The following is a 57,671-nucleotide window of genomic DNA, read 5'->3' as shown; positions in this document are numbered from 1 at the left end:
CCTTTCGGGTCTACCGTGATGTTGATCACGATCTTGCCTTCTTCCTGGATGGTATAAGCGGGACGGGGCAGGCCTCCGGCTCCGATGGAACGGCCGTTCAGGTTGAACGAACCGTAACCGCCTACGCCTTCGTTGGCTCCGTGGTCGGAGTTGCCGAACGGACTTCCCTGGTTACCTGTTCCGGTTTCTGCATCGCCCTGGCTGTTACCTTCTGCACCACCGATACCGAATGCTCCGGCAACACGGTTGCTGATGGCCTGTTCCTTCTTGCGACGTTCTTCTTCCAGACGTTTCTTTTCAGCCTCTTCGCGTTTGCGACGTTCTTCTTCCTCTTTCCGTTTACGCTCTTCTTCTTTCTTTTTTTGCTCTTCCTTCTTCTTGGCATCAGCCATGGCAACACTTTCTTCGATGTCCTGCGTAATGACTTCCTCCTTCGGTGTCTCTACCGGCGGAGTAGGTGGAGGGGGAGGCGTGGTCGTTTCCTGTGGCAGTTCCTGTCCCGTATATTTGGGTTCGAAGGTACCGGCTGCGGAATTGACGTTTCCGAAATTGACAAGGACACCCCCGTCTTCTTCCGGAATCTCCGTCCGTAGTACCGTGAACAACAGGATCAGAAAGATCGCCAGGTGGAAAGCGACTGAACCGGCTATACTGTATATGTCATCTTTGTTGAATTTCATATCTGTTATTTCTGCGCACGGGTGGCGAGCACCATCTTGAATTTGTTTTCGTTCGCTATGTTCAGGATCTTTACGATTTCTTTATAAGGAACTGTTTCGTCAGCATAAAGGGCGACGAACATTTCGGGCTCTTTTGCATAACTGTCTTGCAGGAACGGGGTGATCTCGTCAAACGTGACCTGCGTTTCCCGCTGGTTACCGAAGGCTACGTAGTAGTTCAGGTTGGCATCGATGGTAACCCGCGTAAGCGGTTTGGCTGCCGTCTGCTTCTTGGCTTGCGGCAATGTTACCTTGATGGCATTCGGAATGACTACCGTAGAGGTGACCATAAAGAAGATCAACAGCAGGAATATGACGTCGGTCATAGAGGCCATGCTGAAGGCTTCGTTTACTTTTGTTCTTCGTTTTAGTGCCATTCGCTTTGTTAATTAGCCGGTTCGTTCAATAAGTCCATAAATTCCATGGTGCGGGCTTCCATTTTGTTCACCACGTTATCCACCTGCGATACGAGGTAGTTGTAGGCAAACAAAGTGATGATACCGACAACCAGGCCGCCTACGGTTGTTACAAGAGCTTCGTAGATACCGCCTGAAAGCAGGGATACGTCTACGTTTGTTCCGGCATTAGCCATATCGAAGAAGGCACGTACCATACCGGTTACTGTTCCGAGGAAACCGAGCATCGGGGCTCCGGCGGCTGTCGTAGCGATCAGCGGGAATCCTTTTTCAAGTTTTGCAATTTCCAGGTTACCTACATTCTCGATAGCCACAAGCACGTCGTTCATCGGACGGCCCAGGCGGGTGATACCCTTTTCGATCATACGGGCGGAAGGAGTGTTGGTGCTTCGGCACAGGTTGAGGGCCGAATCTACTTTTCCTTCGTGGATATAGTCTTTGATACGGTTCATGAAATTCTGGTCTTCTTTACCGGCGCGACGGATGACCAGTAAACGCTGGATAAAGATATAACCTGCCATTAGTGATAACAGCAATAGTACAACCATGATCCACCCTCCTTTGAATGCAAGGTCTATCACATTGATCTCTGCTTCAGTGGGGACTGTTACTGCCGTCAGATCCGGCATCTGCTCTGCTGTCTGTGCCCCTACTGCCTGTAGGGAAAGTAAAATACTCATAGGTTTGTATACTTATTCGTTAATATTAATTCGTTATTTCTGTTGTAAACACGCTTTGTATAGGGAGATTGTTTCCTGTAATCCGTGATATAAAGCATCGCAGATCAGGGCATGGCCGATGGATACTTCTTCCAGCCAGGGGATATTCTGACTGAACCAGGCCAGGTTTTCCAGACTCAGGTCGTGACCCGCATTGACACCCATGCCCAGGTTCTTAGCCAGTTGGGCGGCGGCAACGAACGGTGTGACAGCCTCTTCCTTGTTAACCGGATAATTGGTTGCATAGGGTTCTGTGTAAAGTTCGATACGGTCTGTTCCTGTTTTTGCAGCCAGTTCGATATTGGCAAGGTCTGTTCCTACAAAAATAGAGGTACGGATTCCCTGTGCAGTGAAAGTATCCACCAATTCACTCAACTGGTCGAAATGTGTTTTCACATCCCATCCGGCATTCGAAGTGATGGCATCGGGAGCATCCGGCACGAGTGTAACCTGTGTCGGCTTAACCTTCAGAACCAGGTCTATAAAATTGTTACAGGGATATCCTTCAATGTTAAATTCTGTCCTGATCAGAGGTTTCAATCCATACACATCACTGTATTTGATATGTCTTTCATCCGGACGGGGATGAACTGTAATTCCTTGTGCGCCGAAATTTTCGCAATCCTGGGCGACTTTTAAAATGTCAGGCATATTACCACCGCGTGCGTTACGAATGGTTGCTACCTTGTTAATGTTTACACTTAAATTTGTCATCGTATATCGTTATATCTTTTTTCTTTCATTACATTTGCACAAAAGTATCGGCAAATTTAGCAGAATTAAGGGAATTAACAGAATAATGTTGGTGAAAGATTTCATAACGAAGGAACTTCCTGTGTTAAAAAGTTTTGACACAGGAGAATATGCTTTAGCGCTAATGGATGATTTTAAGTTAAAACATCTACCGTTATCGAGCGAAGGGATATATCGTTGCCTGATCTCGGAAAAGGATCTTCTGGCTATGCCTGATCCTGCGGCAACGATTGGCGAACCGGTTCTGTTTGCTCCCAGTGTAATGGAAAATACACATATTCACGAGGCGCTGGCATTGATAGCCCGCTATCAGTTGAGCCTGCTTCCGGTTGTTACTCCGGAAGGGGAATACCAGGGGGCGATCACGCGGGATAAGCTGATCGATATCCTTTCGGAATTGTGTAATGCCGAGACTTCGGGCAGCGTGTTCGTCCTGGAGGTGATGCCGCAGGATTATTCGCTGACGGATATAGCCCGATTGGTCGAGTCGAACAATGCGCATGTCCTGAACCTGCTTTCATACACGGATAAGGATACCGGACGCTTACATCTTATTATAAAGATAGACCTGGAGGATGCCTCACCGGTGATCCGTAGTTTCGAGCGCTTTAACTATACTGTCCTTTATTATTTCATGGAAAAAGGGATGGTGGACGATCTGTTGCAGCAACGGATGAACGAATTGTTGCATTATATGAATATCTAATTGATTGAAAGTTATGAGAGTTGGCATATTCGGTAGTAAATATCAGGTAGAAAAACAGAGCCAGATAAAACGTTTGTTTGAAAAACTGATATCCCAGGAAGCGGAGATCTACGTAGATGTACGTTTCTATAATTTTCTTACTGATATACTCAATTATGAACCTCCGGTGGCAGGACTGCTGACCGATGATAATTTTGATCTCGATGTCGCCCTGAGTGTGGGTGGAGACGGAACGTTCCTGCGTACGGCTGCCCGTGTGAACCGGCAGGATATTCCTATTCTTGGAATTAATACCGGGCGTCTTGGTTTTCTGGCCGATGTCGGAGGTAATGATATAGAAGACACGTTGGAGGAACTGTTCAAGAACTATTATAAGATAGAAGAGCGTACCCTGTTACGGCTTCATACGGAAGAACGGGCCTTTCATGGGTATAACTATGCCTTGAATGAGATCGCTATCCTGAAACGCGATACTTCTTCCATGATCACGATTCACACTTCTTTGAATGATGAATACCTGGCTTCTTATCAGGCGGACGGTTTGCTGATCGCAACACCGACAGGTTCTACCGCTTATTCTATGAGCGTAAACGGACCGATCATCATCCCGCAAAGTAAGAATATCGTATTAAGTCCGGTTGCACCTCATTCCCTGAATGTGCGTCCGTTGATCATTCCGGACACCTATACGATCACGTTGGGAGTGGAAAGCCGGAATAAATCCTTTCTGATCTCTCTCGACGGCCGTTCGGAAGTCTTTCCGGCGGGTATCCAGCTGACAGTGACGAAAGCAGACTATACGACGAAAGTAATAAAAAGATATAATCATACCTTTTATCAGACTCTCCGTGAGAAGCTGATGTGGGGAGCCGATGCAAGAATGAAATAGGGATAGGGTGTGTAAAACTGCTCTAAAAAGATGTTTTATAGCATGTATTTGTTAAATCATATTAAATAAATGAGATTTCCAAGCGAAATGTTATGCTACATAACATAAAGTCTCTATATTTGCACTGTGTTTTTCATGGTATTAGATTTAAGGTTAACAATGAAGATTGGCTGTCCGTGATGGATGGCCTTTTTTGCGTTTATAAGGTTCCTGTTTAAAATGCTTCTGCAAAGTTAAAGACAAAGCCTCCTGTATTGCTGAGTGTAGGTGAAAAGTAGCCCGACTCAAAAGTCGCTATTAAAGAATGGACTTTAATGACAAAGACAGTACCAACGAAACCAAAGCTCCTTCCGGAGAAGGAAGTGAAGGTGGAGGGGACAGACCGGAGATAGAATAGTTTACGGTATGTTGTAAGATTGTTCCTCGGATCGAGATTTTCTTGGTTCGGGGAATTTTATTTTGAAAGGTCTCTTTAGGAGATAATGCAAGCTACCCGCAAAGACAAGACATTTATGGAGCGGCTGGCAGAAGTACGTAAAATTTCTGCGATATTCTGATAGTAAAGAATGTTATCTGTGTGGATAATGACATTTTATAGTGTGAATATGCTGTAGAAATGTGTTGTGTAGCATGTTTTTGTTAAACTGTATTAAATGAATGGCATTTTTGAGGTGAATATTATGCTGAATAACATAAAACCTCTATATTTGCACTGTGTTTTTCATGGTATTAGATTTAAGGTTAACAATGAAGATTGGCTGTCCGTGATGGATGGCTTTTCTGTTTTATAGACGTATCGGTCTTTATTTCCGTGGAAAAAGACTTATCTTTGTACTTCTTAAAACGTAAATGCTTCAAATAAAGATATGAAAAGAATATTCTGCCCCAAATGTGATAATCAGTTATCATTCGATGAAACAAAGTATCCCGATGGGAAAATCCTGGCTTTTGTATGTCCTCAGTGTGGTTCCCAGTTTAAGATAAAACTGGGTAGAAAGACTGTGCGTACGGAGTCCGGACAGGAAAAAGAAGTGAAGGAACCTGATTTTTCCTGTGGTTATATCACTGTGATCGAGAATACTTTTGGCTTTAAACAGGAATTGCCGCTTGTGATGGGGGATAATATGATAGGACGAAGGAATAAGGACACGGAAGGTGTGGATGTTCCTATTATTACCAGTGACCCGAGTGTGGGACGTAAACATTGTATTATTAATGTGAAACAGGACAGGGATGGTAAATTCGTTTATACCTTGCGCGATAACCAGAGTATGACCGGCACATTCCTCCGCAGTGTACTGCTGGGAAAAAAAGAACAGGTACGGATCGGTGAAGGAGCTATCGTGACTATGGGGGCTACTACTTTTATTTTACATGTTCCGGGAGGGGAAGAAGAGGAAGATTTTTAAATTAAACTTAGATACTGCTCCGGAGTGAACGATCTCTTACATCAGGGCGATAAGGGAGATAGGGGGAATTGGCGTAGGTTTCGGGAGAGATGGATACAAGATTACCTTTCATCTCCGGCGCAGTTCTAAAGTTTAAATCTCATTATTCATGCTTTTTGTTTAGTTGTTCAACGATAAAACAACTGTAACTCTATTTGGCTCACGGCAATTTACGTAAAGAATCAAAAAGAACTGAAAGAAAAGTTTTGTTAAAGCCCTGTGTTAATGCAGGTGTCGCTTTATGAATCAAAGCGAGTTGTCTGTATATTACAATAATTGTAAATGTTAATTGAGGAATTTTTATAATTGAACTCTGTCTGTTTTTAACACTTTGGATCATCCGTTTTACCTGATTATAATGAAAGGATGGTTCCTTGTCCGTTATTTTATATGTACTTTTGCAGCTCAATAGGCAATAAGGTTTACAAATGGGACAAAATAAGGTTGAATCGGCAAGTGGGATTACCTTCCGTATCTTAGTGGCATTGAGCATATCACATTGTATAAATGACTCACTGCAATCTGTAATTACAGCTGTTTATCCGTTATTTAAAGATGATCTGGCGTTGAATTTTGCGCAGATCGGGTTGATTACACTGGTTTACCAATCGGCGGCATCGGTCTTTCAGCCACTTACCGGATTATATTTTGACAAACATCCGTCCCCGTGGTCGTTACCGATCGGGATGAGTTTTACGTTGATCGGCTTGCTAAGCCTGGCATTTGCCGGTTCTTTACCCTGGGTTTTGTGTTCTGTGGCTTTGATTGGAGTGGGATCGTCGATATTCCATCCGGAGGCTTCGCGGCTGACGTCGTTGGCGTCGGGAGGGAAGAGAGGACTGGCGCAGTCATTATTTCAGGTGGGGGGAAACCTGGGGGGATCGCTGGGACCGCTATTGGTCGCTATCCTGGTGGCACCTTACGGACGGAGCCATATTGCCTTGTTCTCTATTCTGGCTTTCGTCGCTATCCTGATCATGACTTCGGTAGGACGTTGGTACAAGGGGTTGCTTTTGCGGTTTAAACGTGAAGATGTCGGAACTTCGAAACGTCATATCGAAATGCCGTTGCCGCTAGGGAAAACGATATTCTCCATATCCATCCTGTTGATTCTTATCTTTTCCAAATATATTTATATGGCGAGCCTGAACAGTTACTATACTTTCTATCTGATAGAGAAGTTCGATGTGAGCGTTCAGTCATCGCAGTTGTTCCTGTTCCTCTTTCTGATAGCGACTGCCCTGGGAACTTTGATGGGCGGTCCGATCGGTGATAAGGTTGGACGTAAATATGTTATCTGGGCATCCATTCTCGGTGCGGCTCCTTTTTCTCTGTTTATGCCGCATGTACATAGTTTATATCTGACGGCAGTTCTGAGTTTTTGCGTCGGTCTGACATTATCGTCTGCTTTTCCGGCAATTCTGGTATATGCACAGGAGTTATTGCCTTATAAATTAGGACTGATCTCCGGTTTGTTCTTTGGTTTTGCCTTCGGGGTGGCGGGGATCGCTTCGGCTGTGCTGGGGAATCTGGCTGACCAGTATGGTATTGAGACGGTTTATAATGTGTGTGGTTATATGCCGCTGATCGGACTGGTGACCTGGTTTTTACCGGACTTGAAGAAAGCCTCGGAAAAAGGAAGTTAATTCCCGCTGAACAATCCCCGAGAGGGTGTTGTTATTAATCATAAATTTCGCTCAAACTAAATTTAAACGTATTTATGATTAATAACTTAACGCATTTCAGTATTGGCTTGCTGTTCCTTTTTCCTGCCATTACTTCTGCCCAGACAGAGACGATAGATCTGACTCTGGAACAGTCGATGGAACTGCTTCAGAAAGGAAACCGTAGTATCCGGATGGCAGGGAAGGAAGTTGAACTGGCAAAGAACGAGCATCAGAAACTGAACTCATTCTGGTATCCTTCGGTTGGAGCGGCCGGCGCTTTTGTGCATATGTCGAATCCTATCGAGGTCAAACAGCCGCTTAACCAGTTCACCGACCCGGCAAAAGACTTTGTCCATTCCATCATCCCCGATGATCAGTTTATCTCTTCTATCCTGGATAAGATCGGTCAGAACACGTTGACGCTGCCGCTTATTTCGCAGAATATCACTTCTATCGACGCCAATGTAACCTGGCCCCTGTTTACTGGCGGTAAACGTATTTTCGCCAGTAAGATCGGGAAAACAATGGTCGGTATCGCTGAGGTAAACCGTGAACAGGTCAATGCCGACCAGCAATCGAAGTTGGTTGAATGTTATTTCGGTTTGCGTCTCGGACAACGTGTTGTCGCCGTGAAAGAAGCTACGTATAATTCCTTGAAAACCCATTATGACCAGGCTCTCAAACTGGAACAGAACGGGATGATCAACCGTGCGGAACGTCTTTTTGCCCAGGTGAGCATGGATGAGGCTAAACGTGAACTGGATTCCGCCCGCAAAGATTTGGAAGTGGCCGGGCAAGCGCTGAAAAGCCTGATTGATCTGGATGCCGATAAGGAGATCAGCACGACAACTTCCCTTTTCATCAATGAGAATATTCCTTCGGCCGATTATTTCAAAGAACTGGTACCGGTCAACAACTATATGGTGAACCAGTTGAAACTACAGCAAAATATAGCCGGCAACGAATTGAAGATAGGCCGTACCGGATACCTTCCCACTATTGCCTTATTCGGAAAACAGACGCTTTATTCAAATGGGGTGGATAAATACCTGATGCCCCGCACAATGATCGGTGTCGGTTTTACCTGGAATATCTTCGACGGTTTGAACCGGGAGAAAAAGATACGTCAGGCCCGTCTGACCAGCCAGACGCTGGCGATAGGAAAGGACAAAGCGGTCACCGAACTGAAGGTCGGCGTAGATAAATATTATACTCAGTTGCAGAATGCCCTCGACAATGTAAAGGCTCTGAATACAACTTTGGAAATGAGCGAGGAACTGGTCCGTATCCGTCAGAAATCCTTCCAGGAGGGAATGGCAACTTCAACCGAGGTGGTCGATGCCGAGGTAATGTTGTCAAAGGTAAAGACCGCTTTCCTGCTGGCTTATTACCAGTATGATGTGGCATTGATCAACTTACTTTCTATCTGTGGCATTCCGGAAGCATTCCAGCAATACAGGGTGGAAGGGGTAACGGAGATAATTTAATCTACTTTATATCAATAATTGAATTAACAAAAAACACAAATAATTATGGACAAGACTAAGAAATATCTGACGATCTCTTTTATAGTGGTATTGATCGCCGTTATAATCATATCCGCTGTAGGGATGCTGTTGCTGAAGAAAAAGCCGGTTATCCTTCAGGGGCAGATTGAATCTACCGAAATACGTATCTCCGGAAAACTCCCTGGGCGTATCGATACGTTCCTTGTGAAAGAGGGACAGCATGTAAAAGCCGGCGATACGCTTGTCGTCATCAACAGTCCGGAAGCAATGGCTAAATACCAACAAGTAAATGCCCTGGAAGATATTGCCAAGTACCAGCACCAGAAAATCGACGAAGGAACCCGTAAACAAATCGTTGCCTCCGTCCTTCAATTATGGAACAAGTCAAAATCGGATTTACAACTGGCAAAAACGACTTACGACCGTATTCAGGCCCTTTATAAAGATAGCGTGGTCACCTCCCAGCGAAAAGATGAAGTGGAAGCGCTTTATAACGCAGCCGTGGCTAACGAACGCGCTTGTTATGAACAATACCAGATGGCTCGCGACGGTGCCCGGATACAAGATAAGGAAAGCGCCCGTTCACTGGTGGCAGCCGCCCAGGGTACAGTCAACGAGGTAGAAGCCCTTTTACAGGATGCCCGCCTGGTTGCTCCCGAATCAGGTCAGATATCGACTATTTTCCCGAAACGTGGAGAGTTGGTCGGTGCCGGGATGCCGATCATGAACCTGGTGGTACTGGATGATGCACATGTCGTGCTGAATGTCCGTGAAGACCGTCTGCCATTATTTAAGATGGGCGGAACATTTCTTGCCGACGTGCCGGCTATTGCCGCAAAAGATATTGAGTTCAAGATCAACTATGTCAGTCCGCTGGGTAGTTTCGCTACCTGGAAATCCACAAAGCAGACCGGAAGTTATGATTTAAGGACGTTCGAGATACATGCCCTTCCGGTAAAGCCGGTCGACGGACTGCGTCCCGGCATGTCGGTCCTGGTTGATTTGGGAAAACAATAATGGGCATGATCTATGAGTAATAATAAACAACATAGTCCTTTTTACAATGTGCTCCGCCGCGAACTGCAACGGATGGTTTCACGCAGGCTCTATTTCGGGGTTTGCATCGTGTTGCCGCTGTTCTGTATCTTCTTTATGTCCACGATCTTCGGTAACGGGCAGATGGAGAATATCCCGGTAGGTATTGTCGATCAGGACCAGTCTGCTTTATCCCGCGAATTGACCCGCCAGGTCGAAGCTGTTCCGACTTTCCGTGTCACGCATCATTATGCGGATGCCGAAACCGCACGGAAAGCGACACAAGCCAAAGAAATATATGGCTATCTGGTTATCCCGAACCGTTTTGAGGAAGACGTGACGGGTGGGAGGCAGGCTACTTTATCCTATTATTATCATTATGCTTTGCTGAGTGTCGGCGGAGAGGTCAGAGGGGCTTTCGAAAGTCTGTTGCGCATCTTTTCGATGGCTCCGATCGTGGTACAGGCTACAGCGATGGGAATCAGCCAGAAAGAAGTGTCGACCTTCCTGGTTCCTATCCGGGCACAGAATCATCCGTTATTCAATCCGGACCTGGATTATTCCGTTTATCTGAGCAATCCGTTCTTCTTTATCTTCTTTCAGGTGCTGATTTTGCTTACGACGGTTTATGCGGTGGGAAGTGAGATAAAGTTCCGTACCGGTGACGATTGGCTGGCAACGGCGAAGATGAATATGGTAACCGCCCTTTTCGGAAAATTATTGCCTTACACCATCATCTTTTCCCTGATGAGCATCCTGGCTAATTATGTTATGTTCGGTCTGATGAATATACCTTTTTCCTGTGGATTCTGGCCGTTGAACCTGACCTCTGTCCTGTTCGTGATCGCATCCCAGGCTCTGGCGGTGTTCCTTTTCTCCCTTTTTCCGGCAATCAGCATCATTATCAGTATCGTGTCGATGGTCGGTTCGCTGGGGGCGACCTTGTCGGGTGTTACGTTTCCGGCTCCGGCCATGTATGCACCGGTCTATTATACTTCTTTCCTGTTTCCGGTACGTCATTTCGTGGAGATCAATCAGAACCTGTTGTACGGCGATTATGGGTTTGCCTATACCTGGTGGAACTTCAGCACGTTGTTCTGTTTTATATTGGTTGCGTTTCTGATGGTACCGCATTTAAAAAGTGCAATATTAAGTCATAAGTATGAAAATATCAAATAACATAAAAGCTGGTCTGAACAATATATCGTCCATTATCTTGAATGAGTTCAAAACCATCTCAGGCAGTTTCGCCATCGTGTTGGTGCTGATGGGGGGGATATTTATGTACGGTCTGCTATATAATTATATGTACGCCCCTGATGTGGTCCGTAATGTCCCGGTTGTTGTGGTGGATAATTCGAAAACGGAGTTGAGCCGCGAGTATATCCGTTTGCTGAATGCCACTCCGCAGGTCGACGTGATTGCTACCGGTGAGGATTATCCGCAGGCACAGGAGTTGATGAAAATGGATGAAGCCGCCGGCATTTTATATCTGCCGTACGACTTTACCGACCGGGTTTCCCGTGGTGATGAGTCGGTCTTTATCATGTATGAAACGACCAATGCATTCCTCAACTACCTGGCGATGCAGGAAGCGTCGGCCGGTTCGATGTTGGCGCTGAACGATCGCTACCGGCCTGAAATGGTGGTATTTCTCCCCAGCCAGGCTGCTGCACAGTTATCTGTGGCGAAACCGATCAATGTGGCTGGAACCGCCTTGTATAATTATACGGAAGGATATGGAACGTATCTGATCCCGGCTGTGCTGATCGTTATCATGTTTCAGACCTTATTGATGGTGATCGGGATGGTCAGCGGGGAGGAGCGGCAGTTCAAACTGTTGCAGGTGTATCGCCCGACCTTCGGACAAGCCGGACGCCTTGCGATCGGAAAGACATTTGTGTATATGATGCTGTATGCCGTCTTTTCGCTTTTCCTGCTGGGATTGATCCCGCTGATATTCGACTTGCCGGATATCGGTAATGTATGGAATATAATCATGCTACTGATTCCTTTCCTGATGGCGACGAGTTTCTTTGGCCTGACTGCTTCCGTTGTCTTTACCGATTCGGATGCCCCTTTGCTGATGATCGCTTTCTTTTCGGTCGGGTTGATCTTCCTGTCCGGTGTCTCTTATCCGTTGGAACTGATGCCCTGGTACTGGAAGTTATCGCATTTCCTGATTCCGGCAGCACCGGCAACCCTCGCCTACGTTAAATTAAATTCGATGGGAGCCTCGATGGCAGAGATCCATACGGAATATGTCACCTTATGGGTTCAATGTGCGGTGTATTTCGTATTGGCTTGTTGGGCGTATCGGTATAATATACGGAAGACGAAGCTGTAGCCGGTATAGTCTTGATCTTTTGTTTATTCTATTCTTCCGTTATCCATTCGCCTATGTTACGTGTTTCGTGATTGAATGAGACACCGACTTTGACCAGTTTTCGATGATCGGCGGTGTAAGGAATGAGGTAGCCTTTACTGTTTATCTGATGGAGTGCCTCTTCGGCTGAACCGTCCAGTTTAAATTCGAATACGTAAATATAGTCCGGTGTCTGTACAACGGCATCGGCACGTCCTTGGGCACTTTGTACTTCTGCTTGTGTGAACTGTCCCATTAACTTAAATACCAGATAGAATACCACTTGGTAATGGCGTTCTGTTTTTGTATTCAATTCGTAAGGGAAATCAGCAAAAAAAGCACGCAGGCGATTCAGGAAACTTTCGGTCTGCCCGGCCCATAATTCATTTGTGAACTGTCCGATATAAAACGGTGCATTTGCAGATGATACCGGCGTATATAAAGGTGTCACGAAATTAAGAAAGCCATACTTTACTTCTTCATTCGGAAAACCGAGGGTGTAAAGCATGAACCGTTCGTCGTACCCCTTTATTGTCAAGTAACCGCTTTGATAGATAACAGGAACGGGTTCCTGAAAGTCTACCCGGTAGTCGGTCAGCGAAGCGGCACTTACTTGTATTCCATCCAGATCACGCAGGTCGTAATTGGTTTTACGAAGCATGTAGATCAGGAAGGAGGGGGTACCGGTGGCAAACCAGTAGTTTTTGAAATCCAGATCCTTGAATGTCTTCAAAACGCTGAAAGGATTGAATACACCTTCTTTGGCTTTTTCCATGAAGCGATAACCGTCGTATTGCCGGGTGAGCTTTGCCATTGTTTCTGAATATGTCAGGCCGGAAGCCTCTCCCAAAGCATTCAGTTCGGGGCCGAAGGTCGACTCTATCTCTTCACGTGTCAGTCCGCAGAGATAGGTTGAACGCCAGCTGATACTGATATCGTCCAGGTGATTCAGCGTACTGAATACGCCCACTTGCGCAAACTTGGTAACACCGGTGATAAAGACGAATTTCAGATATGGATCAGCATCTTTCAGAACAGTATAAAAGGCCGTTAATGTGCTACGAAAACTATTTTGCAAAGCTTCATCATGATAGGTTTGCAATAGAGGCTTATCGTATTCATCGATCAGAACGACGGCTCCGTGCCCTGTTTTTTTGCGGGCATTCTCCAGAACAGCCATAAAACGAGTGGCGAAGGTCGAGGTTCCGGGATTGGTCCCGTACATTTCTTCCCACTTTTGCAGGTGCGCTTCGAGAATGCCTTCCAGATGTTCGGCAGACTCATACTTCTCTGCATTCAGGCTGAGGTGTAATACCGGATGGACATTCCATTCGGTTTCAAGGCTATCGATTGCCAACCCTTTGAACAACTCTTTTTTTCCTTCGAAATACGCTTTGAATGTAGAAAGCAGCAAGCTTTTGCCGAAGCGTCGCGGACGGCTCAGAAAATAGGCAGCACCAGTGGAGACCAGTTCATATACGAAAGCTGTTTTATCGACATAGAGATAACCTTCTGTACGAAGCTTCTCAAATTCCTGTATCCCGATAGGGAGCTTTCTGAATGGATTTATCGGTGTCATAACGAATGTCTTTTAGTTGTTGCGAACACAAATATAGCTAATCTTTTGCATTCACAGATAAGGAATGTTTATTCATTTCCTCGTAAAAATCCCATCATGCCGAAGATCACAGGAATTTATTATTGCATCTCTCTGATGTGTACGTCTATATTGTTGTTTTTCAGTTTTTCTTTGATCTCTTCCACCTTTGTGTCGCCGTAATGGTATGGGTAAACGACACATAAGAAATAACATTTTAAGTTTCATAAGCGGATAATTTTATACTCAGACAATATGTACAAAGATAATAAAGTATTACATTTGTCGGCATATCTGATAACATGAGAAAAGAAATGAAACGAATACTACTACTAATTTTGATTTGTTGCCACTTATTGCCGGCAACTGCGCAGAAGAACGCCCCTAAATGGATGGACAAAAGTAAAAAAGCGGTTGTTTTAATCACTACATACGGGAAAGACGGAGCTAAGCTGACCTCGGGTACCGGTATTTTTGTCTCTGAAACGGGAGATGTCCTTTCTGCCTACGAGTTATTCAAAGGGGCGGAAAAAGCAACCGTGACGGATACGGAAGGAAAAACTTATCCGGTTACAAGAGTGATCGGTGCCGATGAATTGTATGATGTCATCAAGGTAAAAGCGGAAACACCGAAGAAAGTACAGTTTTTCCCGATTGCTGCCGATCCGCTGGCGGTAGGCACTGTCGCTTATTTGTTACCTTATTCGACTGAAAAGAAAGCAGATTTCGAACAGGGCACGATTACGGAAGTCAGCAAACTGAAAGATCCGTATAGTTACTATAAATTATCCGTTCCGCTGGAAGATGGCCGGGTGAATTCACCGATATTGAATGCCGAAGGTGAAGTGTTCGGACTGGCACAGGCCGATGCTTCCGGAAAGAAGGATGTATCATATGCTGTCTCAGCCTCTTATGTGAACAACCTCGCCGTTTCGTCGACCGATTTCCTGAATTCCGTTTATAATAATATCGGTATCAAGAAAGCCTGGCCGGCTGATGTGGAGCAGGCTCAGGTGGCTCTGTTCCTGAAAGGAAGTACGCAGGATGCAAAAACATATCTGGAAACACTGAATGATTTTATTGCAACTTTCCCGAATTCGGCCGACGGTTATCTGAACCGTGCCAACCATTATGCCGGACGTCGTGCCGAGCTGGCAGCTACTCCGGGCGAACAGGCTAATTATCTGAAACTGGCATTGGATGATATTGAAACAGCTTCCAAATACAGTGATAAGAAAGGGGATGTATATTATAATAAAGCGAAACTGATCTATGGCGTGTCTGCCGGTGATACCACGCTGACCGATCCGGCATGGAGTGTACAGGCTGCACAACAAACTATCCAAAAGGCTATCGAAGAGGATGACGCTCCTGTTTACCATCAGTTGGCGGGTGATATTCATTTCTACCTGAAAGAATTCGACCAGGCTTATAACGAATATATGGTCGTGAATAACAGTGACCTGGCATCGCCTAACTCTTTTTACTGGGCAGCCAAGGCGAAAGAAAATACTCCCGGATTCAATATCGGCGATGTGATTGCTTTGCTGGACGGTGCAGTAGACAAATGCGGCCTGCCTCTTACTTCCGAAGCCGGCCAGTATATTTTGGAACGAATAGACTGGAAACTTCGTTTGTCTCAATATGCGGAAGCGATAGCCGATTATGACCTGTATTATAAGGCAATGAAAGGCGATGTCGGCAGTAGTTTTTATTTCTACCGTGAACAGGCAAAATTCCGTGCCGGTGATATGGAAGGTGCTTTGGCTGATATCAAGGAAGCGGTTCGTCTGAGTCCTGATGTACCCGATTATCGGGCGGAAGAGGCATCTGTATATGTCCGCATGAAAAATTATACCGACGCATTGGCTAGCATCGAGGAAACATTGAAAGTGGCTCCCGATTTTGCGGCTTGCTACCGTTTGAAAGGTATCTGTTATGTGCGTATGGAAAAGAAAGCGGAAGCCTGTGAAGCGCTGAACAAAGCGAAAGAACTGGGTGACCCGTTGGCTGAAAGACTGATAAAGGAACATTGTAAATAAGATCCGGATATGAATAGTGTAAAAAGTATTTTCATTGTGGTTGCCTTGGGCTTGTGTCTGATCGGTACAAGTAGTTGTAAAGGTAAGTCAGGACAAAAAGACAGTAAGGAGTCGGAGACTCGTACAACGTTCAAACAACCCTTTTCGATAAGTCATTGCCCGAAATCAAAGAGTTGGTCGAGGGAAAATGGGAGTTGGTAAGCGGACAGAATACCACTCAGCTTTGTGAGTTTGAAAATACTTTCATCCAGTTCAACGGCGATAAATACGTCTGGACAGAAGAAGGCAAAGACGAACCGGGCGACCTGAACTGGCGGAAAGCCGATACGGGAGCGGGCTACGAAGCCTATCTGATGGATGTGTTTTTAGAAACGAGTCCTTCTTATCCGTTAGCTATCAAAGGCGATACACTATTTATCCAGGATTGTACAGAGACAGCCTATAAATATACGTTGGTGAGACGTTGAATTAATTGACCTTACTTTTCTCTTGATAGAAAAGTAACATTCAAATCTGATAATAACTGAACTATAAAGCAATTACATCTATTGTTTTTGAAATCAACTATCATACTATCATAGTCTAATGTAATATGCATATAATTAGTGTATTAGTCTATGATAGTTGTTATTGTTAACTGTCATTTATCTATCATTCAACTATCATATTAACATTGTTTTAACCAAACTATCGTTCCTGTATCTATTAAAAATCCTCTATCCTAAAGTCTTTTTTACCGGAATATACAGACCTATTTCATTAAAACACCTATTTATTGTTGTCAGGATGCCCGTTTTATCCTGTTTGACACCCGGATGTTGACGATGCTCAGACCCGGGTGTCGGCAATCTTGAGACCCGGGTCTCAAACAACAAAAGTAATTACTTCCTTGAAAATAAGTCATATACTTCAGCAAAATAAGAAGCTTGCCTTGGGTTTCCGGATAGGACTATGATAGTTGCATGATAGATAAATGACAGTTAACAATAACAACTATCATAAGGTAATGCTTTTATAATTAGTGTGTTACTCTTTAAAATGATAGTATGACAGTAGATTCGATGAAGTTGTTTTTAAGACACATTCAAATCCAGTCAATAATTGAATTGCTAATCCCACAAACTTAACTGTATCCCGTCTTTACCTTTATCCTTATCCTCTTTCTTTTGCGGCTTTTTAGCATTGCCGAAAACGGTTTTACCGCCATATTTATAAGACGTGTCCCGTTCATGTTGAACCCAGTCGTCGAAATAGTTACTCGGAGTATAACTTTTCTCCATCTCCTGGGATATTTTGGACAGGTTCTTTAAGGCATTTGATTTGTCCTTTTCTCCAAGCCGTGCCTGACGGATTGCCTTGTCAAAGACTTCGATAGTCTCATCATAAACGCTTGTCGGAACCGGGAACGGATGTCCGTCTTTCCCTCCATGGGCAAAAGAGAAACGTGCCGGATCGGAGAAGCGGGAAGGGGTTCCGTGTATTACTTCGCTGACCAATGTAAGAGATTGCAACGTGCGCGGTCCGACTCCTTCCAGCAAAAGCAACGATTCCATATCGGATACATTGGTTTCGTGTGCCAGGATGAGGGCGGCTCCGAGCCGTTTGAGGTTTACGTCTTCGGCTTTTACTTCGTGATGGTTGGGCAGGATGATGGATACTTCACGCATTAGTTTGTCCGGCGATTCCTTTGTCAATTCCATGATGCCTTCTTTGGTCGGGGCCGCAAGTTTATCGGTCAGGTTGAGGATCAATCCCTGATTTCTTCCGCAGACAGACGTATGCGGTTCCTCCATAAAAGAACGTAAAGAGGAAGAAAGCCAGTGGTAGCGTCGTGCCATGCGTTCATTCGGGTTCATCCCTTGTTGGATGACAGACCAGTCACCTTCCTTTGTGACAATAAATGTATGCAGGTAAAGTTGAAAACCATCCTGTACGGCTGTATTATCGACTTTGGCAGCCAGTTTGCTGTGTCTTACCAATTCATTCCCGTTTAATCCGGTTTTGTTGGCTACCTCCAGCAATTGATTAGGTGTTTCTCTCGAAAACTTACCTCTTCCTCCGCAAATATAAACACCAAGTTCTTCCGACCGGTAATTGATCGCTTTTCTCAGGGCATTCATAACAGACGTTGTAATACCAGACGAATGCCAGTCCATTCCCAGCACGCAGCCTAACGACTGAAACCAGAAGGGGTCACTTAGCCGTTGCAACAAAGCCGGACGTCCGTATTCGATGATGATGGCTTCTGCAATAGCTCCGCCAAGCAGGCTCATTCGTTCGGCCAACCAAGGGGGAACGGTTCCGTAATGTAATGGTAAATCTGCTGTACCTCTTTTCATAGATGCGAAGATAGCTAAAAAACAGGATCGGTTCAGTTAATGAAATGCTAATATAAACAACAAAAGAAAAGTCTGTGATGTTATTAATTAGAAATCAAATAGTAACAGCTATGTATTTGGAAGTAAATAAGAACGACCACGTTCAAGGTCCGGTCAATGCGCCGATAGAATTGATAGAGTATGCTGATTATCAGTGTCCTTATTGTAAAAAGGCTTATCATATAGTAAAGGATATACAGAAGAAACTCGGGGACAAGGTTAAATTTGTTTTTCGTAATTTCCCGTTGACAGAGTTGCATCCCCACGCTTTGCACGCAGCTATTGCTGCTGAGATCGCTGCTTCTCATGGGAAGTTCTGGGAAATGCACGACCTTCTTTTCGAGAATCAGAATGCTTTGGACGATTATTACCTGTTGGAATATGCCAGGAAGCTGGGAATAAATGCAGCGGAGTTTGAAACGGATTTCGGCAAAGACCGTTTCTATCAGAAAGTAAAAGATGACTACGATTCCGGATTGGAAAATGATGTACAGGGAACCCCGACTTTCTTCGTCAATGGCGAACAGTTTGACGGGAACTGGATGAATTCAGAGTTTCTGGAATATCTGGAGTCTTTAATCGTTAAGTAATTATGAAGAAAATAAGTTTGTTCATACTGGCCTCTTTCTTGTTGGTAGCTTGCGGAGCATATAAATACCTGGATTTGGGAATGTTGACTACAGGTATGACCGTTGCCGAGGTGGAGAACCTGATGGGGCCTCCCAACCGGGTATTGGCTGTAAACAAGAAAGATGGTTATGTGCAGGAGGTTCTGGAATACCGGACAGCCCGTGATGAAGTGTATGCGTTGGAGTTCTGGGATAACTATCTGACAGGATATGAATATTTGTATGACGATGTAACCTATATTCCACCGGTAGCTCCTCCGATGATATTCCCGGATTATGGCCGTCCTATTTATATTTACCCTCCGGACCATCATCACCCGAACCGTCCGAACAAGCCTAACCGTCCCGGTTCGAATCGCCCGGAGTCCAATCGACCAAGTCGTCCGGAGTCCAACAGACCCGGCTCGAATCGTCCCGAATCGAATAGGCCAAGCCGTCCGGAAACCAATCGTCCGCAGACAAAACCTTCGGAAGTTACCCGTCCGTCGAATAGCGGAACAAGTAACCGTACGGAACAGTATAGAAATCCAACGAATAGTCAGTCAAAAACGAATGACAGATCAAATACAAACGGAAGGAATGGGGGACGAAGATAGTTATTAATTGCGTATATTTGTTCATGAAAATATATCTCACTGAATATGAGATCAAATAAGGAGAACGGAAGTAATAGTGAATATATCAAATAAGTAAGTATATTACGAATTATATTTAGATTATGCTTTTAGAAAAACTACTTAAAGAATTTAATTTTAGCACTAATACTTTTAATTTGGAGGAATCTAAGTTATTTGACCAATATTTTGAACGAATATTGGTTAGTAAAGGTACATTTTTGATTAAAGAAGGAGAAACAGAAAGGTATAGTTATTTCGTTTTTGATGGAATATTGCGTTGTTGGCTTTTAAATCATAAAGGGGAAGAACAAATTTTTTGGTTTTGTAAAGAGGGTACGTTTTCAATGTCGAATATATCTTTTACATTACAAACAAGGTCTGCATTTAATGTGCAAACAGTTGTAGATAGCGTTATTTACCGAATAGGCAAGAAACAAGTAAATGAACTATATACTGCTATCCCTAAGGTAAAAACTGTATTTGAAGATTTGAATGCTATATTGTTGAATAAACTTTTGGAAAGAAATATCGATTTGATTAAATATTCTCCTGAACAGTATTATCTACAGATGATTGAAGAATATGGCATTACATTAAACTATATACCACTAAAAGATATAGCTTCTTTTTTGGGTATCACACCGCAAGCACTAAGCAGAATCCGTAAACGTATTTTTTAACTTGGGTTCAGTGCTTTGAGTATATAGGTTCCGAACTTTGCGGCTTTAAATAGCAATTACAATTATGATTAGAAAAGTTAAAGCTACGGATTATCCACGTTTGATGGAAATTTGGGAAAGTGCAGTATCGAGTACACATGATTTTCTTAAAGAGGAAGATTTTCTATACTATAAGGAACAACTTCCGGTATATTTTCAGCATGTCACTCTATTCGGATTTGAACAAGAGGGAATCTTAATCGGATTTATGGGAATTGCAGAAGGAAATCTTGAAATGTTATTTGTTGACGATAATTATCGAGGCATAGGAATAGGAAAAAGGTTAATTACTTATGCTATAGGTAATTTGCAAGTAACTAAAGTCGATGTGAATGAGCAAAATATTCAAGCTGTCGGTTTTTATAAGTATATGGGTTTTAGCATATATAAAAGGTCGAATTTAGACGGAGAAGGTAAAGAATATCCTATTTTACATATGCAGTTGTAGTTTCATGTACATAAACAAAAAAACTCCTGCAACCATAACGATTACAGGAGTTTATATGTCAGTAATAATCTAATTACTTCTTCATAGCTTCCTCGATAGCAACAGCTACAGCAACAGTAGCACCTACCATCGGGTTGTTACCCATACCCAGGAATCCCATCATTTCTACGTGAGCAGGAACGGATGAAGAACCGGCGAACTGAGCGTCACCGTGCATACGGCCCATTGTGTCTGTCATACCATAAGAAGCAGGACCGGCAGCCATATTATCCGGGTGCAGAGTACGACCTGTACCACCACCTGAAGCAACAGAGAAATATTTGTGGCCGTTTTCCATACATTCTTTTTTGTATGTGCCAGCTACCGGGTGCTGGAAACGAGTCGGGTTAGTTGAGTTACCTGTGATAGATACGTCAACACCTTCAGCACGCATTACAGCAACACCTTCACGAACGTCGTCGCAACCGTAGCATTTTACTTTTGCACGAAGACCTGTTGAATACGGATATTCTTTGATTACGTTCAAATCGCCTGTCAGGTAATCGAACTGAGTCTGAACATAAGTAAAGCCGTTGATACGAGAAATGATCATAGCAGCATCTTTACCCAGACCGTTCAGGATAACGCGAAGCGGTTCTTTACGTACTTTGTTTGCCATTTCAGCGATCTTGATAGCACCTTCTGCAGCAGCAAAAGATTCGTGACCAGCTAAGAAAGCGAAACATTTTGTTTCTTCGCGAAGCAGACGTGCACCCAGATTACCGTGGCCGATACCTACTTTACGGTCGTCAGCAACAGAACCTTTGATACAGAATGCCTGCAGACCGATACCGATAGCTTCGGCAGCGTCAGCAGCGCTTGTGCAACCTTTCTTGATAGCGATGGCAGCACCTACAACGTAAGCCCAACATGCATTTTCGAAACAGATAGGTTGAGTTTCCTTACACATTGTATAAGGATCGATACCTTTAGCGTCGCAGATAGCTTTTGCATCTTCGATACCGTTGATACCATATTCTTTTAAAACCGCGTTGATAGTATCAATACGACGGTCATAACTTTCAAATAAAGCCATATTATTTTTACTTTTTTAAATTCTTATTTACCAGGAATAAAGATATTAGAAAGTTGAAAACAAGCACACCGCCGCAACAGGCCATATAGAATGCCATCCAGGGACGGTCCGGCTTCATGACGAAGTAGGTGATTACCGTCGCGATAACAGTCAGAATGATCAACCCGGTCAGGACGCGTGTCAGTGTTTTCTTATTCATTACGAGGATCGATATATTTTACAGCTTCTTTGAAACGACCGTAAGAACCTTTAGCTTTTTCCAGAGCTTCGTTAGCATCGATGCCTTTCTTTACCATTTCCATGAATTTACCCAGGTGGATGAATTCATATCCGATTACCTGATCGTCAGCATCCAATGCCATACGAGTACAGTAACCTTCAGCCATTTCCAGGTAACGGGTACCTTTGGCTAATGTACCGAACATGGTACCAACCTGGCTACGCAGACCTTTACCTAAGTCTTCCAGACCGGCTCCGACAGGCAGACCGCCTTCAGAGAAAGCAGACTGTGTACGTCCGTAAACGATCTGCAGGAATAATTCGCGCATAGCTGTGTTGATAGCGTCGCAAACAAGGTCAGTGTTCAATGCTTCCAGAAGTGTTTTGCCCGGAAGGATTTCTGATGCCATCGCAGCAGAGTGAGTCATACCAGAACAACCGATAGTTTCTACCAGCGCTTCCTGAATGATTCCTTCCTTTACGTTCAGTGTCAGTTTACATGCACCTTGCTGAGGAGCACACCAACCCACACCATGAGTCAAACCTGAGATGTCAGTGATCTGAGTAGATCTAACCCATTTTCCTTCTTCAGGAATCGGAGCACAAGGATGGTTGGCTCCCTTCTTTACAACACACATGTGTTGAACTTCATGTGAATAAATCATAATCGCTAATTTATTATATTAAAGTGATAATAAAACTTTTTGCTAATTTCTATGTAATATCGCTTTCTTTAAAGACCGCACAAAGATAAAATTTTTAATTCAGCCATGCAAGATGCAATGTTTGTTATTTGTCGATCGGTTGAATATTCAGTTCGGAGCCATTCAGCAAGATACGGTGAGTGACAGGTCCTATCTTTTTCATCATAGCCGAAACGCCGCAGTACTCCTGTGACAGGCGGATCGCTTTTTCTATCCGGGCACTTTCCTCTGCCTTACCGGTTACGTGGAAAGTGATGAAGAATGCCGAGTAAAGCATCGGCACGGTATCGGTTGTTTCTGCTTTGACGTCGATAGATAGTTTTTCAAAACCGATTCGCATCTTCTTGAATAGAGAGATCACATTGACCCCGCTGCATCCGGCCAGGGCGACCAGCATCAAGGCTTTCGGGCGGACACCGGAACCGGTGCCGCCGTCTTCTTTGCTGGTGTCGATCGTTACCGTATGGCCATCCATCTGGGTTTCAAAGGTCGAATCCTTTTTCCAGTCGAGAGTGATTTGGGCAGACATATCGTTCTTTTTTATTTTTTAAGTGCTTCCTGTAGTTTGGCATCTATCTCTTCACCATGGATATTCTTGGCGATGATCGTGCCGTCTTTATCGACCAGTACGGTATGAGGAATGCTGTTGACACCATATAAAGCAGCACCGGCATTCTGCCATCCTTTCAGGTCGGAAAGCTGTGTCCAGGTAATATTCAGGTCTTTTACGCCTTTTGCCCAGGCTTCGGGTTTGCTGTCCAAAGAGATACCGACGATTTCGAATCCTTTATTCTTATATTGTTTATATAATTCGACCAGATGCGGCATTTCTTTGCGGCAAGGAGGACACCAGGAAGCCCAGAAGTCGATAAGGACAACTTTACCGTTACCGACGAACTCAGACAATTGATGTACTTCGCCTTTCGGATCAGCCATTTCGAAATCAGTAAACTTTTTGCCGACGGCTACGTTTTTCAGAACTTCCAGGTGGCTGATCATTTTGTCGATATTCGGCTGTGCCTTAAAGGTAGAGTCGGCTTTCGACAGTATTTCGTTCTGCTGCTCTTCACTCAGGTTGTAACGGTTTTCGTATAAATATTTGGCAGACATTTTCTGGTCCATATGAGCCAGAATATAATTGCATACGGCTTTGGTTATTTTGTCGCTGATTTCATCATATTTCTTTTCAGCCGCAGCCGCAATTGCTTTGTCTTCGGAACGGATCTCATCCCCGAGTTTTCCCATTTCGTCAATGAAAGGCTTGAGACTATCTTTCATTGCTTTTTCTGCATCGTTGGCCGGGGTACCGGTTACGATTGACAAGGTATCCAGGTTGATAGTGAGTTTGCCGTTTTCAAGTGTAAACGTTGTCTTGAACGGAGTTGCCATACCGCGTTCAGTCTTGACAACGTCGGGCGAAAACTGAATGATCGTAATTTGCGATTCATTCTGGGTACCTTTGAATTTGAATGCATTGTTTTCTACCAGCGCACTGTCGAAAGGTAAAACGTCCGGTTTTCCGTATTCATAAAGATATACGTAGTTTCCGTTCAGATCGGCGTTTGAAACTGTACCGGTTATTTCGTAACCCGGTTTTTCGCTGCAAGCTGCAAGAAGCAGGGCGGAGGCAGCCAATGGAAGATACTTTTTCATATATTATATGTGTTAAAACGATGTCATCACCTTGTGATTCGCGAAGTTATCGCTTTATTAATTATAGTTTATTTCTTTAGGCTTAAAAAGTTCTAATATTACCGAAAAGATGGATTATATTTGTTGCCTGATCGATATACCGGGGTTTACCGGCAGTTATCGGGAGATTATTCTACAAATATTAATACTATGATTCGGACCAATAATAACAAACGGACAATGCTACGGCTTTTATGTATGAAATTGATGATACTCTGCTTGTTTTTGCTTTGTGCTTTACCAGGCGGGGAGGCGGCGGTTTCGCTGCATAAAGCAAATATCGACCTGTCGAATAATGCAATTATCGATATATATCAGGATGATCGCGGTTATATGTGGATCGGAACTTACGATGGCCTGAACCTGTTCAACGGGAGAAATACCTATGTCTATCGTTTTGAACCGGATAATAAGAATACCCTTTGCAGTAACATTATCAATAAAATCTCAGATGGCGGTCCCGGGTATCTCTGGGTGTCTACCTCGATGGGACTGAACCGGTTTTCGCTGAAAGACCGTAAAGTGACCGAGTCATATCCTGAATATCCCGAATGTCTTCTTATAGCAACGGATTCTTTAGAAAATACCCTGGTTGTCAGCCGGAAGAATTTTATATCCTGCCATACTTCCCGTACAGCTTCCTTTCAGGACATTTATACGCGGGACATAACACCGGAAACAGCAAGGTTATTATTTGTAGGCGAGCAAGGCCGTTTTTATCTTCTCTCGTCAGACGGGGTTTTGAAGCAACTCATTCAGGATTATTCGAAACTGCCTTTAACGATAAAAACAAAGGAAAACAAGATACATGATAAACCGATAGAACAGGCTTTTTATGAAGAGGGCGTTCTTTATTATGTCGATGCCGATAATAAACTGTACCGGTACCGGACGGAGGAGAACAAAGAAACATATTTGTCTGATCTTTCCGGATGGATGGAAAAATATGGTAAGGTAGCCCGTGTAGTCTCTTTTCAGTCGAAACTGTATCTGGTGTTTAGGAACGGCCTGTTGCTTGATCCTGATAAACCGGAAGAAGCTATCGATCTGAATATCGGTGTCTTTAGTATGTTTAAAGACAAGAAACAACAAATACTCTGGATTGGTACGGATGGGCAGGGACTCAGAATGTTGTACGATAAATATGAACGTTTTGACGGATTGGCGTTGGAAGATTTACCTTTTGTAATGCTCAATCCGGTTCGTTCCGTTTATACGGATGAAGATAAGACACTATGGTTCGGAACGAAAGGGGATGGCTTTGTTCGTATAAAAGAGTATGATTCCTATGCAAAAGGGGAGATCCCGCTAGACCGGATCGCCCGTTATACAACGGCAGACGGCCTGTCCAACAACCGGGTCTATTGCTTTTTCAAAAGCCTGTATCATCCCCTGGTGTGGATTGGTACAGACGGCCCCGGCCTTTCTTATTATTCTTATGAGGATGAGAAAGTCCATACGCTTCCCAGCAAGATAGATACCCGGATAAGATATGTTCATTCTATCTGTGAGATAAACGATTCGACGCTTTGGATGGCAACGACGGGCGACGGGTTGATCGAGGTTGTTCTGGAACGGGATAAATCCGGTCTGACGGTTAAGTATCTTCAGTCTTACCTGCTGGAAAAGGACGGAAAGATATGTAACGAATTTTATTCCATGTATTATGACGGAAAATCCACCCTGTATCTGGGAAGCCGCGGAGGATATGGGATGGCACGTTTCGACCTGCTCACGAGGCAGTATGATTTTATGTCGATGAACAATTCGGCTAACCAGGCGATCGGTGATGTCCTTAGTCTGTGTTATAGCAGCGATTCGACCTTTTACCTGGGAGCCAGTTCCGGCATGACGCGGATGAAATGCGATCAGGCGGGGACGTGTGAATTTTGGCAGTACGACAGGAGTGACGGCATCAGCAACGATATGATTCATGGCATACTGGAGGACAAAGATAAATGTATCTGGTTGAGCTCCAATAAGGGACTAACCAAATATAACCCGCATAATAACTTTTTCCATAATTATGGGAGCCAGGAACTGATGGTTACGGAGTTTTCCGACGACGCTTACTGGAAATGCCCTTATACCGGACGTCTGTTTTTCGGGGGCGTCGATGGGCTGGTATGGATCGACCCGCAAAACGACCGGCAGGAAAGCTATAGTCCCGACCTGCATTTCTTTGAGTTGAAGATGGGAGACGAAACCATCAGTCTTTACGATTATGCGGATGCGAATCCCGGCCCTGTAACAATTCCTCCGGACGTTTCGACTTTTACCATTTCATTTGTTGCCACCGACTATATCCATGGTGACAATTATGAATATTCTTATCTGTTGCAAGATTATAATACGGCCTGGACGGAATTACAAAAGAGCAATGAAATATCGTTTACCAAGCTGCCTTACGGAAACTATACCCTGAAAGTCCGTTATAAAAACGATGTTTACGATTCTAATGCGCGGGAATATCTTTTACCGTTGAAAATACTTCCTCCCTGGTATCTCAGTACCTGGGCGATAGCGGTCTATATTTTTCTGGCCATCCTCTTTGCAGGCGTGCTGGTTTATTGGATCAACCGGCGTATCGCTGAAAAACAACAACAGGTGGCCCGTAAAATCCATGAAGAACAGAAAGAAAAGCTGTACGAAGCCAAACTGAACTTCTTTGCCAATATCACCCACGAACTTTGTACCCCGCTGACTTTAATCAACGGAGTAGGGGACTATATTCAAACCTATGCCGAAAATACTTCCGACAACAAACTGAAAAGGTATATCCGCATATTGAGGGATAACGTAGCGAGCTTGAATGAACTGATTCAGGAAATCCTGGATTTCCGTAAGATAGAAGAGGCCGGGCTGAATTATTTCAGTATCAGGCGCATCTCTGTCCCGGATATTATCCGCAGGCAATACGAGTCATTTACCCCTATTGCCGAGCAGAATGGGATAAAATTCGTGTTGTCTCTTCCGGATCAGCTTTACTGGAATACAGACCCTACCGGATTAAAGAAGATATTGGTCAATCTGATTTCCAACGCTTTTAAATACTCGGATGAAGCCGGAGAAATACGTATTTCGGCTACTGCGGAAAATAAGTCCTTGATAATCCGTGTCTATAATTCGGGCAAAGGAATATCCGAAACAGACCTGAAGACTATTTTTGACCGTTACCGTATATTGGGCGACCTGGAGGGAAACAATTATACGCAAACAACATCGAGGAACGGACTGGGATTGTTTATCTGCCATAGTATTGTACAATCCCTGCATGGCACGATAGAGGTGAAAAGTGAAGAAGGCCGGTTTGCCGAATTTATTGTCCGCTTGCCACACCTGGAAGCCGAGGAGGAGGAAGCCGAACCGGAAAATGAGGAACCGGAAACGGTGCCTGTCCTTTCGTCTCCCATCGATGAAACCGGATTGCCGGGAATTGTTTCTCCGGAGAATAAACCCTGTGTCCTGGTGGTGGACGATCATAAGGATATTGTCTGGTTGATTAAGGAATCTTTATCTGAGGCTTATACGATAGTGGAGGCTTACGGTGTGGAAGAGGCGATCCGTTTGATGGAAAAACAAACGCCGGCCCTGATTATTACGGATATTATGATGCCGGAGATCGACGGGATGGAATTGATCAGCCGTGTGAAATCGGATAAGTTTACCCGCCATATTCCGTTGATAGTCGTTTCTGCCAGAATATCGGAACACGACCAGGCGGAAGGGCTCGACCTGGGGGCAGATGCCTACCTGACCAAGCCGTTTTCTGCAGTGGTGCTCCGCTCCGTAGTCAACCGGCTGATGACGAGTAAAAAAGAACTGAAAGATTATTACTATTCACCGGAGAGCGCCTACGAACAATCCGGCGGACAGCTGATTCATCAGGAAGATAAAGAATTTATGGATGCCGTAACTGCCATTATCCGGGAAAATCTCGATAAGGAAACCCTGCGCCTGGAGCTGATAGCCGAAAAGATGGGCATGAATACCCGGTCGCTTTACCGCCGTTTCAAGAAGATATCTCCGCTCACTCCTTCCGATTTTATCAAGGATTACCGGTTTAATTATGCTGCGCAGTTATTGGTGACGACTAATCTGAGCGTACAGGAAATTATCTATAAAGTCGGCATTTCGAACAGGTCTTATTTCTACCGGGAATTTGCTGCCAAATATAATCAGACGCCTACCGAGTACCGCAATAAGCAAAAAGTAAAACTTCCGGGGAGATAAAAGCGATTCCGACAGGAATATGTAAAACTTCCGGTGGAAAGTACTGATTTCAACCATTATCCCGTGAGTGTCCTGATTTGCCAAAAGAGTGTCATAATGTGCCGGGTGCATATTGTGACACTCTTTTGGTATTCCAGTAGTAATGCGGGAAAAGAACAATCCGGTAATATTGCATTCAGATTTGTGAAACCCGATAATGCTTTTTAATATGAATACAGAATGATTTGAGCAATGAATAGAAACACTTCGCTTGATTGGCATTTGAGGCGGGAGTGTATCAGGGAGTTGTTTTATACTTTGGATAGTGAATACTTTATTGTTTTAATTTTATGAAGTTGTGTTGCATTAATATATTTGTAATTGTAGTTGGTAGTTTTTTGCTTTCAGCATGTCGGGAAAATGTTTCGGTGAATGTACCTGAATTGTCGGATGGGGACCCGACAACTTGTTATACAGGAACCCGGAAACTGAATCGGATTGTTTTTGATCCTCAATACAGTATTCCTATCCAAAGTTATAAAATCTATTCATCAGGCGAATCACCTGTACATGACCCGGCAAGCTGGGTACTGAAAGGCTCCTACGACGGAAAGAACTGGGTGGTGGTAGACGAACGGAATGACCAGCGCTTCTGTTCACGTTACCAGGAAATCCTTTGTCCGATAACCAATCCTTCCAATTATAAACAATATATGCTGGAAGCCGAAACGGCAGGCAGCGATACGCTGGTGATCGGTGATGTCTTGTTTTCCGAAAAGAACCTGGTTACAGACTGGGAAGATTTCAGATATCCCGCAGTAGACTTTGAAGTACTGGCTCCGGAAACAAAAGGTGCAGTTATTTATGCAGACCTTGTACAAGACCCGGATACCTACCTGAAATACCACGCCCGCAAAGTGGCGGAAATCCTTTTCTATACGGCAAAAGATACTATGAATGATGTTCAGACCATTCATTATACATTGAAGGATTATGATGGCGTTTCTGCCAAATCCGGGAATCCTCCGGCTATTTATATCGAATACAGTACCCGCCATATCGAGAAGTCGGCGAACGAATCGCTTTACAAGCTCGACTTTGAAACACGCGGTGTCTTATATCATGAGCTGGTCCATGCGTACCAGTTCGAACCGAAAGGGATTGGTTCATACTCGACGAATAAAGAATTTTGGGCCTGTATAGAAGGAATGGCGGATGCCGTGCGGGCAGAGTCCGGGTTTTTCGATATGAGTACCCGTAAGCCGGGGGGTAACTGGATGGATGGTTACCGTACGACCGGTTTCTTTATCCAGTGGCTGAAAACAAAAGACCCGGATGCCATACGTAAATTCCATCTGACCGTCCGCGACCTGGATGTATGGAGTTTCGACAAGGCGATCAAGTGTATTTTCGGCGAAGAATCCGGTATTGAAAGCATGTGGAATGAATACCAGGCGTTTCTGACAAAAGAATAAATAAATACTACATACCTATGAAATCTGTAAGATGTTTAGCCTTATTTCTGTCTGCTGCGCTGGCAGGTGGAACGCTGTGGGCACAGGAGAAAGTATCCTTTGTCAATCCGATCATCGGAACAAACGGGATGGGGCATACGTTTCCGGGGGCTTGCGTGCCGTTCGGACTGGTGCAGCTAAGTCCGGATACCGACACGATCCCGCATAATGTCGATGGCAAGTATCAACCCCGTTCCTATGAATATTGTGCCGGATACCAGCATAAGGACAGCAGTATCGTCGGTTTCAGTCATACGCATTTCAGCGGAACCGGTCATTCCGACCTGGGGGACATACTGATCATGCCGGCCACCGGCTGCCTGAAACTGAATCCCGGAACAGCGACCGATCCGGATGGCGGTTACCGTTCCCGTTTCTCGCACGACACGGAGATATCCCGTCCCGGCTATTACGAAGTCATGTTGTCCGATTATGGCGTAAAAGCGCAACTGACGACCACCAAACGGGTGGGAGTTCATAAATATACTTTTTCCGGCGATGGCGGAAACCAGCGTATTATTCTCGATATGATTCATGGTATTTACAATTACGACGGAAAAGTCCTGTGGACAAATATCCGCGTAGAGAATGATACGTTGGTTACCGGTTATCGCATAACAAACGGATGGGCACGGACCAATTACACCTATTTTGCGATGTCTTTCTCCAAACCTGTCATTCATTATGGTTGCGAGGAAAAGGCGAAAGTGAATTACCGTGGCGGTTACGGCAAATTCAATATGAAAGAGAATTTCCCGGATATCGGCGGACGGAAGATCGTAGCCTATTTCGATTTCGATCCGGCAACCTCCAAAGAATTAGAAGTCAAGGTAGCCCTTTCCGGTGTGAGTACCGACGGTGCCCTGAAGAATCTTCGTGCGGAAGCATCCGGTTACAGCTTTGACCAATTGGCGGCAAAGGCTTCGGATACCTGGAACAAGGAACTTTCCAGCATAGAGGCAAAAGGTAACAACGACCAGCTGTCTATGCTTTATACCTCTTTGTATCATACCATGATTAATCCGTGTGTCTATACCGATGTCGACGGGCAGTACCGCGGTTTGGACGGAAATATTCACAAGGCCGACGATTTTACAAACTATACGGTCTTCTCTGTCTGGGATACTTACCGTGCCTTGCATCCGTTATTCAATATCATCAACCGCCAGGTAAATACCGATATTGCCCGCTCCATGCTGAAACACTGCGAACAAAGCGTACATAAAGCGTTACCGGTATGGAGCCATATGGCAAATGAAAACTGGTGTATGATCGGTTATCATTCCGTATCCGTACTGGCGGATGCCGTGGCAAAAGGATTACCACTGGATAAGGAGGAAGTCCTGCAAGCGATGGTCAGCAGTTCTACCATTCCTTATTATGACGGAACGAAGGAATATATGGAAAAAGGATATGTTGCACTCGATCATAACGGAAGTGCCGGTTCCTTAACGCTGGAATATGCTTACGATGACTGGACGATTTATAATACCGCCCGTCTGGCAGGAAACGACCGGGTGGCAAACCAATATAAAAAACGGGCGGCCAACTATATCAATGTGTTCGACACAAGTATCGGTTACGCCCGTCCCCGTTATTCGGACGGACGCTGGAAAGAAAACTTCAGTCTGTTGAGTACGCATGGTGAAGGGTTTATCGAAGGAAATGCCCTGAACTATTCTTTCTATGTCCCTCAGGACGTAAACAATATGATTCAATTGATGGGAGGCGACAAGTCTTTCATTTCCAAACTCGACTCGCTGTTCACGATGCATCTGCCGGACGAGTTCTTTGCCGAAACGGAAGATGTTACCAAAGAAGGACTTTTAGGCGGCTATGTGCATGGCAACGAACCGAGCCACCATATCCCGTTCCTGTATGTCTGGACTACCCAACCTTGGAAAACCCAATACTGGCAGCGTGAAATCATGAACAAGATGTACCGTAATAATATCGACGGCCTGTGCGGTAACGACGATTGCGGCCAGATGTCGGCCTGGTATATCCTGTCGGCTATGGGATTCTATCCCGTTTGTCCGGGAACCGACCAATATGTGTTGGGTGCTCCCTACCTGCCTTATATGAAGGTATCGCTTGAAAACGGGAAGACTTTTGAAGTCAGGGCGGATAAGGTCAGCGACAAGAACCGCTATGTCAAATCTGTCCGTCTGAACGGCAAACCGTATACAAAAGCCTATATCACGCAACAAGATATTATGAATGGGGGAGAGCTGACTTTTGAAATGACCTCTTCACCGAATAAGAAGCGTGTATTTACCGGGGACGACAAACCCTATTCGTTATCTGCTAACTAATCATTATTCTATATTCCATGAAGAAGTTATTTATTCTGGCTATTGCCTTTTGCAGCAGTCTTTTCACGATGAAGGCTGCGGATAAGACCGAACTGGTGGATTACGTGAATCCCCTGGTCGGCTCCCAGTCGAAAATATCCTTGTCCACAGGAAATACCTATCCGGCGATTGCAATGCCGTGGGGTATGAATTTCTGGATGCCTCAAACCGGAAAGATGGGAGACGGCTGGGCCTATACCTATGATGCCGACAAGATACGGGGTTTCAAGCAGACACACCAGCCCAGTCCCTGGATAAACGATTACGGTCAGTTTGCCATCATGCCGATAACCGGTAAGGTGGTGTTCGATCAGGATAAGCGTGCCAGCTGGTTTTCCCATAAGGCGGAAGTGGCCAAACCGAATTATTACCGTGTTTACCTGGCCGATCATGATGTGGTAACGGAAATCACGCCGACAGAACGTGCCGCCATGTTCCGTTTTACTTTTCCCGAAACGGATAAGTCGTATGTGATTGTCGATGCTTTCGACCGTGGTTCTTATATCAAGATTATTCCCGAGGAAAATAAGATCATCGGTTATACCACCCGTAACAGCGGAGGTGTTCCCGAGAATTTCAAGAACTACTTTGTTGTCGTGTTCGATAAGCCTTTTACTTATAAGGCAACGGTCGGTGACAGCGAAATCCGCAAGGGTGAAACGGAAGCACAGGAAAACCATACCGGTGCCATCATCGGTTTCTCAACCCGTCGCGGGGAAGTTGTGCATGCCCGTGTCGCTTCTTCTTTTATCAGTCCCGAACAGGCTGAGTTGAATCTGAAAGAGTTGGGCGGACGGTCTTTTGATGAAATAGCGGATGCCGGTCGTAAGACTTGGAACGAAGTGTTGGGACGTATCCGGGTGAATGACGATAATGTAGACAAACTGCGTACTTTCTATTCCTGTCTGTATCGTTCCGTCCTTTTCCCGCGTAGCTTCTACGAAGTGGATGCCAATGGGAATATCGTGCACTATAGTCCGTACAACGGGGAAGTATTGCCGGGTTATATGTTTACCGATACCGGTTTCTGGGATACTTTCCGTTGCCTGTTCCCGTTCTTGAACCTGGTGTATCCGTCGATGAATGTGAAGATGCAGGAAGGTTTGGTGAATACGTATAAGGAAAGCGGATTCCTGCCGGAATGGGCGAGTCCCGGTCATCGTGGCTGTATGGTAGGGAATAATTCGGCTTCGGTTGTTGCCGATGCTTATCTGAAAGGTTTGCGCGGTTACGATATAGAAACCCTTTGGGAGGCTGTCGTACACGGAGCGAACAATGTTCATCCGAAGGTGAAATCGACTGGCCGTCTGGGTTACGACTATTATAATAAGTTGGGGTACGTGCCTTATGATGTGAAGATCAACGAAAGTGCCGCCCGTACATTAGAATATGCTTACGATGACTGGGCCATCTATAAACTGGGAAAAGCATTGGGTAAACCGGAATCGGAAATAGCCGTTTTTGCCAAACATGCCATGAACTATAAGAACCTGTTCGATAAGGAAACCAAGCTGATGCGTGGTCGTAATGAAGACGGTACATTCCAGTCTCCGTTCAACCCGCTGAAATGGGGGGATGCCTTTACGGAAGGAAATAGCTGGCATTATACCTGGTCTGTCTTCCATGACCCACAGGGATTGATCGACCTGATGGGAGGGAAGTCCGGTTTCAACGCAATGATGGATTCCGTATTCAATGTGCCGCCTTTGTTCGATGACAGTTATTATGGTGGTGTAATCCATGAGATACGCGAAATGCAGATCATGAATATGGGTAATTATGCTCACGGTAACCAACCGATTCAGCATATGATCTATCTCTATAACTACTCCGGTGAACCCTGGAAAGCGCAGTATTGGGTACGCGAAGTGATGGACAAGCTGTACTTCGCCACTCCCGACGGCTATTGCGGTGACGAGGATAACGGACAGACTTCTGCCTGGTATGTGTTCTCTGCACTCGGCTTCTATCCGGTCTGCCCGGGAACTGACCAGTATATCCTAGGCTCTCCATTATTCAAAAGCGTGACGCTGAATCTGGAAAACGGCAAGAAGGTAGTGATCAATGCCAATAACAATGATGCAGCGAACCGTTACATCTCGACCATGAAGGTAAACGGCAAGAATTACACCCGCAACTACCTGACACACGAAGACCTGTTGCGTGGTATGACGATCAACTGCACCATGTCCGCCACCCCCAACAAAACCCGTGGCACAGAGGAAAAGGATGCACCTTATTCATTCTCTAAAGAGATAAAAAACTAGAAATATTTGAACTATCCCGTTCCCGTGCTCGACACGGGATCGCAAAAGCACAAACCGTATCCTATATGTATCTTTTGATACTGCCTGTTCTTCTGCGGCCCCGTGTCAAGCACGGGGACAAGATAGCTCATATCTGATAAAATATGAAACTACGAGTTTATACATTATTAGCCATGTCTTGTTTTGCCCTGACAGGCATGGCCCAAAACGAGAAACTGACCGACTACGTCAGACCCCTGGTCGGAACAGACGGATACGGGAATGTCTATCCCGGTGCACAAATCCCGTTCGGTGGTATCCAGATCAGTCCGGATACAGACTCCAAATACTACGATGCGGCAGCCGGTTATAAATACAACCATACTTCCATCCTCGGATTCAGTCTGACGCACCTGAGCGGTACAGGCATCCCCGACCTGGGTGATTTCCTGTTTATCCCCGGCACCGGCGAAATGAAACTCGATCCGGGAACCCGCGAAAATCCCGATGAAGGTTACCGTTCACGCTATACCCATGACCAGGAGTGGACTTCTCCCAATTACTATGCCGTCCTGTTGCAGGATTATGGTGTCAAAGCCGAAATGACGGCCGGACTGCGTAGCGGAATGTTCCGCTTCACCTATCCCAAATCGGATAAGTCTTTCATTATGATCGACCTGAATCATACCTTATGGCAATCCTGTGAATGGTCGAATCTCCGTATGGAGAACGATTCGACCTTGACCGGCTATAAGTTGGTGAAAGGCTGGGGACCGGAACGCCATGTCTATTTCACCGCCGTCTTCTCCAAAAAGCTGAAAGATTTCCGCATCATGCAGGATAAGAAGCCGGTCATTTACAACACTTCCCGTTTCAGAAGCACGAACGAAGCCTGGGGAAAGAACCTGATGGCTTGCCTTTCCTTTGCTACGGAAGAGGGGGAAGAAGTGATTGTAAAAACTTCCGTATCGGCAGTCAGTACAGCCGGGGCACAACTGAATATGCAGGAACTGGACGGCATGACCTTCGACGGCCTGAAAGAAAAAGGTATCGACTTATGGGAACAGGAACTGGAAAAGTACCGTGTGACAGCCGACCGGAAGACAAAAGAGACCTTTTATACGTCTGCTTATCATGCCGCTTTGCATCCGTTCATCTTCCAGGATGCCGACGGTCGTTTCAGAGGCTTGGACAAGAATATCGAACAGGCCAAAGGCTTTACGAATTATACTACTTTCTCTTTGTGGGACACCTATCGCGCCCTGCATCCCTGGTTTAACCTGGTGCATCAGGACGTGAACGCCGATATCGCCAATTCCATGCTTGCCCATTACGATAAGAGCACGGAGCGAATGCTTCCGATCTGGTCGTTCTATGGCAACGAAACCTGGTGTATGATCGGTTACCATGCCGTATCCGTCCTGGCCGATATGATCGTTAAAGGTGTCAAAGGATTTGATTACGAACGGGCATACGAAGCCATGAAAACAACCGCAATGAATAAGCATTACGATTGTCTGCCGGATTACGATCGTAACGGTTATGTTCCTTTCGACAAAGAAGCCGAGTCGGTTTCCAAAACTTTGGAGTATGCCTACGACGATTATTGCATTGCCCGTGCTGCCCAGACTTTGGGAAAGACGGACGATTATACCTATTTCCTGAACCGTTCCCTCTCTTACCAGACTTTGATTGATCCGGAAACCAAATACATGCGTGGCCGAGACAGCCAGGGTAACTGGCGCACCCCGTTTGCCCCGATCGCTTATCAGGGACCGGGTTCGGTAAATGGCTGGGGAGATATCACCGAGGGCTTTACGATGCAGTATACCTGGACCGTTCCGCACGACGTACAGGGATATATCAACCTGGCGGGAAAGAAACTGTTCGAGAAACGGCTGGACGAACTCTTTACTGTCGAGTTGCCGGACGATATCCCGGGCGCCCACGATATCCAGGGACGTATCGGGGGTTACTGGCACGGCAACGAGCCTTGCCATCATGTCGCTTATCTGTATAATTACCTGGGCAAGCCGTGGAAATGCCAGAAATGGATACGTGAGATTGTAGACCGTTTTTACGGCAACGAACCCGGTTCGCTGAGCGGTAATGACGACTGCGGGCAGATGTCGGCCTGGTACATGTTCAACTGTGCCGGTTTCTATCCTGTCGCTCCTTCCAGTAATATATATAATGTAGGTTCCCCTTGTGTCGAGGCATTATCTATCACGATGAGCAACGGTAAAGAGATAAAGATGACGACCGAGAACTGGTCGAAGGAGAATGTCTACATTAAAGAAATGTATGTAAACGGCAAGAAATACAACAAATCTTACCTGACATACGATGACGTGAAATCCGGTATATCCCTGCATTTTGTGATGAGTGACAAGCCGGCCTTCAAACGTGCAGTGTCGGCAGATGCCTGTCCGGCTTCCCTGTCATTGCCCGGTAAGACAATGCTTTACCAAAAGCCTGCCGACAACTAAGCAGATGGTTTTTCAATATACACATATTATTTCAATTAACGATGAGAGAGTTTTTTCCCCTTTAGGTGAGGGGCTGGGGCGTGTGATATGGGAATACCACACGCCTCTTTATTATGACCTTCCTATACGGGAAAGAGATGGTAATCAGGCTACTTTTCCTGTAGCCAATTCTCTTTCAAGATACTCATATACATAAGCCGTACTTTGGCTGTAGAGTCCCGTGTTAAGGTTGATAAGCCGTGCGTATGTATCTGAAGTATAGAGTGCGCGGAGTGCCTCATCCATATCCATCTGGTGTTCTTGTATCAGCAGCCAGACGATTTCCTTAGAAATCTCCTCTATCATAAATGTCTCTTTGGTCATAATGTATTTGTTTTTGTCAGATACTTAATAGCTCTCTCCGTGCCGAAGAAATACTGTATGGTCACACCTTTCATATATTTCAGTTCGTCCAGGAATTTATTCATATCTATCAGTCCGGAAGTAAAGCGGCGTATCTGATAACCCACCGCATCATTGGCTATGGGACCGATTACAATATCATAACAGTGCGATGACACACGTGTACGGTTACGGCGGTTCATCAATACAAACTCAGCCCATTCCTTGCTATATTCCTGAAACTCCAGTACTGATAAGCTGGAGTTCTGAAGGCAACTCTCATCAAATCTATATGTATTTAGTGTTGGGGTACCTACTCCTAACTGCTCGGTCTTTCTTTCGGCCAATTCCAGAGCCTGCGCTTTGTCCGCCGAAAGGTAAAAACCGCAACCGAAGTCTTTTCCCACCTTAGATATCCCAAGGTCTATTTCTGTTATATTAATATTAGAACCGTGATATAGTATCATACCAACGCCCCTCCTTTCCTGTGGCAATAGGCCGTAAGGTCTTCTACTACGTCTTCAAACGAAAGCGTATGTTCCACATTGTAGAAACGGTTTACAAAGTCAATGCCTTTAAACCTTTCCAGATAGCGATAAGCCTGCGATGTATTGAGCGAATGGGCTGCGGCAAACTCGCTTATTACGGCGATAATGTATTCTATCTTGTTTTTAAGCTCCGAATCTGTATTTTTCATCTTCCTTGCTGTTTTTAAGTTACATCAAGTACAAAGATATATCTTTTTTTCGGAAGTTTCCCAATGCTCACATGTAGTCTGGATACTCTTATTATTCTTCCTCTTCTTTGGGTGGCAGCGAATAAACCCTGTGCGTCCTGTATCCCATCTTGATCACTATGCCGTCTTTTACAAACAGTTTCATGTCTTCAGTTGCCCGGTAGCGGCTGCAATGGTTTATTCCTGCATAATCCGTCAGATTGATATACGGATTGTTTTGCAGGAATTTAAGCATCTTATTTTTCCTGTCCGTCAGTTCATTAGAGGTGACATTCTCTCTTTTTATTTTCAGTGGGCGGTCCTTGTTGACCAGTTCCCTCAATCGTTTGGCGCAGCGGAAGTTTACTCCGTCCGCCCTGGCAAAGAAGACGGTTTTGCCCTTCTCATCCGTTTTCTGTAACGTCTTGAGGGCAGGGGAGAAGTGCCCTAATCCCTCCAGTTCCACACAATAGCCGTTCGATAAGTTCCGTCCGATATAGGTGGTCAGCGCCTCTATCGCCCCTTTCACATCGGCCGAAGTTAGCGAACACGAATCCGAGAGGTATTCGCAAATATCTTCCATCCGCATCGTGCCTTTGGATATAAGGCGGGCACAAGACTGTTGCTCCTTGCCGCTGGTGTTTGGTGCCTTGTATACTCCGAATTTAATTCTTCCCATGGTAGTTTAATTTTAATACTGGTATAATTATTATTACCTCGGATGTATCTTTGACAAGGTGCGTCCGAATCTTACTTTTCTGCTTATGTAAGTTGTTGTCGACGTTGTCGGCAATATTGTTGACACTGTCGAAAACTTTGCCGACACTGTCATTTATTTTGCCGACAGCGTCGGCAACAACTTACCTGCCTTCCAAAGATAATACATCTCCGAGGTAAAAGCAAGTAATATAAGGGATAAATGAAACTATCCCGGTGATAATTTTATCTTTTGCACGTGAACATTACCGTTTCTTCCTGGAATCATGTACTTTTGTATTCTTGCAAAACGAGCATCATGATAACACTATCGAATTTTGAAAATTATGCGCTTCCTCAGATATGGGGGAGCGCGGTATATCTTATTATAGGCAGGGAGCAGTGAGAAATCTGGAAGAAGATTCTCCCGAGGAATGGGTTGCAACTGTTCTGGGTACTGAGGATTATACAGTGGAAGTAACCCTTGAAGATGATAAGGTCATGGATTATATCTGTGATTGTCCTTATGAAGGAGATATGTGTAAGCATGTGGTTGCCACATTGTTAACGATCAGAGAAAGGAAAAAGACGGAAAAATATTTTATCCAGGCAGAAGAGACGGAGAGTAAGAACAGTGGCTTTTCTTCTGAGACAGTCAAGGCTGAAATCGACGAGATACTTGCTATCGCAGATAAGAAGCAATTAATGTCGTTTTTATCGGAATACGCTGTTCATCATGTTGATTTCAGGAATGCTTTGAAACAGCAATTTATTCCTGATCGGAATACAGAGAGCCTTGATACGGATTATTGTCAGGAAGTGGAAAGGTGTTTTCTATCCTCACCGTCCGGCAGTGGATATGGGAGAACCGGAAGATTTGTTGGAGCGTTTTAGTTCACATGTTCAGGTTTATGCCGAAAAGAATACAGACCGATCGCATTATGAATACGTGGCAAAAGCACTGAAAGAAATGCTGAAGCTGAAAGGAGGAGAGCAGGAAGTCCGCCTCCTTGTGGATGTTTTCCGTCAGGCGTATAAACGGAGAACAGCTATGATGGGGATATTGAAAGATTTCTAGGCGGTTTTTCAATAAATCTCAATATCTTTGCATGAGACATTTATCAAGTGGTCTTAAATAGCTAGAGCAGACAATAATAAGGACTGACTTATATAATCCGACCAATTTATAATTGAAGAAAATAATGAAGAAAATGATTTTGGGAGCACTGGCTTTCCTGTCGATACAAATGACGTCTGCACAGACGTTGGAAAAGATGCAATGGTTCAATGAACCGGCAAAGTGGGAGATAAATGATAAGGCATTATCCATGTTTGTCACTCCGCAAAGCGATTACTGGCGTATCTCCCATTATGGGTTTACGGTCGATGATGCACCTTTTTATTATGCCACTTACGGCGGCGAGTTTGAAGTAAAAGTGAAGGTGACAGGCGAGTATAAAGCACGTTTCGACCAGGCCGGACTGATGCTCCGTATCGACCATGAGAATTATATCAAGGCGGGTATCGAATTTGTAGACGGTAAATTCAATCTGAGCACTGTCGTTACCCATAAAACGAGCGACTGGAGTGTGATCTCGCTGGATAAGCCTGTCCCGTATATCTGGATCAAAGCAGTCAGACGCCTGGATGCGGTAGAAATATTCTATTCGTTCGACGATAAAACATACACGATGATGCGTAACGCCTGGTTGCAGGATAATATTCCGGTAAAGGTCGGTTTTATGGCTGCCTGCCCCGACGGGAACGGCTTCAATGCGAAGTTTGAACACTTTGAAGTAAAGCACCTGCCCGATATGCGCCGGTTGGAGTGGTTGAAGAAGAATGCGGAATAATTTACTTGTACGCCTGTCAACAAAGAACTAATGATTATTCCGGGAGCAAATCATACTGATCTCTATGACTGCATGGATGTAATCCCTTTCGACAAATTGGCGGTTTTCTTCGAGGACAACTTAAAATGAAACCTTAATCCTTGTTTTACTTGGTTTTAAACTTTATCTTTGCCGTATTGAAATCTACCAAAACTTTACTATGTAGTAAAAAGTTAGTAGATATTTCTTTATGGAGTTTATTAACTGAATGTATGTGCATAAAAAAAACCGGATTCTTCACCAGCATCTAATATCTGGGAGAGGAATTACCGGGACTGCACTGCAAAGATAACCTTATTACTATGTATAACAAACAATTTTTTGAAAAAGTTTTTTCTAACAAGAGAATGGAAAGGTATTTCAAAGCTCATCAGAATGAACAGAAAGCAATTTTGCATTATCAATGCAATGTTGAGTTGGCTGAGGCTTTCTATGTTTCGCTTTCCACGTTTGAAGTCGCTTTGAGGAATGCATTAAGTAGAGAATTGCAAACAATGGCAGGAAGAGAAGATTGGTATGCCATATTTCCTACAACACCGGGACTTATTGGGTTAAACAGATATATTACTCAGGCACAAAAACAGATTGCGGGACGTAATGAGACGATAACAGCGTCGAAGGTTATTGCAGAGCTTACATTAGGTTTTTGGGTGTCGTTACTAAATAGTGAATATGAGCGTATATTGTGGAAAGATCTTCGTCGTGCTTTCCCTTATCTTCCGAAACATTTACGACAAAGACGAAATGTTTCAGCTCCATTAAACTCTTTGAGGAGTTTTAGGAATAGGATTTTCCATAACGAGTCTATTTGTTGGAATATAAATAGAGTTGAAGATATTCATGATAAAATTATTCAGGTGATGGGATGGATCAATGAAGATATTCCTGTTTGGATTGAACCTTTTGATAGGTTTGCTTCTGTTGTGAGCAAAATAAGAAAGGTAATGAATTGGAACAATTATTGTAAATCTTCTATCAAAGAAAAAAGTTATACGATTGCAGAAAAGCAGAAGGAGAATCCTAAGGCATATCTACCTTGGGATGCAGAAGCTGATAATGCGTTGAAAAAGCTTTATGAAGATGGATATGCAATTGATGAGTTAGCAGGTTTGTTTGAACGGACACAAGGTGCTATTAGGTCACGATTGAAAAAGTTAGGGTTAGGTGGAGAATTTGATCCTGGAGTATTTATCTAAGAAATATAAAATGCGGCCTATTTCCGCTTTCAGGAATAAAGAAATATTTCTATATTTGCACCGCTTTAGATAAGAATCAGATAATATCTATATAAATCAGATTAAGAAATGACAAAGAGCGCATTACAAATTGCAAGAGCAGCTTACCAACCTAAGGTACCCGCTGCATTGAAAGGTGCTGTAAAAGCCGTAGATGGTGAATACACAGAATCAGTAGCCGATCAGGAAGACATCAAGAAATTATTCCCTAACACGTACGGAATGCCGATCGTTACTTTTGAAAAGAGCAACGAAAAGAAAGAAATGCCTGCTATCAATGTTGGTGTAATCCTTTCCGGTGGTCAGGCTCCTGGTGGTCATAATGTGATTGCCGGTATCTTTGACGGTGTGAAGGCTACAAACAAGGATTCCCGCCTGTATGGCTTTATCCTGGGTCCCGGTGGTCTGATCGATCACAAATATATGGAACTGACTGCTGATATTATCGACGAATATCGTAATACAGGCGGTTTCGATATGATCGGTTCAGGTCGTACTAAACTGGAAACAAAAGAACAGTTCGACAAGGGTCTGGAAATCCTGAAAGAACTGGACATCAAGGCACTTGTTATTATCGGTGGTGACGACTCTAATACAAATGCTTGCGTACTGGCTGAATATTACAAAGCTATCAACGCTGGTGTACAGGTTATCGGTTGTCCGAAGACTATCGATGGTGACCTGAAGAACGAACAGATTGAAACTTCTTTCGGTTTCGATACGGCTTGTAAAGTTTACTCGGAAGTTATCGGTAACATTCAACGTGACTGTAACTCAGCTCAGAAATACTGGCACTTCATCAAACTGATGGGCCGTTCAGCATCTCACATCGCACTGGAATGTGCTTTGCAGACTCAGCCGAACATCGCTATCGTTTCAGAAGAAGTGGAAGCTAAAAATATGTCTTTGGACGATATCGTGACTTATGTTGCTGAAATCGTTGCAAAACGTGCAGAAAACGGTCAAAACTTCGGTACCGTACTGATCCCTGAAGGTCTGATCGAATTCGTTCCGGCTATGAAACGTCTGATCGCCGAACTGAACGACTTCCTGGCTAAACACGATGCTGAATTCAAGATGATCAAGAAGAGCGAACAGCGTGCTTATATCATCAGCAAGCTGACTAAAGAAAACTCTGACCTGTATGCTTCTCTTCCGGAAGGCGTTGCCCGTCAGTTGTCTTTGGACCGCGACCCGCACGGAAACGTTCAGGTTTCTCTGATCGAAACAGAAAAATTGCTGTCTGAAATGGTTGGCAAGAAATTGGACGAATGGAAGAAAGCCGGTAAATACAACGGTAAATTCTCTGCATTGCACCACTTCTTCGGTTATGAAGGACGTTGCGCTGCTCCGTCTAACTACGATGCAGACTATTGCTATTCATTAGGTTACACTGCTTCTTGCCTGATCGCAGCAGGTAAGACCGGTTATATGTCATCTGTACGTAATACGACTGCTCCTGCTGAAAAGTGGATTGCCGGTGGTATCCCTGTAACAATGATGATGAACATGGAAAAACGTCATGGCGAAATGAAGCCGGTTATCCAGAAAGCGTTGGTTAAACTGGATGGTGCTCCTTTCAAGAAATTCGCTGCTAACCGCGACGAATGGGCATTGACTACCAGCTACGTTTATCCGGGTCCGATCCAGTACTTCGGTCCGACAGAAGTTTGCGACGAACCGACTAAGACATTGCAGTTGGAACAGGCAAAATAAGATAGAGAGATCATATATTATATAATAGAGGTAAGGCTTAGGCTTTACCTCTATTTTTTTACGGTAGTGTCTTATATGCTGACATCTATTGTATACTTGCTCAGTGGGGCTTTGCCTGCCTGTTTCAGTATCCTGTTTGCTTTCTTGAGGCAGATGTCGTTGAAGTCTTTTTCCATGCAGACGAAATTGTGACGTACATACATAGAGTCTACTTTGATAGTTTTTTGATTGAGAATATCGAAGTTGATAATCTGTTTTTTTAATTCCTTTTTATTGATATTTCCGGATACATATTTCAGAAATGCAGACAAAGCAATTTCTAAAGCCAGGATTACTTCATGGGGCAATTTGCGATAATAAAACAAAAACTGGTAAAACGCTATAACCATGGAGCGCGTATTCTCGTCGTAGTTTGCCAGTAAAGACTGATATTCCTGATAATCGTCAAGCAATTCGTCGGCCAGCTGGTTTTTATCGTGCAGAAATTTTTCAGGAGCAATATCTATACCTGTTATTTCTCCGAACCGGTCAGAGATGAACTCTGCGTCTTTATACGTGATGTTGCATTTCGTATAATTCTTTTTAGTCTGGATAGAGTCGAAAAGCGAGTACCCGGTCAGTAGCGTATATATTAATATTGCTCTGCGGCATATCGAATGGTCCATCATTGATTGAGAAAGCCGATCTATCGGATCTTGTGTAGTTTCCATATATAATTGTTTTTATTAATATTAATACAGTGGCAATATACAAAATATTGGGTTGACTTATGATAGGATCGTCATCAACTTATTCATATTATATCGCTTGGTCGCCCCGGTGATCAGGAACCAATCGACAATATACCATATCCCGAGGCCGCCGCCGGTCAGAAGTTTGCCAAAGCCTTTGCCTATGTTCCCGATCAGGAAACGGTCCAAACCGGTCACACCGAGGAAAATGGAGAGAAGTAGTATTTTTCCCGGACTTCTGAAATGGGTGTCTTCTAAAAGAGTCTCTTTCTCCGGGGGGAGATTGAGCAGCTTATGGATGGGAATTTCGTAATCCGGAAATTTACTCTCATTAGCCAGAAGGAATTTATCGACTTTATCAGCTTCCATATTTTTAGTCAGTAGGTTTATAATGTGTAAATATAAGTATTTCCTGGTTCTTTTACAATCTTTTGTGGATATTCCATATCCAGTTCAGTATTGTTAATAGAATAATGAATGTAAGAATATACTTATTTGCCAGCTTGCGCTCCGCTTTTTTCAGCCAATCCCGGAACGTATGCCTTTTTCGTATGAAGTCAAAAACGATACCTGTAATAAAGAAGACAGCCAGCAAAACAAAGAGTAACCCATAAGGATTGATGAGGATTGAATCGCCTATATCTCCGTTCAGTAGGGCAAGAATTGCACGACGCGTTCCGCAGGCCGGACACGGATATCCTGTCATTGTGTGGAAAATGCAAGGAAATGATAATAATGCATATCCCGCTATAATGGCTACAGCAAGATATGCATATTTATTTCTCTTTCCCACAAGTAGCAGGGATTAGAACATTAAAATATTCTGCAACTGTTCCAGGTTCTTCTTTTTCGTCGCATCCATGATCAGAAACCAGTCGATAATCATCCAGATCCCGCAACCGCCTAAAGTGACCAGCTTGCCGACACCCAAGGCTACATCGCCGATCAGAAAACGGTCGATACCCAATGAGCCGAGGAAAACGGAAATAATAAGTATGATAGTCGGGTCTTTGAAATCGCAGGTTTGTAAATAAATCAGCTTGGATTCGTCCATGTCCAACAGACGATCCCTGATGATAGGTATATGACTGGCAGGTAGTTTGCTACTGTTTGTCATGAGGAACATATCCACTTTTTGTGCGTCCATAATTTTTATAGATTAAGTTACTAACGACAAATATAGTGTTTTTTCGTATCTTTGACCTGATAATATTAATTTAAACAACACAATACTATGTTCTCAGGAATTGTAGAAGAAGCTGCTCAGGTAGTTGCGTTGAATGCAGATCAGGGAAACCTGCATATCACGATGAAGTGTTCATTTGTAAATGAGCTGAAAATTGATCAGAGTGTGGCACATAACGGCGTTTGTCTGACAGTGGTGAACCTGACCGACGAAACTTATACGGTGACGGCTATCCAGGAAACACTGGACCGTTCCAATCTGGGACTGCTGAAAGTCGGTGATCTGGTAAATCTTGAACGAAGCATGATGATGAACGGTCGCCTGGACGGACATATCGTTCAGGGGCATGTGGATCAGACGGCTGTTTGTACGAATGTACGCGAAGCGGACGGAAGCTGGTATTATACATTTGAATATATTTTCGACAAGGCGATGGCGCAACAGGGATATATGACCGTGGAAAAGGGATCTGTTTGTGTAAATGGTGTCAGTCTGACTGTCTGCAACTCGCAGCAGAATAGTTTCGAGGTGGCTATCATCCCTTATACACACGATAATACAAACTTCTGCCGGATCGAAAAAGGAACTGTAGTAAATCTGGAGTTTGATATCGTCGGTAAATACATCAGTAAAATGATGCAGTTCAAATGAAAGATTTCCTCTTTTAGTAAAGAAATAACGGCAGAGCGCCCGGGTGTTTATCCCGAAGCGTTCTGCCGTTTATTTTACAACGCATCTTTTCTTCCAGATATCTGTCTTATAATATATGTACGTAATAACCAATCCTATGCCGATACTGATCCCGATAGCCCACCATATTCCCTGACGGCCGTACCAGGTACTTAGCTGGTAAGCCAGCGGAATACGGATCAGCCACAGGCAAAGCAGGCTGGTCACCATTGTGAAAATCGTATCTCCGGCTCCCCGAAGTGCACCATTGTAGATATTCAAAGCTCCGTGCACAATGAAGAATCCTCCGATGATCAGTAAATATTCTTTTCCGATCGCAATTACTGCCTGGTCGTTGGTGAAGGCGCGCATCATTTCCTCCCCGAAGAAGTAAATAGCTGTGAAGGTGACCACGCTGAATATGACATTGACCAGCATGGTGAACCGTAGTCCTTTGCGTACACGGTCGAAGCGGCCGGCTCCGATGTTTTGTCCGCAGAATGCAGCCAGTGCGCCGGATAGTGTCAGGACAGCTTGTGTAATGATCGTGTCGATTTTCCCGGCGGCACCGTAAGCGGTCAGGGTATCGGTGCCGAAGCCGTTCACTATTCCGAGAAGAGCAATCAGTCCCAAAGCGATCGCGCACTGTTGTACGCTGGTGGGGAGTCCTATTTTCAATCCTTCTTTGAATAGCTTCATGTCGAACAGTAAATCTTGTTTTTTGATGGATAGGAGCGGGTGGGTGTTATTGACATAACCTAAAGCCACACACATTCCGATTCCCTGCGCTATGACGGTTGCGCGTGCCGCTCCTTCGATTCCCCAGCCGAAGCCAACGATAAATAGTAAATCGAGGACGATATTCAATACGGTGGTGATGAAAATAAAGATCATAGGTCGTACGGATTCCCCCACGCCTCTTAATATGGAAATAATACTATTGAATGTGACGAACAGGAATGTTCCTCCTATATAAATCCTGAAATAAGCGACGGCATCGGGTATGACTTCCTCCGGCGTGTTGGTCAGGCGGAAGATAGGTTCGGCGAATATGATCCCGGCAATTGAAAGAGCAATGCCTGCTACCAGCATAAAAATGAAAAAGGAGGAGAAAGCACGTTGCACTTTGTCATATTGTTTGGCTCCGAAGAATTGCGAAACGACTACGGAGGTTCCGCTTCCGACACCGATAACGAGTGATATAATAAAGTAATATATAAAGAATGAGGCGGAAACGGCAGCTAATGCTTCTTTCCCTAAAAATTGTCCGACGATAATACTGTCGGTAATATTATAGAGTTGCTGCAATAAGTTTCCGATAAGTAATGGTAAAGCAAAGCGTACGATCACTTTCCAAACCGGGCCGTGCGTCAGGTCTGAGGTGTTCATAAATCTTTGAGTAAGATATTATCGTTTGCTTTAATCATATCTTCCCGGGTTTTCAGCAAGGCATGCCATTCTTTGGTAAAAAGTTTGGAAGTGTCTATCTTGAAATTTTCAGAACCATATTCATCCATCTTGGCAAACAGATAGCCTACCGTTATTTGGTTTATGTCGATGGCCGGCTGATAATAGGCGACACGTTCATCATCTCCATAATTTACCTCTATAATGATTCCCAGCTCGGTAAGCAGATAAAGTATGTCTGTCGTGAGGCGGATGGGGATACGGTAGGCATCCGACAGTTCGTCTGCCGTATAGGGTTTCTCTCCTTTGACAAACCTTTTTATGATAAGGGAAGATATAAGCAGCGTAAGAAAATCCTTGTATCTGCGGCTGATGTTCTTGCTGTCACGTTCAAAGCTGAACTTCTTTACGTTTTGTGAAGCATAAGATAATTCAGCCCCGAAAAGGCAGATCAGCCAGGATAATTGTAACCATAGTAATAATAAAGGTAAGGCGGCAAAACTACCATAGATAGCATTGTATTTACTAACCCAGATCTGTCCGCTGATATAAATAAATTGGAAGAACTGAAAGGCGCAACCGGCAATTATACCTACCATCAGGCCGTTGATGAACCTGACTTTTGTGTTAGGTAATGATACATAAAGACCTGTAAAAGCCATTATGGTAATAATATAAGGTACGACATTCAGGGCAAGTTCGACCAGTGGCGTGAAAAAAAGGTAATTGCTCAGAAATGAATTTTGCAGGGTGGAGGCAAAGATAGAAAGCCCGCTGGAGGCAGTCATCAGTATCGGCAATATGAGGAACAGCGCCAGATAGTCTGATATTTTCCTGTACCATGGACGTGACTTTTTTATTTGCCATATATCGTTGAAGGTATCTTCGATGGAAGAGATCAGGTTGATGACCGTATAGAACAGCAGAACAAGACCGATCCCGATGATAACACCGCCTTGTGCCTGTGCCAGATAATTCTCTACGTACTGGAATGCTTTATTCAGTTCGTTCTCATGTCCGGGGAAATAATAGAGCAGTTCTTTCCGGACAGTAGCCTGAAAGCCGAAACCTTTGGCGATGCCGACCAATACTGCCAATAAAGGAACAATAGCCAGAAAGGTACTGTAAGTAAGAGCGGATGCCTTTGTTTGCAGGTTCTCGCTGTTGAAACCGCGTACGGCAAGTATGACTGTTTTGATCGTGTTGATATAAAGTTCTTTCAGGCCGCTTACTTCATTTTCTGTAATTCTCCAGATGTCGTAAGTTACAAAACGAATGGTTCTTGTCAGCAAGGCGTTGATCCGTTCTATCAGAGGCTTTTTATCAGCAGTCTTTTTATCCGTCTTCTTCTTCATGCTGTGATTTGTAGGGGCAAAAGGTGTTTGCCGGATGAATAAAAAATGCAGCCTGCCTGTAAGCCGGGTCCTGTGCTTCAACCGAAGTTGGAGTGTCTGCCATTTATCTTGTCTTACCGTCACCGGCAAGCTTTAGCGGTCTACCCCCCGGCATCGGACGAGCAATCCTACATACGCCGGTATACATGACCTTACAACCCATAAGGCGTACGGCATCCCGTATTACTACGGGACCCGGTGAGCTCTTACCTCACCTTTTCACCCTTACCGGACGAGTCCGGCGGTTATTTTCTGTTACACTACTTTGCCCTTGCGGACAACTTCCCGTTAAGAAGTATGGTGCTCTGTGTTGCCCGGACTTTCCTCACATCCGAAGATGAGCGACAGACCGGCAGGCTGCAATGCGACAAAGATAACTATTTTAGTTGACAGTTAGCGGTTGACAGTTGACAATTTTGAGGAAAGACAGGAACGGGCTGTCTTTCAGGTTGCTTTTGAGTTACTTACTAAGTAGACGCCGGCTTACTTAGTAAGTAGCAGGGGAGGCTACTTATCGAGTAATCGAAGAGTTACTTAATAAGTAGGTTAAGAACTACTTTATAAGCAAAGTATGCCTCTTTCTTACCTGCCAATTGTCACCTGTCATCTGTCAACTGGTATGAACATTCTGCCGTTTCTGCTGTTATATTACTGAAAGCATGACCATTTGACAGGCGGATGATTGTTAAAAAGGTACTTTGCAATACACAGTACTGTTAAGTGCCGTTAACCCCGTATAATTCGTCGTTAAAAGTGATAAAAAATCATAGGCAAATGGAATAATCGCACGTTTTTTGAACTTTCTTTGTCGAAAGAAAAGTGTTAAATTTAAATGTTTGATAAAATAGAAAAAGTATGAAAACAATGTGGAAAAATGTGCTGGGAGTTGTTCTTGTTGCTGCGATCAGTACGGGGGCAGCCGTTGGAACAAGTGCTTATTTAATGAATAAGAATCAACCGGTTTATGTCACCGATTTTACGAACACATTCAATCAGCCTGTTCGATATGCCGGATTGAATGCAGTGGCAGCGGAAAATACCGATTTTACCCAGGCGGCAGAAAGCACCGTGCATGGGGTTGTGCACATCAAAGCTACAACCAATGCCAAGCAGTATGCCGATGATGGCAGAGGACAGCAATATGTCGATCCTTTTGAGTACTTCTTCGGATTTGGAGGAAGAGGCGGAGGAGGTTTTCAGCGTCCGCAACCGCAGCCTCGTGTCGGATCTGGTTCAGGTGTTATTATTTCCACAGATGGATATATTATCACAAATAACCATGTGATTGACGGGGCGGATGAATTGGAAGTGACATTGAATGATAACCGTAAGTTTTCGGCTAAACTGATTGGAACGGATCCTACGACAGATATTGCATTGATAAAAGTAGATGCAAAAGATCTTCCGACTATTCCGTTCGGTGATTCTGAAAAATTGAAGGTAGGAGAGTGGGTGCTGGCTGTTGGTAACCCGTTCAACCTGACATCGACAGTTACTGCCGGTATTGTTAGTGCCAAAGGCCGTGGAATCTCTATGGGAGGTGACAGAAGTAAAATCGAATCATTTATCCAGACGGATGCTGCCGTAAACCCAGGTAATAGTGGGGGGGCTTTGGTGAATACAAAAGGTGAACTGGTTGGTATCAACACGGCTATCTATTCTGAAACAGGAAACTTTGCCGGATATTCATTTGCTGTTCCTATCAGCATTGCGGGTAAGGTGGCAAGCGACTTGAAACAGTATGGTACTGTACAGCGTGCAATCCTTGGTGTTTTGATGATGAGTGTAGGTGATATTGCTGATCAGTTGAGTTATCCGAACCTGGATAGTAAGTTGAAAGAAGAGTTGACTGAACTGAAGTCGAAGATAAAAGTCTCTGAAGGTGCTTGCGTGTCGGATTTCGCAGAAAGAAGTTCAGCTAAAGAAGCCGGTATCGAAAAAGGTGATGTAATTATTGCTGTAAATGGTGCGAAAGTGAAGAATGCTAATGCTTTGCAGGAACAAATCAGCAAATATCGTCCCGGAGATAAAGTGGAAATTACTGTAGATCGTAATGGAAGCAATAAGAAATTTACTGTGGAACTTCGTAATGCACAAGGAAGCACATCTGTTGTGAAGAGCGCAGGTGACAGCAGTGCAGATGTTCTTGGAGCCGCTTTTAAAGCGTTGACGGATAAACAAAAACGCGAACTTGGTGTAAGCTACGGTATTGAAGTAACAGGATTGTTGAAAGGCAAATTGAAAGATGCCGGAATCCAGAAAGGCTTCGTTATCATGATTGTCAATGACCAGAAGATCTCTACACCCGAACAACTCGAAAAGTTGGTAGACAAGGTCTTGAAAGGAAATGCAGACGATCGTTACATCGTTGTAAAAGGTTTTTATCCGAACGGACGTACAAAAGTATATGCTATTGATCTAGCCGAATAATAAAATAAAGTTATATTCGTCTTATTTGGCGGGAAGATTGTTAAAGGTTTATAATTGGTCGGGTGTAGGGTGCACTCGACCAATTTTGTCAATAAAAATAATATTATCTTTGCACCCTGATATTTCTCAATTAAAAACATTGGATGAGACAGTTAAAGATCACAAAGTCCATTACCAATCGCGAAAGTGCTTCGCTTGATAAGTATCTTCAGGAAATAGGCCGTGAAGATCTTATTACAGTGGAAGAGGAAGTAGAATTGGCACAGGCAATTAAAAGAGGCGACCGGAGAGCATTGGAGAAATTAACCAGAGCTAATCTGCGTTTCGTCGTTTCTGTAGCTAAGCAATATCAAAACCAGGGATTAAGTTTACCTGACCTTATTAACGAAGGTAACCTGGGATTGATTAAAGCGGCTGAGAAATTTGATGAAACCAGAGGGTTTAAGTTCATTTCTTATGCTGTATGGTGGATTCGTCAGTCTATTTTGCAGGCTTTGGCAGAGCAGTCTAGAATTGTTCGTCTTCCGTTGAATCAGGTTGGTTCGCTGAACAAGATCAGCAAAGCCTTCTCTAAATTCGAACAGGAAAATGAGCGTAGACCTTCTCCCGAAGAACTGGCAGATGAACTGGATATTCCTGTAGATAAGATTTCAGATACTCTAAAGGTGTCCGGAAGACATATCTCTGTGGATGCACCGTTCGTAGAAGGCGAAGATAACAGTCTTTTGGATGTGCTTGTGAACGACGACGCTCCTATCGCTGACCGATCGTTGATGAACGAGTCATTGGCAAAAGAAATTGATCGAGCACTTGCTACACTAACCGAAAGAGAATGTGAGATAATCAAAATGTTTTTCGGTATAGGCTGTCAGGAAATGACATTGGAAGAGATTGGCGACAAATTTGGCCTCACTAGAGAGCGCGTCCGCCAGATCAAGGAAAAAGCAATCAGAAGATTAAGACAAGGAACACGTAGCAAGCTCCTCAAATCGTATTTAGGTTGACCTCGGGTAAAACCAAAGAGGTAAACAAAGCTCCATATCCAGAAGGATACGGGGCTTTTGTCTTTTTTATACCGACCTGGCTGTTAGGAATTGTATTTTTCGCGTACATTATATAAGTAATAATAATAGCTGCGAAACCGTGACGAGGATTGTTGTAATTTTTTTTATGCTTGTAACGATCAGTCGTTCAGAATTATAGTCTATCGGTAACGATTTAGTTGAAAAAATAATCCCATAAAAGTTTGGAGCGTATGTTGTAAAGCACTACTTTTGCATCCGCATTCGAGAGAGAACGGCACTGCAAAACATGATGAAAAAAACTTTTAGAAAAAACTTCCTAAAACATTTGGAAGTATGGAATAAAAGTTCTTATCTTTGCATCCACGTTCGCTAAAATAAAGCGAGTGTAACAACAAGAGTTCTTTGAAAGATTTACATATCAACAAGTAGTACAAGTATTAAAAATTAATACCGTCAATAACTTGAAATAAATTCCGATTCCTGGCAAAGGAGATAAAAAACAATTTAAACAACGAAGAGTTTGATCCTGGCTCAGGATGAACGCTAGCGACAGGCTTAACACATGCAAGTCGAGGGGCAGCACGATGTAGCAATACATTGGTGGCGACCGGCGCACGGGTGAGTAACGCGTATGCAACCTACCTATCAGAGGGGAATAACCCGGCGAAAGTCGGACTAATACCGCATAAAACAGGGGTTCCACATGGAAATATTTGTTAAAGAATTATCGCTGATAGATGGGCATGCGTTCCATTAGATAGTTGGTGAGGTAACGGCTCACCAAGTCCACGATGGATAGGGGTTCTGAGAGGAAGGTCCCCCACACTGGTACTGAGACACGGACCAGACTCCTACGGGAGGCAGCAGTGAGGAATATTGGTCAATGGGCGAGAGCCTGAACCAGCCAAGTCGCGTGAAGGATGAAGGATCTATGGTTTGTAAACTTCTTTTATATGGGAATAAAGTGAGGAACGTGTTCCTTTTTGTATGTACCATATGAATAAGCATCGGCTAACTCCGTGCCAGCAGCCGCGGTAATACGGAGGATGCGAGCGTTATCCGGATTTATTGGGTTTAAAGGGTGCGTAGGTGGTTAATTAAGTCAGCGGTGAAAGTTTGTGGCTCAACCATAAAATTGCCGTTGAAACTGGTTGACTTGAGTATATTTGAGGTAGGCGGAATGCGTGGTGTAGCGGTGAAATGCATAGATATCACGCAGAACTCCGATTGCGAAGGCAGCTTACTAAACTATAACTGACACTGAAGCACGAAAGCGTGGGGATCAAACAGGATTAGATACCCTGGTAGTCCACGCAGTAAACGATGATTACTAGCTGTTTGCGATACACAGTAAGCGGCACAGCGAAAGCGTTAAGTAATCCACCTGGGGAGTACGCCGGCAACGGTGAAACTCAAAGGAATTGACGGGGGCCCGCACAAGCGGAGGAACATGTGGTTTAATTCGATGATACGCGAGGAACCTTACCCGGGTTTGAACGCATATTGACAGCTCTGGAAACAGAGTCTCTAGTAATAGCAATTTGCGAGGTGCTGCATGGTTGTCGTCAGCTCGTGCCGTGAGGTGTCGGCTTAAGTGCCATAACGAGCGCAACCCTTATCACTAGTTACTAACAGGTCATGCTGAGGACTCTAGTGAGACTGCCAGCGTAAGCTGTGAGGAAGGTGGGGATGACGTCAAATCAGCACGGCCCTTACATCCGGGGCGACACACGTGTTACAATGGTGGGGACAAAGGGCAGCTACCGTGTGAGCGGATGCAAATCTCCAAACCCCATCTCAGTTCGGATCGAAGTCTGCAACCCGACTTCGTGAAGCTGGATTCGCTAGTAATCGCGCATCAGCCATGGCGCGGTGAATACGTTCCCGGGCCTTGTACACACCGCCCGTCAAGCCATGGGAGTTGGGGGTACCTAAAGTCCGTAACCGCAAGGATCGGCCTAGGGTAAAACCGATGACTGGGGCTAAGTCGTAACAAGGTAGCCGTACCGGAAGGTGCGGCTGGAACACCTCCTTTCTGGAGCGCAGAGTTCGTTATCAAGTTGACTCAGAGGTATTAGTTAACTTGTACTACGGTTGAATATGTATTTATATATGATCTTATAAACTGGATACCCAGTAGAGAAAGATGAAGCTGAAGGAAATCCGGCAGTTTCAGGAGATTAAGATAAGCCAGTCCTATAGCTCAGTTGGTTAGAGCGCTACACTGATAATGTAGAGGTCGGCAGTTCAACTCTGCCTGGGACTACAGAATCTCTAAGAGAGAATTTTGGGGGATTAGCTCAGCTGGCTAGAGCATCTGCCTTGCACGCAGAGGGTCAACGGTTCGAATCCGTTATTCTCCACAAAAAGTTACCGAGACATCAGAAACGTAAAGTAACGACAAGATCTTTGACATGATGGACAACGTAAAATAAAGTAACAAGAGCAAGCTGAAGATATATCAATCCGATTTACCCCTGTGGTAACCGGAAATAAGAAAGTAAGCAAGGGCAGACGGTGGATGCCTTGGCTCTCGGAGGCGACGAAGGACGTGATAAGCTGCGATAAGCTGGGGGGAGATGCAAATAATCTTTGATCCTCAGATTTCCGAATGGGGCAACCCGGCAGGTTGAAGGCCTGTCATCCCGTAAGGGAGGCGAACGTGGGGAACTGAAACATCTAAGTACCCATAGGAGGAGAAAATAAAAATGATTCCGCAAGTAGTGGCGAGCGAACGCGGAAGAGCCCAAACCGGTATTGTTTAGGCAATACCGGGGTTGTAGGACCACGTTGTGGCAAGAACTTAGGAAAGTGGAACACTTTGGAAAAAGTGATCATAGAGGGTGAAAATCCCGTACACGACTTTCTAACGAAGCCTAGTGGTATCCTGAGTAGCGCGGAGCACGAGAAATTCTGTGTGAATTAGCGGGGCCCATCCCGTAAGGCTAAATACTCCCGAGAGACCGATAGCGAACCAGTACCGTGAGGGAAAGGTGAAAAGAACCTCGAACAGAGGAGTGAAATAGACCCTGAACCCGTCTGCCTACAAGCGGTCGGAGCAACGTAAGTTGTGACGGCGTGCCTTTTGCATAATGAACCTACGAGTTACTTTCTCCGGCAAGGTTAAGTATTTCAGATACGGAGCCGAAGCGAAAGCGAGTCTGAATAGGGCGACATAGTCGGAGGGAGTAGACGCGAAACCAAGTGATCTACCCATGGTCAGGTTGAAGGTTAGGTAACACTAACTGGAGGACCGAACCGGTAAGCGTTGAAAAGCTTTCGGATGAACTGTGGGTAGGGGTGAAAGGCTAATCAAACTTGGAGATAGCTCGTACTCCCCGAAATGCATTTAGGTGCAGCCTTTATTTAGTATAGCATGAGGTAGAGCGACTGATTGGATGCGAGGGCTTCACCGCCTATCAAGTCCAGATAAACTCCGAATGCGTGTTATATATTGATAAGGAGTGAGGGCGCGGGTGCTAAGGTCCGCGTCCGAGAGGAGAAGAATCCAGACTATCAGCTAAGGTCCCCAAATAACAGTTAAGTTGAACTAACGAAGTCAGACTGCAGAGACAGCTAGGATGTTGGCTTGGAAGCAGCCATTCATTTAAAGAGTGCGTAACAGCTCACTAGTCGAGGAGTTTGGCGTGGATAATACTCGGGCATAAACTGTTTACCGAAGCTATGGATCCAGAGTAATGGATGGTAGGGGAGCATTCCAGTGGCGTTGAAGGTGAGGGATAACCCTTGCTGGAGTAGCTGGAAAAGCAAATGTAGGTATAAGTAACGATAAAGGAAGTGAGAAACTTCCTCGCCGAAAGACTAAGGTTTCCTGATCAACGTTAATCGGATCAGGGTAAGTCGGGACCTAAGGATAAGCCGAACGGCGATTCCGATGGAAGAATGGTTTAATATTCCCATACTACTTTATAGAGCGATGTGGAGACGGAGAAGTGACAGTCCTGCCAACTGACGGAATAGTTGGTTAAAGGGTGTAGACGTTGATCATGGTAGGCAAATCCGCCGTGAGAGTCGAACCTGACAGTATGCCGAGTACTTGTACAAGGCAATATGGATGTAAACAGGCTCCCTAGAAAATCCGCTAAGCATATCTATAGAGTACCCGTACCGTAAACGGACACACGTAGTTGGGTTGAGAATACTGAGGCGCTCGAGTGATTCACGGTTAAGGAACTAGGCAAATTGACCCTGTAACTTCGGGATAAAGGGTCCCTGTCAGCGATGGCGGGGCGCAGAGAATAGGTCCAGGCAACTGTTTAACAAAAACACATGGCTGTGCGAAATAGAAATATGAAGTATACAGCCTGACACCTGCCCGGTGCTGGAAGGTTAAGAGGAGAGCTCATCGCAAGAGAAGGTTTGAATTGAAGCCCCAGTAAACGGCGGCCGTAACTATAACGGTCCTAAGGTAGCGAAATTCCTTGTCGGGTAAGTTCCGACCTGCACGAATGGTGTAATGATCTGGACACTGTCTCAACCGTGAGCTCGGTGAAATTGTAGTATCGGTGAAGATGCCGATTACCCGCGATGGGACGAAAAGACCCCGTGAACCTTTACTATAGCTTTACATTGAATTTGGGCAACTAATGTGTAGGATAGGCCGGAGACTGCGAAGCAGGCACGCCAGTGTCGGTGGAGTCGCCGTTGAAATACGGCCCTTTGGTTGTTTGAGTTCTAACTCGTGGAAACGAGGACACTGTATGGTGGGTAGTTTGACTGGGGTGGTCGCCTCCAAAAGAGTAACGGAGGCTTCTAAAGGTACCCTCAGACCGATTGGTAACCGGTCGTAGAGTGTAATGGCATAAGGGTGCTTGACTGGGAGAGAGACAACTCGATCAGGTAGGAAACTAGAGCATAGTGATCCGGTGGTTCCGCATGGAAGGGCCATCGCTCAAAGGATAAAAGGTACTCCGGGGATAACAGGCTGATCGCTCCCAAGAGCTCATATCGACGGAGCGGTTTGGCACCTCGATGTCGGCTCGTCACATCCTGGGGCTGGAGAAGGTCCCAAGG

At 44.5% G+C, this 57,671-nt stretch carries 48 protein-coding genes, 2 tRNA genes, 2 rRNA genes, 1 other RNA gene and 1 pseudogene (1 of these 54 running past the window's edge); 32 read left to right on the top strand and 22 right to left on the bottom strand.

Annotated elements, in window-relative coordinates; all coding sequences use genetic code 11:
• The 4 genes in view from HMPREF1535_RS00260 to HMPREF1535_RS00245 are tightly spaced (at most 33 nt apart) and all read right to left on the bottom strand, a layout consistent with a single transcriptional unit that may run on beyond the window.
• Positions 1-680: the 5' portion of an energy transducer TonB family protein gene (locus HMPREF1535_RS00260; RefSeq protein ID WP_046144971.1), read on the bottom strand. The gene continues 157 nt to the left of window position 1, outside the view; only the first 680 of its 837 coding nucleotides appear in the window; its start codon is at positions 678-680; its stop codon lies beyond the left edge, outside the window.
• 5 nt (positions 681-685) lie between these two features.
• Positions 686-1,096, bottom strand: a complete 411-nt coding sequence (locus HMPREF1535_RS00255) for an ExbD/TolR family protein (protein WP_007658774.1) — start codon at positions 1,094-1,096, stop codon at positions 686-688.
• 8 nt (positions 1,097-1,104) lie between these two features.
• Positions 1,105-1,815, bottom strand: coding sequence for a MotA/TolQ/ExbB proton channel family protein (locus HMPREF1535_RS00250; RefSeq protein ID WP_007658773.1), 711 nt, complete (start codon positions 1,813-1,815; stop codon positions 1,105-1,107).
• Positions 1,816-1,848: 33 nt separating this feature from the next.
• Positions 1,849-2,568 (bottom strand): pyridoxine 5'-phosphate synthase, encoded by a 720-nt coding sequence (locus HMPREF1535_RS00245; protein WP_046144970.1) that lies wholly within the window; start codon positions 2,566-2,568, stop codon positions 1,849-1,851.
• Positions 2,569-2,653: 85 nt separating this feature from the next.
• On the opposite strand from HMPREF1535_RS00245, the gene HMPREF1535_RS00240 reads away from it, so the two are divergent.
• The 8 genes from HMPREF1535_RS00240 (at position 2,654) to HMPREF1535_RS00205 (ending at position 12,207) form a co-directional block, all read left to right on the top strand.
• Positions 2,654-3,313: a CBS domain-containing protein gene (locus tag HMPREF1535_RS00240; protein ID WP_046144969.1), complete on the top strand. Its 660-nt coding sequence runs from the start codon at positions 2,654-2,656 to the stop codon at positions 3,311-3,313.
• A gap of 13 nt (positions 3,314-3,326) precedes the next feature.
• Complete coding sequence (locus HMPREF1535_RS00235; RefSeq protein WP_046144968.1) at positions 3,327-4,202, top strand: NAD kinase; 876 nt, start codon at positions 3,327-3,329, stop codon at positions 4,200-4,202.
• Between the two features lie 866 nt (positions 4,203-5,068).
• Positions 5,069-5,611 carry an FHA domain-containing protein gene (locus HMPREF1535_RS00230; RefSeq protein ID WP_007658742.1) on the top strand — a complete coding sequence of 181 codons (543 nt, stop codon included), beginning with the start codon at positions 5,069-5,071 and terminating at the stop codon, positions 5,609-5,611.
• Between the two features lie 467 nt (positions 5,612-6,078).
• Positions 6,079-7,296 (top strand): MFS transporter, encoded by a 1,218-nt coding sequence (locus HMPREF1535_RS00225; RefSeq protein ID WP_046144967.1) that lies wholly within the window; start codon positions 6,079-6,081, stop codon positions 7,294-7,296.
• Positions 7,297-7,370: 74 nt separating this feature from the next.
• Complete coding sequence (locus tag HMPREF1535_RS00220; protein WP_007658740.1) at positions 7,371-8,804, top strand: TolC family protein; 1,434 nt, start codon at positions 7,371-7,373, stop codon at positions 8,802-8,804.
• A 45-nt stretch (positions 8,805-8,849) separates the two neighbouring features.
• A complete protein-coding gene (locus HMPREF1535_RS00215) occupies positions 8,850-9,842 on the top strand; it encodes an HlyD family secretion protein (RefSeq protein WP_007658739.1) in 993 nt (330 codons plus the stop codon).
• Between the two features lie 12 nt (positions 9,843-9,854).
• Positions 9,855-11,039 (top strand): ABC transporter permease, encoded by a 1,185-nt coding sequence (locus tag HMPREF1535_RS00210; protein ID WP_046144966.1) that lies wholly within the window; start codon positions 9,855-9,857, stop codon positions 11,037-11,039.
• Positions 11,023-12,207, top strand: a complete 1,185-nt coding sequence (locus HMPREF1535_RS00205; protein WP_046144965.1) for an ABC transporter permease — start codon at positions 11,023-11,025, stop codon at positions 12,205-12,207. Before HMPREF1535_RS00210 ends, HMPREF1535_RS00205 begins: the two co-directional genes overlap by 17 nt.
• A 28-nt stretch (positions 12,208-12,235) precedes the next feature.
• Here the strand turns inward: HMPREF1535_RS00205 and HMPREF1535_RS00200 are convergent, their stop codons facing one another.
• Positions 12,236-13,804, bottom strand: coding sequence for an ATP-binding protein (locus HMPREF1535_RS00200; protein WP_007658735.1), 1,569 nt, complete (start codon positions 13,802-13,804; stop codon positions 12,236-12,238).
• 332 nt (positions 13,805-14,136) lie between these two features.
• Here HMPREF1535_RS00200 and HMPREF1535_RS00195 point away from each other — a divergent pair, with 332 nt between their 5' ends.
• Entirely contained in the window at positions 14,137-15,864 is a 1,728-nt protein-coding gene (locus HMPREF1535_RS00195) for a serine protease (protein ID WP_007658729.1), read from the top strand.
• 155 nt (positions 15,865-16,019) lie between these two features.
• Positions 16,020-16,331 carry a hypothetical protein gene (locus tag HMPREF1535_RS00190; protein ID WP_244275549.1) on the top strand — a complete coding sequence of 104 codons (312 nt, stop codon included), beginning with the start codon at positions 16,020-16,022 and terminating at the stop codon, positions 16,329-16,331.
• A 642-nt stretch (positions 16,332-16,973) separates the two neighbouring features.
• Here the strand turns inward: HMPREF1535_RS00190 and HMPREF1535_RS00185 are convergent.
• Positions 16,974-18,203, bottom strand: coding sequence for a DUF763 domain-containing protein (locus HMPREF1535_RS00185; RefSeq protein ID WP_046144964.1), 1,230 nt, complete (start codon positions 18,201-18,203; stop codon positions 16,974-16,976).
• A gap of 110 nt (positions 18,204-18,313) precedes the next feature.
• Between HMPREF1535_RS00185 and HMPREF1535_RS00180 the strand changes: the two genes are divergently transcribed.
• The 4 genes from HMPREF1535_RS00180 (at position 18,314) to HMPREF1535_RS00165 (ending at position 20,655) form a co-directional block, all read left to right on the top strand.
• Positions 18,314-18,832 carry a DsbA family protein gene (locus HMPREF1535_RS00180; protein WP_235438429.1) on the top strand — a complete coding sequence of 173 codons (519 nt, stop codon included), beginning with the start codon at positions 18,314-18,316 and terminating at the stop codon, positions 18,830-18,832.
• 2 nt (positions 18,833-18,834) lie between these two features.
• Positions 18,835-19,467, top strand: coding sequence for a hypothetical protein (locus HMPREF1535_RS00175; RefSeq protein ID WP_007658724.1), 633 nt, complete (start codon positions 18,835-18,837; stop codon positions 19,465-19,467).
• Between the two features lie 122 nt (positions 19,468-19,589).
• Complete coding sequence (locus tag HMPREF1535_RS00170; RefSeq protein WP_007658723.1) at positions 19,590-20,168, top strand: Crp/Fnr family transcriptional regulator; 579 nt, start codon at positions 19,590-19,592, stop codon at positions 20,166-20,168.
• A gap of 64 nt (positions 20,169-20,232) precedes the next feature.
• Positions 20,233-20,655, top strand: coding sequence for a GNAT family N-acetyltransferase (locus HMPREF1535_RS00165; protein WP_007658722.1), 423 nt, complete (start codon positions 20,233-20,235; stop codon positions 20,653-20,655).
• A 73-nt stretch (positions 20,656-20,728) separates the two neighbouring features.
• Here the strand turns inward: HMPREF1535_RS00165 and HMPREF1535_RS00160 are convergent, their stop codons facing one another.
• The 5 genes from HMPREF1535_RS00160 to HMPREF1535_RS00140 all read right to left on the bottom strand — a co-directional run bounded on the left by HMPREF1535_RS00160 (position 20,729) and on the right by HMPREF1535_RS00140 (position 24,306).
• Positions 20,729-21,730 carry a GGGtGRT protein gene (locus tag HMPREF1535_RS00160; protein ID WP_046144962.1) on the bottom strand — a complete coding sequence of 334 codons (1,002 nt, stop codon included), beginning with the start codon at positions 21,728-21,730 and terminating at the stop codon, positions 20,729-20,731.
• 7 nt (positions 21,731-21,737) lie between these two features.
• A complete protein-coding gene (locus HMPREF1535_RS00155) occupies positions 21,738-21,929 on the bottom strand; it encodes a hypothetical protein (RefSeq protein WP_007658685.1) in 192 nt (63 codons plus the stop codon).
• Positions 21,922-22,614, bottom strand: a complete 693-nt coding sequence (locus HMPREF1535_RS00150; protein ID WP_007658684.1) for an iron-sulfur cluster assembly scaffold protein — start codon at positions 22,612-22,614, stop codon at positions 21,922-21,924. The genes HMPREF1535_RS00155 and HMPREF1535_RS00150 overlap by 8 nt, the downstream gene beginning before the upstream one ends.
• A gap of 124 nt (positions 22,615-22,738) precedes the next feature.
• Positions 22,739-23,182: an OsmC family protein gene (locus tag HMPREF1535_RS00145; protein WP_046144961.1), complete on the bottom strand. Its 444-nt coding sequence runs from the start codon at positions 23,180-23,182 to the stop codon at positions 22,739-22,741.
• Positions 23,183-23,193: 11 nt separating this feature from the next.
• Positions 23,194-24,306: a TlpA disulfide reductase family protein gene (locus HMPREF1535_RS00140; protein ID WP_046144960.1), complete on the bottom strand. Its 1,113-nt coding sequence runs from the start codon at positions 24,304-24,306 to the stop codon at positions 23,194-23,196.
• 219 nt (positions 24,307-24,525) lie between these two features.
• On the opposite strand from HMPREF1535_RS00140, the gene HMPREF1535_RS00135 reads away from it, so the two are divergent.
• From HMPREF1535_RS00135 to HMPREF1535_RS00115, 5 genes are all read left to right on the top strand, one after another.
• A complete protein-coding gene (locus tag HMPREF1535_RS00135) occupies positions 24,526-28,578 on the top strand; it encodes a hybrid sensor histidine kinase/response regulator transcription factor (protein ID WP_046144959.1) in 4,053 nt (1,350 codons plus the stop codon).
• Positions 28,579-28,907: 329 nt separating this feature from the next.
• Positions 28,908-30,032 carry a basic secretory protein-like protein gene (locus HMPREF1535_RS00130; RefSeq protein WP_046144958.1) on the top strand — a complete coding sequence of 375 codons (1,125 nt, stop codon included), beginning with the start codon at positions 28,908-28,910 and terminating at the stop codon, positions 30,030-30,032.
• Positions 30,033-30,049: 17 nt separating this feature from the next.
• On the top strand, positions 30,050-32,386 hold the full coding sequence (locus tag HMPREF1535_RS00125; protein WP_007658677.1) for a GH92 family glycosyl hydrolase: 2,337 nt from the start codon (positions 30,050-30,052) through the stop codon (positions 32,384-32,386).
• A gap of 17 nt (positions 32,387-32,403) precedes the next feature.
• On the top strand, positions 32,404-34,692 hold the full coding sequence (locus HMPREF1535_RS00120; protein ID WP_046144957.1) for a GH92 family glycosyl hydrolase: 2,289 nt from the start codon (positions 32,404-32,406) through the stop codon (positions 34,690-34,692).
• Positions 34,693-34,835: 143 nt separating this feature from the next.
• Complete coding sequence (locus HMPREF1535_RS00115; RefSeq protein ID WP_046144956.1) at positions 34,836-37,160, top strand: GH92 family glycosyl hydrolase; 2,325 nt, start codon at positions 34,836-34,838, stop codon at positions 37,158-37,160.
• A gap of 144 nt (positions 37,161-37,304) precedes the next feature.
• On the opposite strand, the gene HMPREF1535_RS00110 is transcribed toward HMPREF1535_RS00115, so the two are convergent.
• From HMPREF1535_RS00110 to HMPREF1535_RS00095, 4 genes are all read right to left on the bottom strand, one after another.
• A complete protein-coding gene (locus tag HMPREF1535_RS00110; RefSeq protein ID WP_007658669.1) occupies positions 37,305-37,523 on the bottom strand; it encodes a hypothetical protein in 219 nt (72 codons plus the stop codon).
• Positions 37,520-38,008: a DUF3990 domain-containing protein gene (locus tag HMPREF1535_RS00105; RefSeq protein WP_007658667.1), complete on the bottom strand. Its 489-nt coding sequence runs from the start codon at positions 38,006-38,008 to the stop codon at positions 37,520-37,522. The genes HMPREF1535_RS00110 and HMPREF1535_RS00105 overlap by 4 nt, the downstream gene beginning before the upstream one ends.
• Complete coding sequence (locus HMPREF1535_RS00100; protein WP_007658665.1) at positions 38,005-38,238, bottom strand: DUF3791 domain-containing protein; 234 nt, start codon at positions 38,236-38,238, stop codon at positions 38,005-38,007. The genes HMPREF1535_RS00105 and HMPREF1535_RS00100 overlap by 4 nt, the downstream gene beginning before the upstream one ends.
• Before the next feature lie 91 nt (positions 38,239-38,329).
• Positions 38,330-38,935: an HU family DNA-binding protein gene (locus tag HMPREF1535_RS00095; protein WP_010802540.1), complete on the bottom strand. Its 606-nt coding sequence runs from the start codon at positions 38,933-38,935 to the stop codon at positions 38,330-38,332.
• 419 nt (positions 38,936-39,354) lie between these two features.
• On the opposite strand from HMPREF1535_RS00095, the gene HMPREF1535_RS00090 reads away from it, so the two are divergent.
• From HMPREF1535_RS00090 to HMPREF1535_RS00070, 6 genes and pseudogenes are all read left to right on the top strand, one after another.
• Positions 39,355-39,846: an SWIM zinc finger family protein gene (locus HMPREF1535_RS00090; RefSeq protein ID WP_235438428.1), complete on the top strand. Its 492-nt coding sequence runs from the start codon at positions 39,355-39,357 to the stop codon at positions 39,844-39,846.
• A complete protein-coding gene (locus tag HMPREF1535_RS00085) occupies positions 39,812-40,030 on the top strand; it encodes a hypothetical protein (protein WP_046144955.1) in 219 nt (72 codons plus the stop codon). The genes HMPREF1535_RS00090 and HMPREF1535_RS00085 overlap by 35 nt, the downstream gene beginning before the upstream one ends.
• A 124-nt stretch (positions 40,031-40,154) precedes the next feature.
• Complete coding sequence (locus HMPREF1535_RS00080; RefSeq protein ID WP_046144954.1) at positions 40,155-40,805, top strand: DUF1349 domain-containing protein; 651 nt, start codon at positions 40,155-40,157, stop codon at positions 40,803-40,805.
• Between the two features lie 18 nt (positions 40,806-40,823).
• Positions 40,824-40,934 (top strand): annotated as a pseudogene (locus tag HMPREF1535_RS26135) (alpha/beta hydrolase); the annotation flags it as partial.
• A 212-nt stretch (positions 40,935-41,146) separates the two neighbouring features.
• Positions 41,147-42,040 (top strand): hypothetical protein, encoded by an 894-nt coding sequence (locus HMPREF1535_RS00075; protein WP_187386413.1) that lies wholly within the window; start codon positions 41,147-41,149, stop codon positions 42,038-42,040.
• A 108-nt stretch (positions 42,041-42,148) separates the two neighbouring features.
• On the top strand, positions 42,149-43,795 hold the full coding sequence (locus HMPREF1535_RS00070; RefSeq protein ID WP_007658653.1) for a diphosphate--fructose-6-phosphate 1-phosphotransferase: 1,647 nt from the start codon (positions 42,149-42,151) through the stop codon (positions 43,793-43,795).
• Between the two features lie 71 nt (positions 43,796-43,866).
• Here HMPREF1535_RS00070 and HMPREF1535_RS00065 read toward each other — a convergent pair whose 3' ends face one another.
• Genes HMPREF1535_RS00065 through HMPREF1535_RS00050 form a run of 4 tightly spaced genes read right to left on the bottom strand, consistent with a single transcriptional unit; the run spans position 43,867 to position 45,673 of the window.
• Entirely contained in the window at positions 43,867-44,505 is a 639-nt protein-coding gene (locus HMPREF1535_RS00065) for a hypothetical protein (RefSeq protein ID WP_046144953.1), read from the bottom strand.
• Between the two features lie 57 nt (positions 44,506-44,562).
• Positions 44,563-44,895 (bottom strand): NINE protein, encoded by a 333-nt coding sequence (locus HMPREF1535_RS00060; protein ID WP_046144952.1) that lies wholly within the window; start codon positions 44,893-44,895, stop codon positions 44,563-44,565.
• Between the two features lie 52 nt (positions 44,896-44,947).
• Complete coding sequence (locus tag HMPREF1535_RS25245) at positions 44,948-45,319, bottom strand: DUF2752 domain-containing protein (RefSeq protein ID WP_082207480.1); 372 nt, start codon at positions 45,317-45,319, stop codon at positions 44,948-44,950.
• Positions 45,320-45,331: 12 nt separating this feature from the next.
• Positions 45,332-45,673: a TM2 domain-containing protein gene (locus HMPREF1535_RS00050; RefSeq protein WP_046144950.1), complete on the bottom strand. Its 342-nt coding sequence runs from the start codon at positions 45,671-45,673 to the stop codon at positions 45,332-45,334.
• A gap of 87 nt (positions 45,674-45,760) precedes the next feature.
• Between HMPREF1535_RS00050 and HMPREF1535_RS00045 the strand changes: the two genes are divergently transcribed.
• Complete coding sequence (locus tag HMPREF1535_RS00045; RefSeq protein WP_046144949.1) at positions 45,761-46,363, top strand: riboflavin synthase; 603 nt, start codon at positions 45,761-45,763, stop codon at positions 46,361-46,363.
• A 69-nt stretch (positions 46,364-46,432) separates the two neighbouring features.
• On the opposite strand, the gene HMPREF1535_RS00040 is transcribed toward HMPREF1535_RS00045, so the two are convergent.
• The 3 genes from HMPREF1535_RS00040 to rnpB form a co-directional block, all read right to left on the bottom strand.
• A complete protein-coding gene (locus tag HMPREF1535_RS00040) occupies positions 46,433-47,770 on the bottom strand; it encodes an MATE family efflux transporter (RefSeq protein WP_046144948.1) in 1,338 nt (445 codons plus the stop codon).
• Positions 47,767-49,143, bottom strand: a complete 1,377-nt coding sequence (locus HMPREF1535_RS00035) for a YihY/virulence factor BrkB family protein (RefSeq protein ID WP_046144947.1) — start codon at positions 49,141-49,143, stop codon at positions 47,767-47,769. Before HMPREF1535_RS00035 ends, HMPREF1535_RS00040 begins: the two co-directional genes overlap by 4 nt.
• A 43-nt stretch (positions 49,144-49,186) precedes the next feature.
• An RNA gene (gene rnpB, locus HMPREF1535_RS25090) (RNase P RNA component class A) lies at positions 49,187-49,543 on the bottom strand.
• Positions 49,544-50,037: 494 nt separating this feature from the next.
• Here rnpB and HMPREF1535_RS00030 point away from each other — a divergent pair.
• From HMPREF1535_RS00030 to HMPREF1535_RS00005, 6 genes are all read left to right on the top strand, one after another.
• A complete protein-coding gene (locus tag HMPREF1535_RS00030; protein WP_046144946.1) occupies positions 50,038-51,612 on the top strand; it encodes a Do family serine endopeptidase in 1,575 nt (524 codons plus the stop codon).
• Positions 51,613-51,755: 143 nt separating this feature from the next.
• The gene (locus HMPREF1535_RS00025; RefSeq protein ID WP_005641668.1) at positions 51,756-52,616 is read left to right on the top strand and encodes a sigma-70 family RNA polymerase sigma factor; all 861 of its coding nucleotides are present in this window, start codon (positions 51,756-51,758) and stop codon (positions 52,614-52,616) included.
• A 529-nt stretch (positions 52,617-53,145) separates the two neighbouring features.
• Positions 53,146-54,672 (top strand): 16S ribosomal RNA (locus tag HMPREF1535_RS00020).
• A 157-nt stretch (positions 54,673-54,829) separates the two neighbouring features.
• Positions 54,830-54,903, top strand: a tRNA-Ile gene (locus tag HMPREF1535_RS00015).
• 23 nt (positions 54,904-54,926) lie between these two features.
• Positions 54,927-55,000: transfer RNA gene (locus tag HMPREF1535_RS00010), tRNA-Ala, on the top strand.
• Positions 55,001-55,131: 131 nt separating this feature from the next.
• Positions 55,132-57,671: ribosomal RNA gene (locus tag HMPREF1535_RS00005) — 23S ribosomal RNA — on the top strand; the annotation flags it as partial.

Origin of the sequence: Parabacteroides goldsteinii DSM 19448 = WAL 12034 (genome assembly GCF_000969835.1) — a bacterium.
GTDB classification, from domain to species: domain Bacteria; phylum Bacteroidota; class Bacteroidia; order Bacteroidales; family Tannerellaceae; genus Parabacteroides; species Parabacteroides goldsteinii.
Note: the sequence above shows the minus strand (reverse complement) of the source record. Positions and strands in the feature narration are given on the sequence as shown.

Bases quoted from the DNA above. Each gene is read 5' to 3' on its own strand.
- HMPREF1535_RS00195 (WP_007658729.1), top strand. From the start codon at position 14,137: ATGAAACGAATACTACTACTAATTTTGATTTGTTGCCACTTATTGCCG.
- HMPREF1535_RS00045 (WP_046144949.1), top strand. From the start codon at position 45,761: ATGTTCTCAGGAATTGTAGAAGAAGCTGCTCAGGTAGTTGCGTTGAAT.
- HMPREF1535_RS00155 (WP_007658685.1), bottom strand. From the start codon at position 21,929: ATGAATAAGAAAACACTGACACGCGTCCTGACCGGGTTGATCATTCTG.
- HMPREF1535_RS00110 (WP_007658669.1), bottom strand. From the start codon at position 37,523: ATGACCAAAGAGACATTTATGATAGAGGAGATTTCTAAGGAAATCGTC.
- HMPREF1535_RS00100 (WP_007658665.1), bottom strand. From the start codon at position 38,238: ATGAAAAATACAGATTCGGAGCTTAAAAACAAGATAGAATACATTATC.
- HMPREF1535_RS00240 (WP_046144969.1), top strand. From the start codon at position 2,654: ATGTTGGTGAAAGATTTCATAACGAAGGAACTTCCTGTGTTAAAAAGT.
- HMPREF1535_RS00245 (WP_046144970.1), bottom strand. From the start codon at position 2,568: ATGACAAATTTAAGTGTAAACATTAACAAGGTAGCAACCATTCGTAAC.
- HMPREF1535_RS00120 (WP_046144957.1), top strand. From the start codon at position 32,404: ATGAAGAAGTTATTTATTCTGGCTATTGCCTTTTGCAGCAGTCTTTTC.
- HMPREF1535_RS00185 (WP_046144964.1), bottom strand. From the start codon at position 18,203: ATGAAAAGAGGTACAGCAGATTTACCATTACATTACGGAACCGTTCCC.
- HMPREF1535_RS00220 (WP_007658740.1), top strand. From the start codon at position 7,371: ATGATTAATAACTTAACGCATTTCAGTATTGGCTTGCTGTTCCTTTTT.
- HMPREF1535_RS00160 (WP_046144962.1), bottom strand. From the start codon at position 21,730: ATGGCTTTATTTGAAAGTTATGACCGTCGTATTGATACTATCAACGCG.
- HMPREF1535_RS00210 (WP_046144966.1), top strand. From the start codon at position 9,855: ATGAGTAATAATAAACAACATAGTCCTTTTTACAATGTGCTCCGCCGC.
- HMPREF1535_RS00080 (WP_046144954.1), top strand. From the start codon at position 40,155: ATGAAGAAAATGATTTTGGGAGCACTGGCTTTCCTGTCGATACAAATG.
- HMPREF1535_RS00135 (WP_046144959.1), top strand. From the start codon at position 24,526: ATGCTACGGCTTTTATGTATGAAATTGATGATACTCTGCTTGTTTTTG.
- HMPREF1535_RS00075 (WP_187386413.1), top strand. From the start codon at position 41,147: ATGTATAACAAACAATTTTTTGAAAAAGTTTTTTCTAACAAGAGAATG.
- HMPREF1535_RS00065 (WP_046144953.1), bottom strand. From the start codon at position 44,505: ATGGAAACTACACAAGATCCGATAGATCGGCTTTCTCAATCAATGATG.
- HMPREF1535_RS00180 (WP_235438429.1), top strand. From the start codon at position 18,314: ATGTATTTGGAAGTAAATAAGAACGACCACGTTCAAGGTCCGGTCAAT.
- HMPREF1535_RS00035 (WP_046144947.1), bottom strand. From the start codon at position 49,143: ATGAAGAAGAAGACGGATAAAAAGACTGCTGATAAAAAGCCTCTGATA.
- HMPREF1535_RS00060 (WP_046144952.1), bottom strand. From the start codon at position 44,895: ATGGAAGCTGATAAAGTCGATAAATTCCTTCTGGCTAATGAGAGTAAA.
- HMPREF1535_RS00040 (WP_046144948.1), bottom strand. From the start codon at position 47,770: ATGAACACCTCAGACCTGACGCACGGCCCGGTTTGGAAAGTGATCGTA.
- HMPREF1535_RS00140 (WP_046144960.1), bottom strand. From the start codon at position 24,306: ATGAAAAAGTATCTTCCATTGGCTGCCTCCGCCCTGCTTCTTGCAGCT.
- HMPREF1535_RS00130 (WP_046144958.1), top strand. From the start codon at position 28,908: ATGAAGTTGTGTTGCATTAATATATTTGTAATTGTAGTTGGTAGTTTT.
- HMPREF1535_RS00070 (WP_007658653.1), top strand. From the start codon at position 42,149: ATGACAAAGAGCGCATTACAAATTGCAAGAGCAGCTTACCAACCTAAG.
- HMPREF1535_RS00230 (WP_007658742.1), top strand. From the start codon at position 5,069: ATGAAAAGAATATTCTGCCCCAAATGTGATAATCAGTTATCATTCGAT.
- HMPREF1535_RS00115 (WP_046144956.1), top strand. From the start codon at position 34,836: ATGAAACTACGAGTTTATACATTATTAGCCATGTCTTGTTTTGCCCTG.
- HMPREF1535_RS00125 (WP_007658677.1), top strand. From the start codon at position 30,050: ATGAAATCTGTAAGATGTTTAGCCTTATTTCTGTCTGCTGCGCTGGCA.
- HMPREF1535_RS00150 (WP_007658684.1), bottom strand. From the start codon at position 22,614: ATGATTTATTCACATGAAGTTCAACACATGTGTGTTGTAAAGAAGGGA.
- HMPREF1535_RS00095 (WP_010802540.1), bottom strand. From the start codon at position 38,935: ATGGGAAGAATTAAATTCGGAGTATACAAGGCACCAAACACCAGCGGC.
- HMPREF1535_RS00250 (WP_007658773.1), bottom strand. From the start codon at position 1,815: ATGAGTATTTTACTTTCCCTACAGGCAGTAGGGGCACAGACAGCAGAG.
- HMPREF1535_RS00175 (WP_007658724.1), top strand. From the start codon at position 18,835: ATGAAGAAAATAAGTTTGTTCATACTGGCCTCTTTCTTGTTGGTAGCT.
- HMPREF1535_RS00170 (WP_007658723.1), top strand. From the start codon at position 19,590: ATGCTTTTAGAAAAACTACTTAAAGAATTTAATTTTAGCACTAATACT.
- HMPREF1535_RS00025 (WP_005641668.1), top strand. From the start codon at position 51,756: ATGAGACAGTTAAAGATCACAAAGTCCATTACCAATCGCGAAAGTGCT.
- HMPREF1535_RS00225 (WP_046144967.1), top strand. From the start codon at position 6,079: ATGGGACAAAATAAGGTTGAATCGGCAAGTGGGATTACCTTCCGTATC.
- HMPREF1535_RS00235 (WP_046144968.1), top strand. From the start codon at position 3,327: ATGAGAGTTGGCATATTCGGTAGTAAATATCAGGTAGAAAAACAGAGC.
- HMPREF1535_RS00105 (WP_007658667.1), bottom strand. From the start codon at position 38,008: ATGATACTATATCACGGTTCTAATATTAATATAACAGAAATAGACCTT.
- HMPREF1535_RS00165 (WP_007658722.1), top strand. From the start codon at position 20,233: ATGATTAGAAAAGTTAAAGCTACGGATTATCCACGTTTGATGGAAATT.
- HMPREF1535_RS00145 (WP_046144961.1), bottom strand. From the start codon at position 23,182: ATGTCTGCCCAAATCACTCTCGACTGGAAAAAGGATTCGACCTTTGAA.
- HMPREF1535_RS00200 (WP_007658735.1), bottom strand. From the start codon at position 13,804: ATGACACCGATAAATCCATTCAGAAAGCTCCCTATCGGGATACAGGAA.
- HMPREF1535_RS00085 (WP_046144955.1), top strand. From the start codon at position 39,812: ATGGGAGAACCGGAAGATTTGTTGGAGCGTTTTAGTTCACATGTTCAG.
- HMPREF1535_RS00030 (WP_046144946.1), top strand. From the start codon at position 50,038: ATGAAAACAATGTGGAAAAATGTGCTGGGAGTTGTTCTTGTTGCTGCG.
- HMPREF1535_RS00255 (WP_007658774.1), bottom strand. From the start codon at position 1,096: ATGGCACTAAAACGAAGAACAAAAGTAAACGAAGCCTTCAGCATGGCC.
- HMPREF1535_RS00205 (WP_046144965.1), top strand. From the start codon at position 11,023: ATGAAAATATCAAATAACATAAAAGCTGGTCTGAACAATATATCGTCC.
- HMPREF1535_RS00050 (WP_046144950.1), bottom strand. From the start codon at position 45,673: ATGGACGCACAAAAAGTGGATATGTTCCTCATGACAAACAGTAGCAAA.
- HMPREF1535_RS00215 (WP_007658739.1), top strand. From the start codon at position 8,850: ATGGACAAGACTAAGAAATATCTGACGATCTCTTTTATAGTGGTATTG.